The 57,671-nt window shown below is 64.3% G+C and carries 48 protein-coding genes and 1 pseudogene (2 of these 49 running past the window's edge); 32 read left to right on the top strand and 17 right to left on the bottom strand.

The window, feature by feature from the left end; all coding sequences use genetic code 11:
- The 8 genes and pseudogenes from KUO17_RS03980 to KUO17_RS27075 form a co-directional block, all read right to left on the bottom strand.
- Positions 1-2,190 carry the 5' portion of an efflux RND transporter permease subunit gene (locus tag KUO17_RS03980; RefSeq protein ID WP_217973739.1) on the bottom strand. It extends 918 nt beyond the left edge of the window, so the window shows 2,190 of its 3,108 coding nt (coding positions 1-2,190); its start codon is at positions 2,188-2,190; its stop codon lies off the left edge, out of view.
- The gene (locus KUO17_RS03985; RefSeq protein ID WP_217973740.1) at positions 2,187-5,285 is read right to left on the bottom strand and encodes an MdtB/MuxB family multidrug efflux RND transporter permease subunit; all 3,099 of its coding nucleotides are present in this window, start codon (positions 5,283-5,285) and stop codon (positions 2,187-2,189) included. Before KUO17_RS03985 ends, KUO17_RS03980 begins: the two co-directional genes overlap by 4 nt.
- Positions 5,282-6,553 carry an MdtA/MuxA family multidrug efflux RND transporter periplasmic adaptor subunit gene (locus KUO17_RS03990; protein WP_217973742.1) on the bottom strand — a complete coding sequence of 424 codons (1,272 nt, stop codon included), beginning with the start codon at positions 6,551-6,553 and terminating at the stop codon, positions 5,282-5,284. The genes KUO17_RS03985 and KUO17_RS03990 overlap by 4 nt, the downstream gene beginning before the upstream one ends.
- 218 nt (positions 6,554-6,771) lie before the next feature.
- The gene (tpx, locus tag KUO17_RS03995) at positions 6,772-7,272 is read right to left on the bottom strand and encodes a thiol peroxidase (protein WP_217973744.1); all 501 of its coding nucleotides are present in this window, start codon (positions 7,270-7,272) and stop codon (positions 6,772-6,774) included.
- Positions 7,273-7,425: 153 nt separating this feature from the next.
- Complete coding sequence (locus KUO17_RS04000; protein ID WP_217973745.1) at positions 7,426-8,703, bottom strand: serine/threonine transporter; 1,278 nt, start codon at positions 8,701-8,703, stop codon at positions 7,426-7,428.
- A 219-nt stretch (positions 8,704-8,922) separates the two neighbouring features.
- Positions 8,923-10,125 carry an amino acid aminotransferase gene (locus KUO17_RS04005; RefSeq protein WP_341869582.1) on the bottom strand — a complete coding sequence of 401 codons (1,203 nt, stop codon included), beginning with the start codon at positions 10,123-10,125 and terminating at the stop codon, positions 8,923-8,925.
- 177 nt (positions 10,126-10,302) lie between these two features.
- A pseudogene (locus tag KUO17_RS27070) lies at positions 10,303-10,443 on the bottom strand (response regulator transcription factor); the annotation flags it as partial.
- A complete protein-coding gene (locus KUO17_RS27075) occupies positions 10,395-10,670 on the bottom strand; it encodes a response regulator transcription factor (protein ID WP_425274823.1) in 276 nt (91 codons plus the stop codon). The pseudogene KUO17_RS27070 and the gene KUO17_RS27075, both read right to left, overlap by 49 nt.
- A 228-nt stretch (positions 10,671-10,898) precedes the next feature.
- On the opposite strand from KUO17_RS27075, the gene KUO17_RS04015 reads away from it, so the two are divergent.
- Both KUO17_RS04015 and KUO17_RS04020 read left to right on the top strand, forming a co-directional pair.
- On the top strand, positions 10,899-11,960 hold the full coding sequence (locus tag KUO17_RS04015) for a hypothetical protein (protein ID WP_217973749.1): 1,062 nt from the start codon (positions 10,899-10,901) through the stop codon (positions 11,958-11,960).
- A gap of 40 nt (positions 11,961-12,000) precedes the next feature.
- Entirely contained in the window at positions 12,001-12,453 is a 453-nt protein-coding gene (locus KUO17_RS04020; RefSeq protein WP_217973751.1) for a hypothetical protein, read from the top strand.
- A gap of 54 nt (positions 12,454-12,507) precedes the next feature.
- On the opposite strand, the gene KUO17_RS04025 is transcribed toward KUO17_RS04020, so the two are convergent.
- A complete protein-coding gene (locus KUO17_RS04025) occupies positions 12,508-13,524 on the bottom strand; it encodes an Ldh family oxidoreductase (protein ID WP_217973752.1) in 1,017 nt (338 codons plus the stop codon).
- A 148-nt stretch (positions 13,525-13,672) separates the two neighbouring features.
- Between KUO17_RS04025 and KUO17_RS04030 the strand changes: the two genes are divergently transcribed.
- The 6 genes from KUO17_RS04030 (at position 13,673) to KUO17_RS04055 (ending at position 18,939) form a co-directional block, all read left to right on the top strand.
- Entirely contained in the window at positions 13,673-14,542 is an 870-nt protein-coding gene (locus KUO17_RS04030) for a MurR/RpiR family transcriptional regulator (RefSeq protein ID WP_217973754.1), read from the top strand.
- A gap of 29 nt (positions 14,543-14,571) precedes the next feature.
- Positions 14,572-15,330, top strand: coding sequence for a transporter substrate-binding domain-containing protein (locus tag KUO17_RS04035; protein ID WP_217973756.1), 759 nt, complete (start codon positions 14,572-14,574; stop codon positions 15,328-15,330).
- 109 nt (positions 15,331-15,439) lie between these two features.
- On the top strand, positions 15,440-16,159 hold the full coding sequence (locus KUO17_RS04040) for an ABC transporter permease (protein WP_217973757.1): 720 nt from the start codon (positions 15,440-15,442) through the stop codon (positions 16,157-16,159).
- Complete coding sequence (locus KUO17_RS04045; RefSeq protein WP_217973758.1) at positions 16,156-16,866, top strand: ABC transporter permease; 711 nt, start codon at positions 16,156-16,158, stop codon at positions 16,864-16,866. The genes KUO17_RS04040 and KUO17_RS04045 overlap by 4 nt, the downstream gene beginning before the upstream one ends.
- A gap of 23 nt (positions 16,867-16,889) precedes the next feature.
- The gene (locus KUO17_RS04050; RefSeq protein WP_217973759.1) at positions 16,890-18,131 is read left to right on the top strand and encodes an NAD(P)/FAD-dependent oxidoreductase; all 1,242 of its coding nucleotides are present in this window, start codon (positions 16,890-16,892) and stop codon (positions 18,129-18,131) included.
- Positions 18,132-18,150: 19 nt separating this feature from the next.
- Positions 18,151-18,939: an amino acid ABC transporter ATP-binding protein gene (locus tag KUO17_RS04055; protein ID WP_255263395.1), complete on the top strand. Its 789-nt coding sequence runs from the start codon at positions 18,151-18,153 to the stop codon at positions 18,937-18,939.
- Between the two features lie 54 nt (positions 18,940-18,993).
- On the opposite strand, the gene hpaR is transcribed toward KUO17_RS04055, so the two are convergent.
- Positions 18,994-19,416 (bottom strand): homoprotocatechuate degradation operon regulator HpaR, encoded by a 423-nt coding sequence (gene hpaR, locus KUO17_RS04060; RefSeq protein ID WP_217973761.1) that lies wholly within the window; start codon positions 19,414-19,416, stop codon positions 18,994-18,996.
- Positions 19,417-19,784: 368 nt separating this feature from the next.
- Between hpaR and KUO17_RS04065 the strand changes: the two genes are divergently transcribed.
- Positions 19,785-20,600 carry a gamma-glutamyl-gamma-aminobutyrate hydrolase family protein gene (locus KUO17_RS04065; RefSeq protein WP_217973762.1) on the top strand — a complete coding sequence of 272 codons (816 nt, stop codon included), beginning with the start codon at positions 19,785-19,787 and terminating at the stop codon, positions 20,598-20,600.
- A gap of 130 nt (positions 20,601-20,730) precedes the next feature.
- On the opposite strand, the gene KUO17_RS04070 is transcribed toward KUO17_RS04065, so the two are convergent.
- The gene (locus KUO17_RS04070) at positions 20,731-21,648 is read right to left on the bottom strand and encodes a LysR family transcriptional regulator (protein WP_217973763.1); all 918 of its coding nucleotides are present in this window, start codon (positions 21,646-21,648) and stop codon (positions 20,731-20,733) included.
- 114 nt (positions 21,649-21,762) lie between these two features.
- On the opposite strand from KUO17_RS04070, the gene araD1 reads away from it, so the two are divergent.
- The 13 genes from araD1 to KUO17_RS04135 all read left to right on the top strand — a co-directional run bounded on the left by araD1 (position 21,763) and on the right by KUO17_RS04135 (position 37,188).
- Positions 21,763-22,761, top strand: coding sequence for an AraD1 family protein (araD1, locus tag KUO17_RS04075; RefSeq protein ID WP_217973765.1), 999 nt, complete (start codon positions 21,763-21,765; stop codon positions 22,759-22,761).
- A gap of 63 nt (positions 22,762-22,824) precedes the next feature.
- Entirely contained in the window at positions 22,825-24,141 is a 1,317-nt protein-coding gene (locus KUO17_RS04080) for an MFS transporter (protein WP_217973767.1), read from the top strand.
- Positions 24,142-24,171: 30 nt separating this feature from the next.
- A complete protein-coding gene (locus tag KUO17_RS04085) occupies positions 24,172-25,728 on the top strand; it encodes a UxaA family hydrolase (protein ID WP_217973769.1) in 1,557 nt (518 codons plus the stop codon).
- A gap of 30 nt (positions 25,729-25,758) precedes the next feature.
- Entirely contained in the window at positions 25,759-27,345 is a 1,587-nt protein-coding gene (locus KUO17_RS04090; RefSeq protein ID WP_217973770.1) for an aldehyde dehydrogenase (NADP(+)), read from the top strand.
- Positions 27,346-27,534: 189 nt separating this feature from the next.
- Positions 27,535-28,290 (top strand): DeoR/GlpR family transcriptional regulator, encoded by a 756-nt coding sequence (locus KUO17_RS04095; RefSeq protein ID WP_043861985.1) that lies wholly within the window; start codon positions 27,535-27,537, stop codon positions 28,288-28,290.
- A gap of 154 nt (positions 28,291-28,444) precedes the next feature.
- The gene (gene glpD, locus KUO17_RS04100; RefSeq protein WP_217973772.1) at positions 28,445-30,010 is read left to right on the top strand and encodes a glycerol-3-phosphate dehydrogenase; all 1,566 of its coding nucleotides are present in this window, start codon (positions 28,445-28,447) and stop codon (positions 30,008-30,010) included.
- 352 nt (positions 30,011-30,362) lie between these two features.
- Positions 30,363-31,295 carry a glutamate/aspartate ABC transporter substrate-binding protein gene (locus KUO17_RS04105; RefSeq protein WP_217973773.1) on the top strand — a complete coding sequence of 311 codons (933 nt, stop codon included), beginning with the start codon at positions 30,363-30,365 and terminating at the stop codon, positions 31,293-31,295.
- Between the two features lie 101 nt (positions 31,296-31,396).
- Positions 31,397-32,143, top strand: a complete 747-nt coding sequence (locus tag KUO17_RS04110) for an amino acid ABC transporter permease (protein WP_163943072.1) — start codon at positions 31,397-31,399, stop codon at positions 32,141-32,143.
- On the top strand, positions 32,143-32,814 hold the full coding sequence (locus KUO17_RS04115; RefSeq protein WP_163943074.1) for an amino acid ABC transporter permease: 672 nt from the start codon (positions 32,143-32,145) through the stop codon (positions 32,812-32,814). The genes KUO17_RS04110 and KUO17_RS04115 overlap by 1 nt, the downstream gene beginning before the upstream one ends.
- Positions 32,811-33,545: an amino acid ABC transporter ATP-binding protein gene (locus KUO17_RS04120; protein ID WP_163943077.1), complete on the top strand. Its 735-nt coding sequence runs from the start codon at positions 32,811-32,813 to the stop codon at positions 33,543-33,545. Before KUO17_RS04115 ends, KUO17_RS04120 begins: the two co-directional genes overlap by 4 nt.
- 66 nt (positions 33,546-33,611) lie before the next feature.
- Entirely contained in the window at positions 33,612-35,519 is a 1,908-nt protein-coding gene (aauS, locus tag KUO17_RS04125; protein WP_217973775.1) for a two-component sensor histidine kinase AauS, read from the top strand.
- Entirely contained in the window at positions 35,516-36,841 is a 1,326-nt protein-coding gene (gene aauR / locus KUO17_RS04130; protein ID WP_217973777.1) for a two-component response regulator AauR, read from the top strand. The genes aauS and aauR overlap by 4 nt, the downstream gene beginning before the upstream one ends.
- Before the next feature lie 20 nt (positions 36,842-36,861).
- Positions 36,862-37,188 carry a GlpM family protein gene (locus tag KUO17_RS04135; RefSeq protein WP_217973941.1) on the top strand — a complete coding sequence of 109 codons (327 nt, stop codon included), beginning with the start codon at positions 36,862-36,864 and terminating at the stop codon, positions 37,186-37,188.
- Here the strand turns inward: KUO17_RS04135 and KUO17_RS04140 are convergent.
- The gene (locus tag KUO17_RS04140; RefSeq protein WP_217973779.1) at positions 37,185-38,177 is read right to left on the bottom strand and encodes an alpha/beta fold hydrolase; all 993 of its coding nucleotides are present in this window, start codon (positions 38,175-38,177) and stop codon (positions 37,185-37,187) included. The two genes, KUO17_RS04135 and KUO17_RS04140, sit on opposite strands and share 4 nt — an antisense overlap.
- Positions 38,178-38,393: 216 nt before the next feature.
- On the opposite strand from KUO17_RS04140, the gene metR reads away from it, so the two are divergent.
- The gene (gene metR / locus KUO17_RS04145; protein WP_217973781.1) at positions 38,394-39,311 is read left to right on the top strand and encodes a transcriptional regulator MetR; all 918 of its coding nucleotides are present in this window, start codon (positions 38,394-38,396) and stop codon (positions 39,309-39,311) included.
- A 4-nt stretch (positions 39,312-39,315) separates the two neighbouring features.
- On the opposite strand, the gene KUO17_RS04150 is transcribed toward metR, so the two are convergent.
- Both KUO17_RS04150 and KUO17_RS04155 read right to left on the bottom strand, forming a co-directional pair.
- Positions 39,316-39,954 carry a LysE family translocator gene (locus KUO17_RS04150; protein ID WP_217973782.1) on the bottom strand — a complete coding sequence of 213 codons (639 nt, stop codon included), beginning with the start codon at positions 39,952-39,954 and terminating at the stop codon, positions 39,316-39,318.
- Entirely contained in the window at positions 39,951-40,358 is a 408-nt protein-coding gene (locus KUO17_RS04155; RefSeq protein WP_217973784.1) for an NUDIX hydrolase, read from the bottom strand. The genes KUO17_RS04150 and KUO17_RS04155 overlap by 4 nt, the downstream gene beginning before the upstream one ends.
- A 40-nt stretch (positions 40,359-40,398) precedes the next feature.
- On the opposite strand from KUO17_RS04155, the gene KUO17_RS04160 reads away from it, so the two are divergent.
- The 5 genes from KUO17_RS04160 (at position 40,399) to KUO17_RS04180 (ending at position 47,726) form a co-directional block, all read left to right on the top strand.
- Entirely contained in the window at positions 40,399-41,124 is a 726-nt protein-coding gene (locus KUO17_RS04160; protein WP_217973785.1) for a hypothetical protein, read from the top strand.
- Positions 41,125-41,304: 180 nt separating this feature from the next.
- Positions 41,305-42,921 (top strand): FMN-binding glutamate synthase family protein, encoded by a 1,617-nt coding sequence (locus KUO17_RS04165; protein ID WP_217973787.1) that lies wholly within the window; start codon positions 41,305-41,307, stop codon positions 42,919-42,921.
- Positions 42,922-43,060: 139 nt separating this feature from the next.
- The gene (locus tag KUO17_RS04170) at positions 43,061-46,216 is read left to right on the top strand and encodes a transglycosylase domain-containing protein (protein WP_217973789.1); all 3,156 of its coding nucleotides are present in this window, start codon (positions 43,061-43,063) and stop codon (positions 46,214-46,216) included.
- A gap of 182 nt (positions 46,217-46,398) precedes the next feature.
- Positions 46,399-46,971, top strand: a complete 573-nt coding sequence (locus KUO17_RS04175) for a PadR family transcriptional regulator (RefSeq protein ID WP_217973792.1) — start codon at positions 46,399-46,401, stop codon at positions 46,969-46,971.
- Positions 46,968-47,726 (top strand): siderophore-interacting protein, encoded by a 759-nt coding sequence (locus tag KUO17_RS04180; protein ID WP_217973794.1) that lies wholly within the window; start codon positions 46,968-46,970, stop codon positions 47,724-47,726. Before KUO17_RS04175 ends, KUO17_RS04180 begins: the two co-directional genes overlap by 4 nt.
- 10 nt (positions 47,727-47,736) lie before the next feature.
- Here KUO17_RS04180 and KUO17_RS04185 read toward each other — a convergent pair whose 3' ends face one another.
- Both KUO17_RS04185 and KUO17_RS04190 read right to left on the bottom strand, forming a co-directional pair.
- The gene (locus KUO17_RS04185; protein WP_217973796.1) at positions 47,737-48,396 is read right to left on the bottom strand and encodes a Pr6Pr family membrane protein; all 660 of its coding nucleotides are present in this window, start codon (positions 48,394-48,396) and stop codon (positions 47,737-47,739) included.
- A gap of 4 nt (positions 48,397-48,400) precedes the next feature.
- Positions 48,401-48,625 carry a VF530 family protein gene (locus tag KUO17_RS04190; protein WP_217973798.1) on the bottom strand — a complete coding sequence of 75 codons (225 nt, stop codon included), beginning with the start codon at positions 48,623-48,625 and terminating at the stop codon, positions 48,401-48,403.
- Between the two features lie 196 nt (positions 48,626-48,821).
- Between KUO17_RS04190 and KUO17_RS04195 the strand changes: the two genes are divergently transcribed.
- The 3 genes from KUO17_RS04195 to KUO17_RS04205 all read left to right on the top strand — a co-directional run bounded on the left by KUO17_RS04195 (position 48,822) and on the right by KUO17_RS04205 (position 54,891).
- On the top strand, positions 48,822-50,882 hold the full coding sequence (locus KUO17_RS04195) for a TonB-dependent receptor (RefSeq protein ID WP_217973800.1): 2,061 nt from the start codon (positions 48,822-48,824) through the stop codon (positions 50,880-50,882).
- Between the two features lie 201 nt (positions 50,883-51,083).
- Complete coding sequence (locus tag KUO17_RS04200) at positions 51,084-52,436, top strand: carbohydrate porin (RefSeq protein WP_217973802.1); 1,353 nt, start codon at positions 51,084-51,086, stop codon at positions 52,434-52,436.
- A 46-nt stretch (positions 52,437-52,482) separates the two neighbouring features.
- The gene (locus KUO17_RS04205; protein WP_217973803.1) at positions 52,483-54,891 is read left to right on the top strand and encodes a glucose/quinate/shikimate family membrane-bound PQQ-dependent dehydrogenase; all 2,409 of its coding nucleotides are present in this window, start codon (positions 52,483-52,485) and stop codon (positions 54,889-54,891) included.
- A gap of 96 nt (positions 54,892-54,987) precedes the next feature.
- Here the strand turns inward: KUO17_RS04205 and KUO17_RS04210 are convergent, their stop codons facing one another.
- Positions 54,988-55,437 (bottom strand): ubiquitin-conjugating enzyme E2, encoded by a 450-nt coding sequence (locus tag KUO17_RS04210; protein ID WP_217973805.1) that lies wholly within the window; start codon positions 55,435-55,437, stop codon positions 54,988-54,990.
- A gap of 127 nt (positions 55,438-55,564) precedes the next feature.
- Here KUO17_RS04210 and lon point away from each other — a divergent pair, with 127 nt between their 5' ends.
- Positions 55,565-57,671, top strand: the 5' portion of a protein-coding gene (gene lon / locus KUO17_RS04215) for an endopeptidase La (protein ID WP_217973806.1). The gene runs 314 nt beyond the window's last position; only the first 2,107 of its 2,421 coding nucleotides appear in the window; it begins with the start codon at positions 55,565-55,567; the stop codon falls past the right edge of the window.

The raw sequence follows: 57,671 nt of genomic DNA on the forward strand, positions 1-57,671 counted from the left end.
CACCGAGGTGACCATGTTCATGTCGATGCCCAGGCGCTTGGCCTGCTCGCGGTCGACCACCAGGGTCACCTGCTGGGTACCACTGCCCTCGCGGGCATCGATGGCAGTCAGCTCTGGCAGCGCCTTGAGCGCGGCCACCACCTTGGGGTACCACTCGCGCAGCGCAGCCAGGTCCCCGCTCTGCAGGGTATAGAGGAACTGCGAACTGCTCTGCTCGCGGCCACCGCCGAACTGCAGGTCCTGGTCGGCCATCAGGAACAGGCGGCCGCCCGGCACCTTGGGCATTTCCTTGCGCAGGCGCTCGATGATCTTCTGTGCCGATTCCTTGCGCTCCTTGATGGGCTTGAGGCGTACCAGCACCATCGCGTTGTTGATGCCGCTGTTGCCACCGATGAAACCGGCCACGCTTTCCACGGCCGGGTCCTTGAGCAAGGCGCGGCGGTAGATTTCCATCTTCGGCTGCATCACCGCGAACGACAGGCCGTCGTCACCGCGCACAAAGCCCATCAACTGGCCGGTGTCCTGCTGCGGCATGAGGGTCTTGGGCACCACCACGTACAGCCCCACATTGACCACGATGGTCACCAGCAGGCTCAGCAGCGTCAGGCGGCGATGGCGCAGCGCCCAGCCCAGGCTGCGGTCGTAGCCGGCCATCATGCGCTGGTTGAGGCGCTCGCTCCAGCGTTGCAGGCGGGTCTGCTGGCCGGGAGCGTGTGGCTTGAGCCAGCGCGCGCAGAGCATCGGCGTCAGCGTCAGCGACACCACCAGCGAGACGATGATCGCCGCCGCCAGGGTGATGGAAAATTCGCGGAACAGCGATTCGACGATGCCGCCCATGAACAGGATCGAGACGAACACCGCCACCAGCGAGGCATTCATGGCCAGCAACGTGAAGCCGACTTCCTTGGCGCCGAGAAAGGCCGCCTCCAGCGGCTTTACGCCTTCGTCGATATGTCGCGAGATGTTCTCCAGCACCACGATGGCGTCGTCCACCACCAGGCCGGTGGCCAGGATCAATGCCATCAGCGACAGGTTGTTCAGCGAGAAACCGCACAGGTACATCACTGCGAAGGTGCCCACCAGCGACACCGGCACCGCCAGGGTCGGGATCAGCGAGGCACGCAGGTTGCCCAGGAACAGGAACACCACCAGGATCACCAGCGCCACCGCAATCAGCAAGGTGTGCTCGGCTTCCTTGAGGGTGGCCTTGATCACCGGCGAGCGGTCCATGGCCAGGTTCAGTTGCACGCTGGCCGGCATCAGGGCCTGCAGCGATGGCAACTGCTCCTTGATGTTGTCGATGGTCTCGATGATGTTGGCGCCGGTCTGGCGGTTGATCACCAGCAGTACCGCCTCCTTGTCGTTGAAGAAACCGCTGTTGTAGCGGTTCTCGACGCCATCGGTGACCTTGGCCACATGGCTCAGGCGCAGCACCGAGCCATCCTGGTAACGGATCACCAGCGGGCCGTAGTCCTTGGCTTTCTCCAACTGGTCGTTGGCCTGCACCTGCCAGCTGCGCTCGGCGTCCTCGACAAAGCCCTTGGGCCGGCGCACGTTGGCGTTGGCGATGGTCTGGCGCACATCGTCCAGGCTCACGCCGTACTGGTTGAGCAGTTGCGGTTCGAGCTCGATACGCACCGCAGGCAGTGAACTGCCGCCAATCTGCACCTCACCCACCCCCGGCACCTGCGACAGGCTCTGCGACAGAATGGTCGACGCCAGGTCATACAGCTGGCCCTTCTGCAGCACGTCGGAGGTCAGTGACAGCACCATGATCGGTGCCTGGGCCGGGTTGAACTTGTTGTAGGTGGGCATGCTTTTCATGCCACTGGGCAGCAGGTTGCGCGTGGCGTTGATGGCCGCCTGCACCTCACGGGCAGCGCCATCGATGTCGCGCCCCATGTCGAAGCCCAGGATCACCCGCGTGGAGCCCTGGCTGGAACGGCTGGTCAGGGTGGTGACCCCGGCAATGCTGCCCAGCGAACGCTCCAGCGGCGTGGCCACGGTAGACGCCATCACCTCGGGGCTGGCGCCCGGCAGGTTGGCCGAAACCACGATTACCGGGAAGTCCATCTGCGGCAGCGGCGCCACCGGCAGCAGGCCGAAGCTGACACCGCCCAGCAGCATGATCGCCAGGCTCAGCAGCATGGTCGCCACCGGGCGACGGATAAACGGGCCCGAGAGGTTCATGCGTCGGCCTGTTGCGCGTCAGGCTGACGGCGCCAGCGGCGCGCCAGACGGTCGAAGTACAAGTAGATCACCGGCGTGGTGAACAGCGTCAGCACCTGGCTGACCAGCAACCCGCCTACCATGACCAGGCCCAGCGGCTGACGCAGCTCGGCACCGGAGCCGGTGGCGAGCATCAACGGCACCGCACCGAACAGCGCCGCCAGGGTGGTCATCAGGATCGGCCGGAAGCGCAGCAACGCTGCCTGGTAGATCGCGGTCTGCGGGTCCATGCCCTGGTTGCGTTCGGCCTCCAGCGCGAAGTCGATCATCATGATCGCGTTCTTCTTGACGATACCGATCAGCAGGATGATGCCGATGATCGCGATCATGCCCAGGTCGTTGCCGCTGAGGATCAGCGCGAGCAATGCGCCGACGGCTGCCGACGGCAAGGTCGAAAGGATGGTCACCGGGTGGATATAGCTCTCGTAGAGCACGCCCAGCACGATGTACATGGTCACCACCGCCGCCAGGATCAGCAGCAAGGTGCTCGACAGCGAGGCCTGGAACGCCTCGGCAGCGCCCTGGAAGCGCGTCTGCACGCCCAGCGGCATGCCGATCTGCTGCTGCACCTGCTCGATGACCTTGACGCCCTCGCCCAGCGACACCCCTTCGGCCAGGTTGAACGACATCATCACCGCCGGGAACTGGCCAATGTGCGCGATTGCCAGTTGCGCCTGGCGCTGCTCCACATGGGCCAGGCTCGACAGGCGCACCTGCGCGCCGTCGGTGGTCTTGACGTAGATCTGGTCCAGTACCTTGGGCCCAAGGTCCGCCGCGGCGGCAGCTTGCAGCACCACACGGTACTGGCTGGCCTGAGTGTAGATGGTCGAGATCTGGCGCTGGCCGAAAGCGTCGTACAGCGCGTTGGTGATCTCCGACACGTTGATGCCCAGGCGGCTGGCGGCATCGCGGTCGATCACCAGGAACACCTGCAGGCCCTTGTCCTGCAGGTCGCTGGCCACATCGGTCAGCTCGGGGCGATCGTGCAGCGCGTCCACCAGCTTGCCGCTCCATAGCGCGAGCAGCTCGGCATCCGGCGACGACAGGCTGAACTGGTATTGCGTACGGCTGACGCGGTCTTCGATGCTCAGGTCCTGCACCGGTTGCATGAACAGGCGAATACCCACCAGCTTGTCCAGTTGCGGCTGCAGGCGGCTGATCACCTGCGCGGCGGTCACGTCGCGCTCGCCGTGGGGCTTGAGGTTGATCAGCAGGCGCCCGCTGTTGAGCGTGGCGTTGTCGCCATCCACGCCAATATAGGAAGACAGGCTCTGTACTGCCGGATCCTTCAGGATCACCCCGCTCAGCGCCTGCTGGCGCTGGCTCATGGCCGCGAACGAAACCGACTGCGGCGCCTCGGAAATACCCTGGATGACCCCGGTGTCCTGCACCGGGAAGAAGCCCTTGGGCACCACCAGGTACAGCAGCACGGTAAGGCCCAGGGTGGCTAGCGCCACCAGCAACGTCAGCGGCTGGTGGCGCAGCACCCACTGCAGGCCGCGGCCATAATGGCCGATCATCCAGTCGATCCACGCACCGCTGGCACGGTAGAAGCGGCCCTGCTCCTCTTCCTTGGGCTCGCGCTTGAGCAGGCGCGCGCACATCATTGGCGTGAGGGTCAGCGAAACCACCAGGGAAATCAGGATCGCCACCGCAAGGGTAATGGCGAATTCGCGGAACAGCCGCCCTACCACGTCGGCCATGAACAGCAGCGGGATCAGTACCGCGATCAGCGAGAAGGTCAGCGAGATCAGCGTGAAGCCGATCTGGCGGGCGCCCTTGAGCGCCGCCTGCATCGGCGTCTCACCCTCTTCGATGTGCCGCGAGATGTTCTCCAGCATCACGATCGCATCGTCCACCACAAAGCCGGTGGCGATGGTCAGGGCCATCAGCGTCAGGTTGTTGATCGAAAAGCCGGCCAGGTACATCACGCCAAAGGTGCCGATCAACGACAGCGGCACGGCGATCGAAGGAATGATCGTGGCGCTGACCCGGCGCAGGAACAGGAACGTCACCAGCACCACCAGCACGATGGCGATCAGCAACTCGTGCTGCACGTCCTTGACCGAGGCGCGGATGGTCTGGGTACGGTCGGTCAGCACCACCACGTCCAGGCCAGCGGGCAGGTTGTCGGTGATCGACGGCAGCAGCGCCTTGATCCGGTCGACCACCTCGATGACGTTGGCGCCGGGCTGGCGCTGAATGTTCAGCAGTACGGCCTGGCTCTGGTTGGCCCACGCCGCGAGGCGCTCGTTCTCGGCACCATCGACGATCTCGGCGACGTCCTTCAGGCGCAGAGGCGCTCCGTTGTTGTAGGCCAGGATCAGGTTGGCGTATTCCTCGGGGGAACGCAGCTGGTCGTTGGCATCGAGCATCGACACCCGCGTCGGGCCGTCGAAGTTGCCCTTGGGCTGGTTGACGTTGGAAGCACCGATCAGGGTGCGCACGTCGGCCAGGTTGAGCCCGGCCGAGGCCAGGGCCTCGGGGTTGACCTTGATGCGCACGGCCTGGCGCTGGCCGCCGGCGATACTGACCATGCCCACGCCGCTGATCTGCGCGATCTTCTGCGCCATGCGGGTGTCGACCAGGTCGTTGAGCTTGGGCAGCAACATGGTCCTGGAGGTGATGGCCAGGGTCAGTACCGGGGTATCGGCCGGGTTGACCTTGTTGTACACCGGGGGCGCCGGCAGGTCGCTGGGCAGCAGGTTGCTGGCCGCGTTGATCGCCGCCTGCACCTGCTGCTCGGCCACGTCCATGTTCATTTCGAGGTTGAAGCGCAGGGTCAGTACCGACGCACCGCCCGAGCTGGTCGAGGCCATCTGGGTGAGCCCGGGCATCTGCCCGAACTGGCGCTCCAGCGGCGCGGTGACCGCGCTGGTCATCACCTGCGGGCTGGCGCCCGGATACAGGGTGATGACCCGGATGGTCGGGTAGTCGACCTGGGGCAAAGCCGCCACGGGCAGCAGCTTGTAGGCGATCAGGCCAGCCAGCACGATGGCCAGCATGCTCAGCGTGGTGGCGACCGGGCGGAGAATGAAGAGCCGCGAAAGGTTCATGCGCCAGCCTTGCCCTGCTCGCCCGGCGTGGCCGAGAGGTCTTTCTTGTCCTGGCCCTGCAGGTGCTGGCCGGGCGTGGTGGGAACTTCGCTGCTGTCATCGACCACTTCGACGTCGCTGCCATCACGCAGGCGGTCGGTGCCTTCGAGCACCACGCGGTCGCCCTTGGCCAGGCCTTCCTTGACCACGGTCAGCTCACCATCGCTGGCGCCCAGCGTGAGGCTGCGGATACGCACCTTGTTCTCGCCGTCCAGCACATAGGCAAAGGTGCCGTTGGTGCCGAACTGCATTGCCGCCGAAGGTGCCAGTACGGCGTCCTTGAGCGTATCGGCCAGCAGCCGTACGTTGACAAACTGGTTGGGGAACAGCATTTCATCCTGGTTCTGGAAGCTGGCCTTGAACTTCAGGGTGCCGGTGGTGGTGTCGATCTGGTTGTCCAGGCTGCTGAGCACCCCGACCGACAGCTGCTGGGTGTCGCCGCGGTCCCACGCCTGCACCGGCAGCTGCGCCCCGCTGCGGTAGCGTGCAAGCACCGTGGTCAGCTCGGTTTCAGGCAAGGTGAACGCCACGGTGATCGGCTGGGTCTGGGTGATCACCACCAGCGCGGTGGTGTCGTTGGCCGCAACCAGGTTGCCGACATCCAGCTGACGCAAGCCCAGGCGCCCGCTGATCGGCGCACGAATCCTGGTGAAGTCGAGGTTGAGCCTGGCATCGCCGACCGCCGCCTGGTTGGTCTTGATCGTGCCCTGGTACTGGGCGACCAGTGCGGCCTGGGTGTCGAGGGTCTGCTTGGCGATACTGTCTTCGACAAACAACCCTTTATAGCGTTGCAGGTCGATCTGGGCGTTCTTCAACTGCGCCTGATTCTGCGCCAGGGTGCCTTCGGCCTGCTGCAAGGCGATCTGATAGCTGCGCGGGTCGATTTCGGCCAGCAGGTCGCCAGCCTTGACGCGCTGGCCTTCCTTGAAGTGGACCTTGACCAGTTCGCCCGCCACGCGGCTGCGCACGTTGACCGTATTGGTCGCGGTGACCGTACCCAACGCCTTGTAGTACAGCGGGAAGTCGCCCACCGTAGCCGGTGCGACACGGACCGGCACCGGGCCGCCAAAGGCACCGAAACCTGGGCGCCCCCCGCCGGGCTTGCCACCGGCCGCGCCCTTGTCTGGCTGCGATGATGGCCACAGCCACCAGCACAGGCCGGCAACCACCAGCAGAACCAGCAGGCTCAGCAGCCAGCGACGAGAGTGACGGGGACGGGCGGTTTGCATCGGTTGGTCGGCCATTGTGCGGGGAAACTTCTCTTGAGGAGGCTGAACGATAAGCAGTAGAGCGGTTTAAGCAAAGCGCCTTTACCGGCTATTTACCTAGAGCTGACGTTGGCAAAGTGCTGAACTATAAATAAAAACGGCCTGGACTAAGGCCAGGCCGTTACAACTTTTTGCAAATTGCCGCAGCCGGTCTGGCCGGCAACGGCTGCGTTGCAAGCTTACTTCAGTACTGCCAGCGCCGCGTCATAGTTCGGTTCTTCAGCGATTTCCTTGACCAGCTCGCTGTGCAGCACCTTGTCGTTCTCGTCCAGCACCACGACTGCACGGGCAGTCAGGCCTTTGAGCGGGCCGTCGGCAATGGCCACGCCGTAGTTCTGGATGAACTCGGCGCCACGCAGGGTGGACAGGTTCGTGACGTTTTCCAGGCCTTCGGCGCCGCAGAAGCGCGCCTGGGCGAACGGCAGGTCGGCCGAGATGCACAGCACCACGGTGTTGGGCAGTTCGTTGGCCTGGCCGTTGAACTTGCGTACCGAAGTGGCGCAGGTCGGGGTGTCGACACTTGGGAAGATGTTCAGCACTTTACGCTTGCCGGCGAAGGACGCCAGGGTCGTGTCGGACAGGTCACCCGCTACCAGGGAAAACGCAGGTGCCTGGGCGCCTGCTTTCGGCAGTTCGCCGTTGACCTGTACCGGGTTGCCTTTGAGAGTCACTTGAGCCATGAGAGAAGTCCTTATGCGGGGGTGAGTAAAGGACCAGAGTTAAGCATGAAAGTGCCCATCCACCTATGGGGGCAGCGATAAATTGTTGAATTGCCAGACAACTTTTGTGGACAACGGCCGGGCAAGGGTGTGGGCCCCTGCCCGGCCCGAGGGTCAGCCGGCCAGCGAGTAGACGATGGCGCTGATGGCCACCAGGCCGACCGCGACCACGAACACGTTGGACATAGCGCCGCTGTACTTGCGCATTGCCGGTACCTTGCGGATGGCGTACATCGGCATCAGGAACAGGATCGCGGCGATCACCGGCCCGCCAAACGACTCGATCATGCTCAGGATGCTCGGGTTGAGCGTGGCCACCACCCAGCAGATCACCAGCATGAACGCGGCAGTGAGACGATCCAGGGTTTTGGCGCCCGGGCGCTTGCCGGTTTTGAGCACCAGCCCCTTGAGGCCCTCGCTGGCACCGATGTAATGGCCCAGGAACGACTTGGCAATCGCGATGAAGGCAATCAGCGGCGCGGCGAACTCGATGGTCGGGTTGCTGAAGTGGTTGGCCAGGTATGACAGGATCGACAGGTTCTGCGCCTTGGCTTCGGCCAGTTGTGCCGGGCTCAGGGTGAGCACGCAGCTGAACACGAAGAACATCACCATGGCCACCATCAGCAGGTGGGCACGCGACAGGATCTGCCCGCTGCGCTCGTCGGCGTGCTCACCGTAGCGACGCTTCTGGTCCACCGCGAACGCCGAGATGATCGGCGAGTGGTTGAACGAGAACACCATCACCGGGATCGCCAGCCACAGGGTGTGCAGGAACGCCGAACCCGATGGCAATTGGGTGGCGGTGGCCAGGATGCCGCCGTTCCAGTGCGGGATCAGGAACACCGCCAGGAACGCCAGGGCCACGATGAACGGGTACACCAGCAGGCTCATGACCTTGACAGTGGCCTGCTCGCCGCAGCGCACGATGGCCAGCAGGCCCAGGATCAGCACGAACGACAGCACGATGCGCGGTGGCGGCGCGATGTGCAACTGGTGCTCCATGAAGCTGCCGACCGTGTTGGTCAGCGCCACGCTGTAGATCAGCAGGATCGGGAAGATGGCGAGGAAGTACAGCAAGGTGATGCAGGCACCGGCGGTGAGGCCGAAATGCTCCTCGACCACGTCGGTGATGTCGGCGCCGTCGCGCCCGGAGAGCACGAAGCGGGTCAGGCCACGGTGCGCATAGTAGGTCATGGGGAACGCCAGCAGCGCCAGGATCAGCAGCGGCCAGAAGCCGCCGAGGCCGGCATTGATCGGCAGGAACAGGGTTCCGGCGCCGATGGCTGTGCCGAACAGGCCCAGCATCCAGGTGGTGTCCTGACGGGCCCAGCTGCCGAGGGCGGCTGGGGTCGATTCAAAGCGTTGCTCAACGCTCGGGGCCTGCTCATTCATCCGGGTGCAACTCCACACGCAAGACTGCAACAGCGCTGGGAGTGGCGGAACAGACGCATCAGCGCACCCCAGCTGTAAAAGAGGGGCGCGATTGTGCGCGCTTTGGTTGCACTTGCAAAGCCCTTGCCGAGGAGTGGTTGCACCTATCGAACAAACACTTGACCGGCAAGGCTGGCTCCTACAGGGCCCGTAGGAGCCAGCCTTGCGGGCGAACAGCCGTTACGCGGTCTGGTGCACCGCCGCAAACGCCTCGGCCACCTGCTTGAGGTTGTCCGGGCGCACGCCCGACATGCACACGCGGCCGCTGTCGATCAGGTACACACCAAACTCGTCACGCAAGCGACGCACCTGCTCCACGCTGAAACCGGTGTAGCTGAACATGCCGCGCTGGCTGAGGAAGAAGTCGAAGTTCTGCCCCGGCAGCAACACCGCCAGTGCATCCACCAGCGCCTGGCGCATGTCCAGGATACGCAGGCGCATGGTGTGCACCTCGGCCTGCCACTGCGCGTTCAGGCCCGCATCGCCGAGCACCGTCGCCACCAGCTGGGCGCCGAAGTTCGGCGGGCTCGAATAGTTGCGACGCACGGTGGCCTTGAGCTGACCAAGCACGCTCTGCGCACTGACGCTGTCGTCACTGACCACCGACAACCCACCCACCCGCTCGCCGTACAGCGAGAAGATCTTGGAGAACGAGTTGCTCACCAGGCTCGGCACGCCGGCACGGGCGAACTCGCGAATGGCATAGGCGTCTTCGGCCAGGCCTTCGCCAAAGCCCTGGTAGGCGATGTCGAGGAACGGGATCAACTCGCGCGCCTTGACCACCTCGATCACCTGTTGCCACTGCGCCTGGCTCAGGTCGACACCGGTTGGGTTGTGGCAGCACGGGTGCAGCAGCACGATGCTGTTGGCCGGCAGGGTCTGCAGGGTGGCCAGCATGCCGTCGAAGTTGACGCCACGGGTGGCGGCGTCGAAGTACGGGTAGGTGTTGACCTTGAAGCCTGCGCCTTCAAAGATCGCGCGGTGGTTGTCCCAGGTCGGGTCGCTGACCCACACTTGCGAATCAGCAAAGTAGCGCTTGAGGAAGTCGGCGCCGACCTTGAGCGCGCCCGAGCCGCCGACCGTCTGCACGGTGGCAACACGCCCCTCGTTCAGCGCCGGATGCCCGGCACCGAACAGCAGGGTCTGGATGGCTTGACGGTAGCTGCCCAGGCCTTCCATCGGCAGGTACAGCGAGGCTTCATGGGGTTGGTCGGCCAGGCGCTTTTCTGCCTCGCCTACCGCCGCCAGCTGCGGCACCACGCCGTCGGCGTCGTAATACAGGCCGATACTCAGGTTGACCTTGTTGGCGCGCGGGTCGGCCTTGAAGGTCTCCATCAGGGAGAGAATCGGGTCGCCGGCATAGGCATCGACATGTTTGAACACAGCGTGCAGCTCCTTGGGTCTGGGCAAATCGTAAAGGACTGTGTCGAGGATACCTGTAGCCGCGCCGAAGGAACATGACCTCTGGTGCAACTGATCCGTGCAGTCCTGCACGCCCGGTGCACTGGCCGGCCATGCCAGCCAGCCTTCGGTGAATGCCAGGTACAACAGTGCGCACACATTCGGCGTGGCGGTCTTGCCGAGCATATTGCGCCGATGCGTGCGCGCTGTCTGGTCACTGATACCCAACACCCGGGCCAGCTGCTTGTCGCTCAGCCCCTGCGCCAGGCAGCCCAGCACGTGCTGTTCGCGTGCTGACAACGGCGCCGCCGACTGCCCCTGACTGGCCTGCAGGTGAGGGCTGTGCCCAGGCACAGGAAGATCGCCACCAGCGCACTGGCTTTGCCGACCTCGAGTTTGCGAAGCAAATTTTCGCGGTGCTTGCGCGCCGTAGAAAAAGCGATGGACAACTGCTGGGCGACTTCCCGATCGGTCAATCCACGTACAACCAACGACAACACCACCGTTTCCTGGTGGCTCAATCGCATGTTCCGTCCCTGAACTGGTGGCCTTGGCGAAGCCTAGGAGTTGCGCCCTCCCCTGTAAAGCCAAGCCCGCCCCCCTTGTGCCTACCGCATTTGCCGAATGTTCCTGCACCGACACCGGCCCGATGATTCAACTGCCGACGTAGTTCACCCGGTGGTCGACGGCAGGGAATGTCGTTGCGAGTCGCAGTTCGGTCGATTCGAACCCTCAATGGAAAAGGAATACACATCATGAACTGGAACCGCTCGTTCACCGATCTGATCCGCACCGGCCGCGCCGCCTACTGGGGCAACTGGACCCTGGACCAGAAGCTCAAGGTCGGCAGCGTAGGCTTCGTGTCGCCCGATAACGGCGACTTCACCCTGGTCCAGGAGCAGGCACCGGGCCTTACCGTCAGCACCCGCAATGCGCCCAACCAATGGAAACTCTCCTCAAGCAATGTGAAGCGCAGCCAGAGCAGCGTGGCACTGGACGGTTCGGCCACCGACCCGGAGACCGGCACCAAGATCACCGCCGGCACCGAAGTGAAGTGGGATTTCGCCTCCACCGGTTCGATCGCCTCGGAGTTCGGTATCGCCTCGGAGGCGTATCTGGCCGACCTCACCGTGCTGACCCGGCCCGACACTCTGGCCTGGCTCAAGGACCAGGCCAGCCGCGTCAGCATGGGGTCCAGCAGCGGCATCGCCCAGGGCTTTGGCGTGGTGACCAGCGTGATCTACGCCACCAGCGGCCTGAACGTGGGCTCGCAGGACAACAGCTCGTCGTTCTCGGTGACAGGCTCCGTGGGCGGCGTGCAGGACCTGCTGGCCAGTGCCGACGCCAAGGGCTCGTACGTGTCGACCAACCAGACCAAGAGCGTCGACCAGCACCTGTGGCCGGACAAGGCCAACAGCCTGCCTGCCCAACCGATCCCCATCGCCTACACCTTCGCCTCGTTCGATGGCGAGCTGCTGATCCCCAACTGGATCACGCGCCTGGGCGGGCTGCAGATCCTGTTCAACAACAAGCCCGGTTGCACCTATATCACCAACATCACGCTCGACTACGACACCCCCACGGGCAAGAAAAGCCAGCAGTTTTCGCTCAGCGGCGGCCTGTCCAAGACGGTCGGGAACATCCCGCTCAACGCCACCAACATCAATGCCCAGGTGAAGTTCAAGGGGATGATCAACAGCGACAACTACAGCTTCAGCTGGCCAAGCCCGCTGGGCCAGTGGCTGACCGGCAGTCGCGAGATTCAGATGAACGGGGTGTGGCCTGGCAAGACGTCGGCCAAAGACCTGCAGCACTGACGCCACGCGCAATCAACCTGTTCAGAACGAGGAATACACCATGTGCAACATTACCCCCGACTTCGCGGCCACGCACATTCGCATCATTGGTCCGCGCCAGCACAATGACCGTTACAGCCGCCTCATCGAGCGCGCCACCGTGAGTACCCAAGGCCTGGACCAGGCAATCCCGGATGACAAGGTATTGCAGCAGGCAAAAGCACTGCTGCAAGCGCGACACCCTCGGCCTGACGGGAACCCCGACACCGTGATGTACATGACGATTCAGACACTGGATCAGCTCTGTGCCCAGCTCGGTACATGCTCGCCCAACCAGGAGGATGTGCCGTTCGAAATCCGCATTCCCTACATCGTGACGATGAACAAGGAAAAGAAGTTCGAGCTCTACGACAACGCCTCAGGGTTCAGATACGACGGCAATGCAGCGGGCCACTGCAGTGAGTTCAGCGGCCCCGACAATGACAGCCTGACGAGGGTTGACTATCCCGTCTAACGCGTAAAAAGCTGGACACCTCATCGCCGACACCCTCGGCGGTGAGGCCCTGCGTCAGTCCCCTGCCAACGCCTGCAGCCGCTCGAACTCGTCCACCGTCACGCTCACCCCATCGCGCGCCGACGCCTCACGCTCCCGGTAACGCCGCTCACCTGGCATCCGGTTCAACCCCACCGCCTGCATCTGCTCCACCAGCTCGCGGCTGCGCTCGGCAAAGCGGTTGCCCTGGGCCTTGCTCGGGTCGATCAGGATGATCAATTGCCCGGTCCACGGCGTCTTCGCCCCCGGGTGCTGCGACCAGTCGAACTCGAACGAAAAGTTGCCACCGGTAAGTGCCGCTGCCAGCAGCTCGACCATCATCGACAGTGCCGAGCCCTTGTGCCCGCCAAACGGCAGCAGTGCGCCGCCCTCGAGAATCGCCTGCGGATCGCAGGTCGGCTGCCCTTCCCTGTCCACACCCATCCCTTCGGGCAGTTGCTCGCCCTTGCCCGCAGCAATCTGCACATCACCATGGGCAATGGCACTGGTGGCCATGTCGAACACGATCGGTGCATGCCCGGCACAGGGCGCTGCGAAGGCGATCGGGTTGGTGCCGAACAATGGCTTGCGCGCCCCGTGCGGCACCACGCACGTCATGCTGTTGACCACGCTCAGGGCCACCAGCCCCTCTTCGGCGAAGGGTTCGACATCGGGCCACAAGGCGGCGAAATGGTGCGAGTTGTGAATCGCCAGCACCGCGACCCCGGCGCTGCGCGCCTTCTCTACCAGCAGCGCGCGGGCTGCGGCCAGCGCTGGCTGGGCAAAGCCGCCGTTGGCATCGACGCTGACATAGCCGCTGGCAATGTCCTGCACCTGGGGCACTGCCTTGCCATCGACCCAGCCGCTGGCCAGGGTCGACACATAGGCCGGCATGCGGAACACCCCGTGGCTGTGCGCGCCGTCGCGCTGGGCGCTGGCGCAGTTGGCCGCCAAGGTGCAGGCCACCGTTTCACTGGTGCCATGGCGCACGAAAATCCGCTGCAGCAACAGCTCGAGTTCAGCCTGGGGGATGTGGTGAACAGGTGCAGACATCTGAAGCTCCCTTGTTGAAATTGAAATGCGGACAGCGATCAGCAATCGCAGAACTTTCCTATGAATGACAGATAACTGTCAAATCTTGACTTGATGACAGAAAACATTCATTTTCTATTCCCAGCACAGCCGTCATCGAGAATCGTTCGTGAGCCAACCGATCAAGCAACGCCTGGAACACAGCCTGCAGCATGCAGCCGCCTCGGGTCGCAAGATCGCCACCTACATGCTTGCGCATTTCACCGACCTGCCGTTCGAGACGTCCGCGTCGCTGGCGGCAAAGATCGGCGTGAGCGAGTCGAGTGTCGGGCGCTTCTGCCGCTCCCTTGGCTACGAACACCTCAAGGCCCTCAAGCACGACCTCAAGGACGACCTGGGCGATGGCCCCTGGCTGGTGGGCGACCGGCTGCAGGAGTTCCGCCAGCAGCAAGGCAAGGAAGAAGCCGAGCGCGCACGCAGCCTGGAGCTGGAAGTGGCCGCGCTGGTGCGCGTCTACGAATACAGCCGCACCGATGCCTGGCACACCGTGGCCCGACGCCTGGCTGAACGCCGCCGCGTGTTCGTCGCCGGTTTTCAGACCGAACGCGGCATTGCCCAGTGCATGGCGCACCTGCTGCAGTACCTGCGCGATGGTGTGCAGGTGGTCGACGGCAGTGCCGGGCACTTTGGCGAAGTGCTGCTCAGCGCACCGCACGACTGCGCGCTGGTGGTGTTCGAGGCCCGGCGCTACTCGCGCCACGCCCTGCTGCTGTGCCGCAAGGCGCGTGAAGCCGGGATCCCGGTCACGCTGGTGACCGACACCTTCTGTGACTGGGCCGATGCCAACGCCGACGAGGTGTTTCGTATCCCCACCGAATTCAATCTGTTCTGGGAGTCCACCGCGACGATGCTGTCGTGGGGGCACCTGATGGTCAACGAGGTCTGCAAGAAGCTCGGGCCGGATGTTGAAAAACGCTTGGACGCAACTGCCGCTCTACACAACGAATTCGTTGGCTACACGTCAACGAGCAAACAATAGCAAGAGTGCAATCAACCACGAGGTGTTTCATGAAACCCGTCCTTCGCTTTGCAGGCGCCTGCGCCCTGCTGTTCGCCGGCATCACCTCGGCCCAGGCCGAAACCCTGAAGATCGCCACCGAAGGCGCCTACCCGCCGTTCAACTACGTCGACTCGAAAAACCAGCTGCACGGCTTCGACGTGGACATCGCCAAGGCCCTGTGCGCGCAGATGAAGGTCGAGTGCAGCGTGGTGGCGCAGGACTGGGAAGGCATCATTCCCGCCCTGATGGCCAAGAAGTACGACGCGGTGGTGGCCTCGATGATCAACACCGAAGAGCGCCGCAAGAAGATCGCCTTCACCAACCACTACTACAAGACCCCCTTGTCGGTGGCGGTGGCCAAGGACAGCGAGATCACCGACGCGCAGACCGACTTCAAGGGCTATACCGTGGGCGCGCAGTCGTCCTCGACCCAGGCGATCTATGCCGAGGACGTGTATGGCAAGGCCGGCGCCGACGTCAAGCTGTACCCCACGCTGGACGAGGCCAACGCCGACCTCGCGGCCGGGCGCCTGGACGGGGTGATTGCCGACAAGTTCCCGTTGCTGGAGTGGCTGGGCAAGTCGGGCAAGGACTGCTGCAAGATCCTCGGTGACGTCAAGGGCACCACCGCCGACGCCTCGATTGCCGTGCGCAAGGAAGACGATGCGCTGCGTGAGCGCCTGAACAAGGCCCTGGACGAGATCGTCGCCAACGGTACTTACCAGAAGATCGCGGCCCAGTACTTCGACTTCGATATCTACCAGTAAGACCGCATTCGCTGGCAAGCCAGCTCCCACAGGGTTTTGTGTTCGGCGCAACCCTGTGGGAGCCGGTTTGCCGGCGAAGAGGCCCTGTTGTCTTGCCGAGGGTTCGCGCATGATCGAACAACTTTCCCTGCTATCCTTCGCCAGCGGCGGCTGGGGCCAGGCCCTGCTGGCCGGCGCCCTGGTGACCATTTCCCTGGCGCTGGCCTGCCTGCCCATCGGCCTGCCGCTGGGCCTGGGCGTGGCGCTCGCCGCACGCTCGAAAAAACGTTTCCCGCGGGCCTGGGCCACTGTGTTCTCCACGGTGTTCCGCGGCCTGCCCGAACTGCTCACGCTACTGATCATCTATTACGGCTGCCAGATCGCCGCGCAGAAGATCCTCGCCGCCATGGGTTACGAAGGCGAGGTAATGATCAATACCTTCCTGGCCGCCATGATCGCCTTCAGCCTGGTGTTCGCCGCGTTTTCCAGCGAGATCTGGCTGGGCGCGTTCAAGACCATTCCCAAGGGCCAGTATGAAGCCAGCGCCGCGCTGGGCCTGAGCAAGGCCACCACGTTTCGCAAGGTGGTGTTCCCGCAACTGGTGCGCATCGCCCTGCCGGGGCTGTCGAACAACTGGCTGTCGCTGCTCAAGGACACCTCGCTGGTGTCGACCATCTCGCTGGTCGACCTGATGCGCCAGACCAACCTGGCCGTCAGCGTGACCAAGGAGCCATTGTTCTTCTACGGCGTCGCCTGCCTGGGCTACCTGCTGTTCTCGGCGCTGTCGGGCCGGGTCTTCGCCTACATCGAGCGGTACACCAGCCGCCACCTGCGGAGTGCACGCGCATGAGTCTCGACCAACTGCTGGCCCTGGTGCTCGACCCCGACCTGCTGGAACGCTACGGCCCGCGCTTTATCGACGGGCTGCTGGTGACCGGCAAGCTGGTGGCGATTTCCTTCACCCTGGGTGCCCTGCTCGGCCTGCTGCTGGCCCTGGCGCGGCTGTCCAGCAATGTGCTGGTGCAACGCCTGAGCGCCGGCTACATCTACTTCTTCCGCGGCTCGCCGTTGCTGGCACAGCTGTTCCTGCTGTACTACGGGCTGGCGTCGTTCAAGGGGTTCTGGCAGGACGTGGGGCTGTGGTGGTTCTTCCGCGACGCCTGGTACTGCACCTTGCTGGCCTTCACCCTGAACACCGCCGCCTACCAGGCCGAAATTTTCCGCGGCAGCCTGCTGGCCGTGGCGCCCGGTCAATACGAGGCGGCCAGGGCGCTGAGCCTGAAACGTTCGACGACCTTTTTCAAGGTGATCCTGCCGCAATCGCTGATCGTGGCCATCGGCCCGCTGGGCAACGAACTGATCCTGATGATCAAGGCCAGCGCCATCGCCTCGCTGGTGACCATCTACGACCTGATGGGCGTGACCAAGCTGGCGTTCTCGCGCAGCTTCGACTTCCAGATCTACCTGTGGGCCGCCGTGCTCTACCTGCTGATTGTCGAGATCGTGCGCCGCAGCCTCAAACACATAGAAGCCCGTCTGGGCCGCCATTTACGATGAACCGTAGCCGCTGAGGATTTTTCATGCATTGCCAAACCATCGTTCTGGGCGCCGGTATCGTCGGCGTCTCAACGGCCCTGCACCTGCAAGCGCGCGGGCGCAAGGTGATCCTGATCGACCGCGACGAACCCGGCAGCGGTACCAGCCACGGCAACGCCGGGCTGATCGAGCGCTCCAGCGTGATCCCCTATGCGTTCCCGCGTGAACTGTCCAAGCTGCTGCGCTACGGCCTGAACCGCCAGCCCGATGTACGCTACAGCGTAAGCTACCTGCCCAAGGCCGCGCCGTGGCTGCTCAAATACTGGAAGAACTCCGCCCCCGCGCCGCTGGCCGAGGCCACCCGCGCGATGCTGCCGCTGGTACAGCGCTGTGTGGAAGAACACGATGCACTGATCGACGCCGCCGAACTCGGGGCGCTGGTGCAGGCCAAGGGCTGGATCGAGGTGTACCGCAATCGCGAAGCGCTGGAGCAGGCCGTGGCCGACGCCGAAGCCCTCAAACCCTACGGCCTGCAATACGTGCTGCTCGACAAGCAGCAGTTGCATACCCGCGAACCGGACCTGAGCACCAATGCCGTCGGCGGCATCCATTGGCTGGACCCCAAGACCGTTACCAACCCCGGCGGCCTGACCCGCGGCTACGCGGCGCTGTTCGTCAAGCGCGGCGGGCAGTTCATCCACGGTGATGCCCGCAGCCTGCGCCAGGTGGCGGGCGAGTGGCAGGTCGACACGCGCCAGGGCCCGGTCACTGCCGACGAGGCCGTGATTGCACTCGGCCCGCAGGCCAGCGAAGTGTTCCGCCCGCTGGGCTACGACATCCCGCTGGAAATCAAGCGTGGCTACCACGTGCACTTCCACCCCAAGGGCGATGCCATGCTCAGGCATTCGGTGTGCGACGTACAAGGCGGTTTCGTGCTGGCGCCGATGGCGCAGGGGATCCGTCTCACCACCGGTATCGAGTTTGCCGCCAGCGACGCCGCCGCCAACGAAGTGCAGCTGCAGCGCTGCGAAGCCATTGCCCGCCAGTTGTTCCCGCTGGGCGAACGCACCCCCGATGCCCCCTGGCTGGGCCGTCGTCCGTGCCTGCCCGACATGCGCCCGGTGATCGGCCCGGCGCCACGCCACAAAGGGCTGTGGTTCAACTTCGGGCATGCCCACCATGGCCTGACGCTGGGCCCGGTCAGCGGCCGCCTGCTGGCCGAGATGATCACCGGCCAGACACCTTTCACCGACCCTGCGCCCTATCGCGCCGACCGCTTCAACTGAAATCGCGGAGAACCACAACATGACCGCACCACTGAGCCTTGCCGCTGCACGCCCTGCCCCGCAACCCGACCCGCGCAAGGTCGTGGTGAGCATCGAGGGGTTGAACAAGTTCTACGGGGATTTCCATGTACTGCGCGATGTCGACCTGAGCGTGCGCGAAGGCGAGCGCATCGTGCTATGCGGGCCGTCCGGCTCGGGCAAGTCGACCTTGATCCGCTGCATCAACCGTCTGGAAATCGCCGAGAAAGGCACCTTGCGGGTCAATGACACCGACCTGGCGTTGACCACCCGCCAGGCCGCCGAGGTGCGCAGTGAAATCGGCATGGTGTTCCAGCACTTCAACCTGTTCCCGCACATGAGCGTGCTGGACAACTGCACCCTGGCACCGATGAGCGTGCGCGGCCTGTCGCGCAAGGACGCCGAGGCGCGGGCGCGCTTCTACCTCAACAAGGTGGGCATCGAGAGCCAGGCGGGCAAATACCCCAGCCAGTTGTCCGGCGGTCAGCAGCAGCGGGTGGCGATTGCGCGGGCGCTGTGCATGAAGCCCAAAATCATGCTGTTTGACGAACCCACTTCGGCGCTGGACCCGGAAATGGTCGCCGAAGTACTGGATGTGCTGGTCAAGCTCGCCGATACCGGCATGACCATGCTCTGCGTCACCCATGAAATGGGCTTTGCACGGCAGGTGGCGGAGCGGGTGCTGTTTCTCGATGGCGGGCAGATCATCGAGGATGCGCCGCCCGAGGCGTTCTTCAACAACCCGCAGAGTGAACGGGCCAAGGGGTTCCTGGCGCAGATTCTGCACTGAGGCAGTACGCCCCTTCGTCAGCGACACGGGCCTGTGCAGGCGAAGCGGTCGGGCTCAGGGTTTGACGTTCTTGAGCTCGTTGAGCAAGCCCAGCAACTGCTGCAGGCGCTGCTCGCCAAACTGTTCCAGGATGCGCTGATAGTTGCCCTCCATATCTTCGCTCATGTCGATGAAACACTGCTGGCCTTGCTCGGTGAGCGCCACGAAGACCCGGCGCGCGTCCTGAGTCGACTTCTTGCGCCGCACCAGGCCATCGCGGTCCAGGCGTGCCAGCACGCCAGTCATGCTCGGTTTGAGGATACAGGCCTGCTCGGCGAGCTGGTGGCTTTCCAGCTCGCCTTGCTGGCGCAGGATACGGATCACTCGCCACTGCTGCTCGGTCAGCCCATGGGCATTGAGCGAAGGCCGAAAGAACGCCATGGCCGCTTCGCGGGCCTGGAGCAAGGTGAGGGTCAGGGACGGTCTTGGAGTGGGCATGATTCAGGCTATGGCAACGGTAGCCTTGCAGCTTAAAAGCCCTCCCCGCACTGCGCAAGGTCAAAACGCCCGCATCGGCACAAACCGCCGAACGTTAAATATAACGAACTACAAAGCACGCTAACAAATGGAACAAAAACCTATAAATCAATTACTTAGGATTATTATCTAGAATAAATGTAAATAAATGCAGCTCATGCAAAGCAAAGCCGTTTGACATATTTAACGGCTCTGGCAAGCTATGACACAGGTTTCGACCGGGAGGCGACCTCCATGCGCTCTCGGCAGTGCTCGAAACCTCAGGCAGCGTCAGCGGTTCCCGATGCACCTGCACAACAATGACAGGCGAGCCTGTCCCAAGGTGACATATGCCCAACAGCAACATTGGCAATAAGAATCAGACCCTGCGTAAACCTGTCGTGCTGATGTCCATGGGCGCACAGGAACGCAAGGGCCATGCCTATCAGGTAATGACCCACAAATACATCCAACCCCTGGTCGAGCATGCCGGCTGCGTGCCCGTGCTGGTGCCGACCTGCTGCGGTACCGACGACCTGGAGCAGTACCTGGACATGGCCGATGGCGTGTACCTGACCGGGGCCGGCAGCAATATAGACCCGGCCCTCTATGGTCAGGAAAACCAAACCCCGGGCAAGGCCCAGGACCGCGACCGCGACCTGTTCGACCTGCCGCTGGTACAGCTGGCAATTGCCCGTGGCCTGCCGATCTTCGGCATCTGCCGCGGCATGCAGGAAATCAACGTGGCGCTGGGCGGTGATATCTATCAGAAGGTGTATGCCGAGCCGGGCTTCAATGACCATCGGGAGAACCCCGACGACCCGGTCGATGTTCAGTACAGCGCGGTACACAGCGTGCGCCTTGAACCGGGCAGCTGGTTGCAGAGGTTGCTGCAAAGCGACGAGATCCGCGTCAACTCGCTGCATGGCCAGGGCCTGAAAACCCTGGGCGAAGGGCTGGAGCCACTGGCCCGCGCCGAAGACGGCCTGGTCGAAGCGATCCATGCCCCTGGCCTGTCGCCGTTCCTGTTCGCGGTGCAATGGCACCCGGAATGGCAGGCGGCGAAGAATCCTGATTCGGTGAAGATGTTCCAGGCCTTCGGCGAGGCCTGCCGCAAGCAGGTGGCCAAGGGTCAGGTAGCGAAGAAGGTCGGTTCTACCGCCTGATCATTGCTCAATGACTGCCCTGTGGTAACTGGCCTGGCCTCTTCGCTGGCAAGCCAGCTCCCACAGGGTGGCGGTGATCCCTGTGGGAGCTGGCTTGCCAGCGAAGGGGACAGCTCGATATCCGGAAGTTTTAAACGCCCAGCGCCTCGATCAGCAGCTGCGCCGGCACGCTCAACTCCACATCCTTGCGCGTCACCACCTCATACGGCTCGCTGCGCGAGTTCAACACCAACGGCAACTGCACGAGCATCCCATGCTCAAGCGCAATCTTCGCCGAGTCCCACGGCATTACCGCCACCAGTTCCGGGTCCTGCAGCAACAAGCTCAACGTGGTAAAAGTTGACGAAGTTTCAATGGGATACAACGGAAAGCTCAAACCCGCCTCACGAAATTCACGCTCCAGCGTCAAGCGCATCGGCATGTTCACCGGGAACACTACCCAGCGCGAACCTGCCAGATCCTCCAGCGTCAGCCCCTCATCCCCCGCCCGGCGGTGGTGCGGATTGGCCACCAGTACCAGTTGCTCCTGATGTTTGGCCCGGCTCACATACGCGGCCGGGCGCCGACTGACGCTGGTACGGCAGATCACCACATCCAGACGCCCCTGATCCAGCAGGCTGAGCAAGCGGTCACTGGTGTCCTCGACGATCGCCACCGACAGGTCCGGCTGGCTCTCGCGCAAGCGCGCCAGGCCGTCCACCAGCATCGGTACCGCGCCCATGATCGAGCCCACCGCCAGGCGCCCGCCATGCCCCTGCAGGATGCCGATCATCTCCTCACGCAAATGCGCAAGGTCGGTATTGATCAGCCGTGCGTAACGCACCACGCAGCGCCCCAGGTCGTTGGCCTGCAGGCCCTTGCTGGTGCGCTCGAACAGCACCGCCCCCAGTGTCGACTCGATTTCATTGAGGGCCTTGGTCGCCCCCGGCTGGGTAATCGACAACGCCTGGGCAGCCTTGTGGATCGAGCCCAGCTCGTCGAGGCTGATCAACAGCCGCAGTTGGCGCAGGCGCAAGCGTGAAGCCATGGTGCTAAGGGGTGGCAGCATAGGGGGATTACTTTTGGTTATCACGGGGTCAGTAGCTGTCATTAGGCAGCAATGGCGCACAAATTTAAAGTGTCGGACAACAGCCCTCCCCCACAAGAACAAGCAGGAGTCAGCATGCGTCTGATCCAATTTGAAACCACCGCTGGCCAGCGCCACGTCGGCGTGATCGAAGGCGACCTGATCCAGGTCGTGCGCACCACCACCCACCTGCGCGAGCTGGCCCTGGCGGCGATCCGCAGCGCCCGCAGCCTGTGCGACGAAGTACTCACCCGCGGCCTGGACAGCACCGAGCTGAGCTATGCCCAGGCCCTGGCCGACTGCCGCGTACTGCCGCCGCTGGACCACGAAGACCCGGCCCACTGCCTGATCAGCGGCACCGGCCTGACCCACCTGGGCAGCGCCTCGACCCGCGACAAGATGCACCAGCAGAAGATCGACGACGCCACCGCCCTGACCGACACCGCGCGCATGTTCCAGTGGGGCATCGACGGCGGGCGCCCGCAGCCGGGTACTGCCGGCGCACAGCCGGAGTGGTTCTACAAGGGTGACGGCTCGATCGTGGTGCGCCCCGGCCAGCCGTTCCAGACGCCCGCGTTTGCCGAGGACGCCGGCGAAGAGCCGGAGCTGGCCGGCCTGTACGTGATCGCCGACGACGGCCAGCCGTACCGGGTGGGCTTTGCCATCGGCAACGAGTTCTCCGACCATGTGATGGAGCGCAAGAGCTACCTGTACCTGGCCCACTCCAAGCTGCGCAACTGCTCCTACGGCCCGGAGCTGCGGGTCGGCGCCCTGCCCGCGCACCTGGGCGGCACCAGCCGCATACACCGCGGTGATAACCTGCTGTGGGAAAAGGAGTTCCTCAGCGGCGAAGACAACATGTGCCACAGCCTGGAAAACCTTGAGTACCACCACTTCAAGTACGCCCAGTTCCTGCGCCCGGGCGACGTGCACGTGCACTTCTTCGGCACCGCCACCCTGTCGTTCGCCGATCAGGTCAAGGCCATGCCGGGTGACGTGTTCGAGATCAGCCTGCCGGAATTTGGCGCCCCCCTGCGCAATGGCATTGCCGTCACGCCCTCGGCCATCTCACCTGGCCAGGTGAAAACGCTCTGAACCGCAGGCGCGCGTTCGCGCATCGCCACGGCATTTCATAACAACCATAAGAGTGAGATGAGCATGAAAGACACCCCCTACCAGGCCGCCCCTGCGCCCGCCGTGGCGTTGACTGACAGCGACCGCCCGACCACCGTGCGCTGGCGCATCTTCCTGATCCTGCTGTTGCTGGCAGCGATCAACTACATCGACCGCGCCTCCCTGTCGGTGGCGCTGCCGCTGATTTCGGCCGAGTTCGAGCTGACCCCGGCCATGGAAGGCCTGATCCTCAGCGCCTTCTTCTGGTCGTACGCCTTGATGCAGATCCCCAGCGGCATGCTGCTGGACCGCTTTCAGGTACGCAACATCATCGGCGCCGCGACCATCGGCTGGGGCGCCTTCCAGGCACTGGCCGGCGGCGCGCACAACTGGATCACGCTGCTGATCACCCGGGTCGGCCTGGGCGTGGCCGAATCACCGATCATGCCCGCCGGCGCCAAGCTCAACGGCGCCTGGCTGACCCCCAACGAGCGCGGGCGCGGCGCCACCCTGGTGGACGGCGGCGCTCCCCTGGGCACCGCGTTCGGCGCAATCATCATTGCCGGCCTGATCACCTGGTTCGACTCCTGGCGCATCGCCTTCGTGATCGCCGGCGTGGGCACCATCGTGGTCGGCATCTGGGCCTGGTGGTACATCCGCAACCACCCCAGCGAGCACCCCAAGGTCAATGCCGCCGAGCTTGAATACATCACCCGCGCCAACGCGGCTGCCAGCGACGGCAACGGGCGCAAGGCGATCCTCAAGGAGCTGCTCAAAAGCCGTTCGGTACTGGCCATGTTCGCCGGCTACGCCTGCTACAACAGCGTGTTCTACGGCCTGCTGACCTGGATGCCGAGCTACCTGCACCAGGCCCACAACCTCGACATCAAGGCCATGGGCGGCGCCACCTTCCTGATCTTCATGTGCGGCTTCGTCGGCGAGCTGATCGGCGGCTGGATCGCCGACAAGTGGAAAGCCAACGGCGGCCAGCCCAACACCGTGATGCGCAGCATGTTTGCAGGCTCGGCCGCCGTGGCTGCCGTGTGCATCCTGCTGGTGGCCTACACCGCCGATGCCGCGCGGGTCATCGCGCTGCTCTGCGTGGCGCTGTTCTTCATCCGCTGGTGCGGCATGTACTGGTGCCTGCCGGCGATTCTGGGCGGCAAGTCCAAGGCCGGCATTCTGGGGGGCAGCATGAACTTCTGCGGCAACATGGTCGGCGTGCTGGTGCCGATCCTGATCGGCCTGATCGTGCAGTTCACCGGTTCCTACTTCCTGGCCCTGATCTTCTTCGTGGTCATGGCCTTCGGCCTGATGCTGTTCTCCGGCCTGATCGACTATCGCGAGCGCGGCCTGGCGTAAGCCCGGCCCACGCCCCTGGAGATGACTGAGATGCAACTTATTACAACAACAGGCAGCGACAGTGCCGCCAACGCCGTGATTCGCCTCAACCCGCTGGACGATGTGCTGATCGCCCGCCAGCCCCTGCCCAAGGGGCTGCACCTGGCCGCCGAGGGCATCGAGGTGCTGCAGGCCATCCCGGCCGGGCACAAGGTTGCCGTGCGCGCCCTGGCGGCCGGCCAGCCGCTGCGCCGCTATGGCCAGATCATCGGCTTTGCCAGCCAGGCCATTGCGGCCGGCGAGCATGTGCACGTGCACAACCTGGCCATGGGCGACTTCGCCCGTGACTACGCCTTCGGTGTGGATGCCAAGGGCCAGGCCACGCCCACCGACGATACCTTCATGGGCATCGTGCGGGCGGACGGCCGGGTAGCGACACGCAACTACATCGGCATCCTGACCTCGGTGAACTGCTCGGCCACGGTGGCACGTGCCATCGCCGACCATTTTCGCCGCGACATTCACCCCCAGGCCCTGGCCGACTACCCCAACGTCGACGGCGTGGTCGCCCTCACCCACGGCGTTGGCTGCGCCGTCGACCCGGGCGGTGAGGCGCTGGCCATGCTGCAGCGCACCCTGGGCGGCTATGCGGTGCATGCCAACTTCGCCTCGGTGCTGATGATCGGCCTGGGCTGCGAAACCAATCAGATCCCCGACCTGCTGGCCGCCCAGGGCCTGAACAGCAGCAATACCCTGCGCACCTTCACCATCCAGGGCACGGGCGGGACGTCCAGGACCATCGCCAGCGGTATCGCCCAGGTCAAGTCGCTGCTGGCTCAAGCCAACCAGGTAGAACGCCAGCCCGTCAGCGCCCGGCACCTGGTCATCGGCCTGCAGTGCGGGGGCTCCGACGGTTACTCCGGCATTACCGCCAACCCCGCGCTGGGCAATGCGGTCGATCGCCTGGTAGCGGCCGGCGGCACCGCGATCCTCTCGGAAACCCCCGAGATCTATGGCGCCGAGCACTTGCTCACGCGGCGCGCAGTCAGCCAGCAGGTGGGCGAAAAGCTGATTGCGCGCATCCACTGGTGGGAAGCCTACTGCGAGCGCATGGGCGCCGAACTCAACAACAACCCCTCGGCGGGCAACAAGGCCGGCGGGCTCACCACCATCCTGGAGAAATCCCTCGGTGCGGTGGCCAAGGCCGGCTCCAGCGACCTGGTCGAGGTGTACGAATACGCCCAGCCGGTGCGCGCCCACGGCCTGGTGTTCATGGACACCCCCGGCTACGACCCGATCTCGGCCACCGGCCAGGTCGCAGGCGGCGCCAACCTGATCGCCTTCACCACCGGACGCGGCTCGGCCTATGGTTGCGCGCCATCGCCTTCGATCAAGCTGGCCACCAATACCCGCCTGTGGGAAACCCAGGAAGAGGACATGGACGTGAATTGCGGCGGCATCGCCGATGGCAGCATGACCATCGAGGAACGCGGCGAGCATATCTACCGCCTGATGCTGCGCATCGCCTCGGGCGAGCGCAGCAAAAGCGAGCAGCATGGCTACGGCCAGAACGAATTCGTACCCTGGCAGATCGGCGCCATCACCTGACCCTGCCTTCAACCGACAAAGGACGCTCACATGACCACCGTTCTGGGCCACAACTACATTGCCGGCCAGCGCTCGGCCACCGGCACCACCCTGCTGCGCAGTCTCGATGCCACTACCGGCGAGGCGCTGCCCTGCACCTTCACCCAGGCCACCCTGGAAGAGGTGAACGCCGCCGCCACGGCCGCTGCCGGCGCCTACCCACTGTACCGCGCGCTGCCGGCCGCCCGGCGCGCCGAGTTTCTTGACGCCATCGCGCACGAGCTGGATGCGCTGGGCGATGATTTCATCGCCACGGTATGCCGCGAGACCGCCTTGCCGGCCGGGCGCATCCAGGGCGAGCGCGGCCGCACCAGTGGCCAGTTGCGCCTGTTCGCCACGGTGCTGCGCCGTGGCGACTTCCACGGCGCGCGGATCGACCGTGCACTGCCGCAGCGCCAGCCGCTGCCACGCCCTGATCTGCGCCAGTACCGCATCGGCCTGGGGCCTGTAGCCGTGTTCGGTGCCAGCAACTTTCCGCTGGCCTTCTCCACCGCTGGCGGCGATACCGCTTCGGCGCTGGCGGCGGGCTGCCCGGTGGTGTTCAAGGCCCACAGCGGGCACATGGCCACGGCCGAATGGGTGGCCGATGCCATCCTTCGCGCAGCGCAGCGCACCGACATGCCGGCGGGCGTGTTCAACATGATCTATGGCGCGGGCGTCGGGGAGTGGCTGGTCAAGCACCCGGCAATCCAGGCGGTGGGCTTCACCGGTTCGCTCAAGGGCGGCAATGCCCTGTGCAGGATGGCGGCCGAGCGTGCACAGCCGATCCCGGTATTTGCCGAGATGTCGAGCATCAACCCGGTGATCCTGCTGCCAGAGGCGCTCGCAGTGCGCGGCGATGCGCTGGCGCGCGAGCTGACCGGCTCGGTGACCCTGGGCTGCGGGCAGTTCTGTACCAATCCTGGGCTGATCATTGGCCTGCGCTCACCTGCGTTCAGCGCCTTCGTCGAGGCCTTCAGCGCCCATATGGCCGACCAGCCGGCGCAGACCATGCTCAATGCCGGCGCCCTGGCCAGCTATGCCGAAGGCTTGCAGCACCTGCACCAACACCCTGGCATCAGCCATCTGGCCGGTGCTGCACAGGCTGATGGGCAGGCGCAGCCGCAGCTGTTCAAGGCCGATGTGCGTTTGCTGCTGGACGGGGATGGGTTGCTGCAGGAGGAGGTGTTCGGGCCGGCCAGCATCATCATCGAGGTCGACGACCAGGCGCAGTTGGCTGCGGCAGTGCAGGCCCTGCGTGGGCAACTGACGGCTACCTTGATCGGCGAGCCGGCGGAATTGCTGGCGTACCGCTGGCTGGGTGAGTTGCTGGTGGAAAAGGTCGGGCGGATTCTGCTCAATGGCTATCCGACGGGTGTGGAGGTGTGTGACGCGATGGTGCATGGCGGGCCGTACCCGGCCACTTCGGATGCGCGGGGCACCTCGGTGGGTACGCTGGCGATAGATCGGTTCTTGCGGCCGGTGTGCTTCCAGAACTACCCGGATGCGCTGTTGCCGCAGGCGTTGCAGGATGCCAACCCGCTGGGGATCGAGCGCCTGGTCGATGGAGTGATGAGCCGCGAAGCCCTGGTGGGCTGACAGGGCCCCTTCGCTGGCAAGCCAGCTCCCACAGGTAATTCACTGCCCTGAAGATCAGTGGGGTACCTGTGGGAGCTGGCTTGCCAGCGAAGGGGTGAACAGGATCGTTTCAGCCTACCCTCACACTGGCCCCCGCCCCGTTCCTGCGGCATCATGCAGAATTTGCCCGGCAGCCCAAAAGGACCGCCCATGAATCTGCCCCCTCGCCAACAACAAATCCTCGAACTGGTCCGTGAACGCGGCTACGTCAGTATCGAGGAAATGGCGCAGTTGTTCGTCGTCACCCCGCAAACCATTCGCCGCGACATCAACCAACTGGCTGAAGTCAATCTGCTACGCCGCTACCACGGTGGCGCGGCCTACGACTCCAGCATCGAAAACACCGCCTACGCCATGCGCGCCGACCAGATGCGCGATGAAAAACAGCGGATCGCCGAAGCCATCGCCGCACAGATCCCCGACCATGCCTCGCTGTTCATCAATATCGGCACCACCACCGAATCGATCGCCCGCGCGTTGCTCAATCACAATCACCTGAAGATCATCACCAACAACCTGCACGTGGCCTCCATCCTCAGCGCCAAGGATGACTTCGAAGTGCTGCTGGCCGGCGGAAACGTGCGCCGCGACGGCGGTGTGGTCGGCCAGGCCAGCGTCGACTTCATCAACCAGTTCAAGGTCGACTTCGCTCTGGTCGGCATCAGTGGCATCGACGAGGACGGCAGCCTGCTGGACTTCGACTACCAGGAAGTGCGCGTGTCCCAGGCCATCATCGCCAATGCCCGCCAGGTGATCCTGGCCGCCGACTCCAGCAAGTTCGGGCGCAATGCCATGGTGCGCCTGGGCTCGATCAGCCTGATCGACTGCCTGGTGACCGACCAGCCGCCGGTCGCCGCCCTGGCTCAGTTGCTCAACCAGCACAAGATCCGCCTCGACGTGGTGTGACGGTGCGCCTGCGGCCCTCGCCACGAGGGCCGCACGAATGTTCAGTATTTTTCATTTAATTGTCATCTGATCAGTATTTTCTATTGAAAGCGACTGGCGGCCGCCATTTTGTTGCGCTACCATTTTCGCAAATGAACATTAATGTTCAAATTCGATGCTTACAGAATTCAGAGGCCGCCTCGTGTCCCAGTCCAGCTCGCCATCGCCCGCCCTTGCCGAAATCTATGACGTTGCCGTGATTGGTGGCGGCATCAACGGCGTCGGTATCGCCACCGATGCGGCCGGGCGCGGCCTGTCGGTGCTGCTGTGCGAAAAGGACGACCTGGCCAGCCACACGTCCTCGGCCAGCAGCAAGCTGATCCACGGCGGCCTGCGCTACCTGGAACACTACGAGTTCCGCCTGGTGCGCGAAGCCCTGGCCGAGCGCGAAGTGCTGCTGGCCAAGGCGCCGCACATCGTCAAGCCGATGCGCTTCGTGCTGCCGCACCAGCCGCACCTGCGTCCGGCCTGGATGATCCGCGCCGGCCTGTTCCTGTATGACCACCTGGGCAAGCGCAAGCAGCTTGGCGCCTCGCGCACCCTGCGCTTCGGGCCGGGCAACCCGCTCAAGCCGGCGATCACCCGCGGTTTCGAGTACGCCGACTGCGCGGTGGATGACGCCCGCCTGGTGGTGCTCAATGCCATGGCTGCGCGTGAACTGGGTGCGCACATCCTGACGCGTACGCGCTGTGTCAGCGCGCGTCGCGTCGGCAAGCTGTGGAACGTGCAACTGGAACGTGCCGACGGCACCCAGCAGACCATTCAGGCGCGTGCGCTGGTGAATGCGGCCGGCCCATGGGTCGCCAGGTTCATCAAGGACGACCTCAAGCTGGAGGCGCCCTACGGCATCCGCCTGATCCAGGGCAGCCACCTGATCGTGCCGCGCCTGTACGAAGGCGAGCACGCCTACATCCTGCAGAACGAAGACCAGCGCATCGTGTTCGCCATTCCGTACCTGGAGCGTTTCACCCTGATCGGTACCACCGACCGTGAATACAGCGGCGACCCGGCCCAGGTGAGCATTACCGAGGCCGAGACCGACTACCTGCTCAAGGTGGTCAATGCGCACTTCAATCACCAGCTCGGGCGTGCCGACATCCTCAGCACCTATTCCGGCGTACGCCCGCTGTGCAACGACGAGTCGGACAACCCCTCGGCGGTCACCCGCGACTACACCCTGGCACTGTCGGCCAGCGGCGCCGAGGCGCCCCTGTTGTCGGTATTCGGCGGCAAGCTGACCACCTACCGCAAGCTGGCCGAATCGGCGATGGCTGAGCTGGCGCCGTACTTCACCCAGATGAAAGGCAGCTGGACCGCCACCTCCAGCCTGCCTGGCGGTGAACGGATGACCACGCCCCAGGCGCTGTGCGACGAGATCCTCGCGCGTTGCGGCTGGCTGCCGGCCGAGATCGCCCGGCGCTGGGCGCTGACCTATGGCAGCCGTGTGTGGCGCCTGCTCGAAGGCGTGCAAGGCCCGGATGACCTGGGTGAGGCCATCGGTGGCGGATTGTTTGCCCGCGAGGTGGATTACCTGTGCGCCGAGGAATGGGCGGTGAGCGTCGACGACATCCTGTGGCGGCGTACCAAGCTTGGGTTGTTCACCACCGCGGCAGAGCAGCAGACCCTGCGCACCTACCTGCAACGGGTGGAGCTGAGCCGCAGCCGCACCCAGGCCGCCTGAGACCGCGTCGCCCCTTTCGCTGGCAAGCCAGCTCCCACAGGTTGTGCAGGCACCGCAGGTACCTGTGGGAGCTGGCTTGCCAGCGAAGAGGACCTTGAAGGCCCCTCACAGTCGGTTTTCCGAACGAGCAAATGGCCACTAATCGGAATCCCGGACACCCTTCCCCCCAAACACCCCGTCAAAAAAACTTAATGTCCCGTGTTTTCATGGCGTTATGATCAATGTCAGGGCTTGGCACGAGTCATGCTCTACACTCAGTACCCGAATGCGCAACCGCTATCTTTGCAGTGTTCGCTGAACGAAAGAGCCCGCCAACGGCTCAATAAAAAAAAACAACGTCGAGGAAAATTTGATGCGTATCGTTCCCCATCTGTTGGGCGCCGCCATGGCGACCGCTTTGATCAGCACTCCAGCCTTCGCTGCTGAACTGACCGGCACCCTCAAGAAAATCAACGAGTCGGGCACCATTACCCTGGGGCACCGTGACGCTTCCATCCCGTTCTCCTACATCGCCGACGCTTCGGGCAAACCCGTCGGTTACTCCCACGACATCCAGCTGGCCATCGTCGAGGCCCTGAAAAAGGACCTGAACAAGCCAGACCTGAAGGTCAAGTACAACCTGGTCACCTCGCAAACCCGTATCCCGCTGGTACAGAACGGCACCGTTGACGTCGAATGCGGTTCGACCACCAACAACGTCGAGCGCCAGCAGCAGGTCGCGTTCTCGGTGGGCATCTTCGAAGTGGGCACCCGCCTGCTGACCGCTGCCAAAGACGGCAAGCCAGAAGAAGCCAAGTACAAGGACTTCCCGGACCTGGCCGGCAAGAACGTGGTGACCACCGCGGGCACCACCTCCGAGCGCATCCTCAAGTCGATGAACGCTGACAAGCAGATGAAGATGAACGTCATCTCGGCCAAGGACCACGGCGAGTCGTTCCAGATGCTCGAGTCGGGCCGCGCCGTAGCGTTCATGATGGATGACGCCCTGCTCGCCGGTGAAATGGCCAAGGCCAAGAACCCCAAAGGCTGGGCCATCGTCGGCACTCCGCAATCCTACGAAATCTACGGCTGCATGGTCCGCAAGGACGACGCACCGTTCAAGGCAGCCGTCGACAAGGCCATCGTCGCGCTCTACAAGTCGGGCGAGATCAACAAGATCTACGACAAGTGGTTCAACCAGCCCGTCCCGCCAAAAGGCCTGAACCTGCAATTCCCGATGAGCGACGAGCTCAAGGCGCTGATCGCCAATCCTACCGACAAAGCTGCAGACGAAAAGAAGTCCTGATCCCCAGCTGGTAAGTGTCTAACCTTTCATCCGAGGGCGCCTCATGCGCCCCCGGATGCTCGAAGGTGCCCGTGAAACAACTGATCTGAGGGGAGACCCCGATGAATTACAACTGGGACTGGGGCGTATTCTTCAAGTCCACCGGCGTTGGCAGCGAGGTCTATCTCGACTGGTACATCACCGGCCTGGGCTGGACCATCGGCATTGCTGCCGCCGCCTGGATTATCGCGTTGCTGCTGGGTTCGGTACTCGGCGTCATGCGCACCGTGCCAAACCGCTTGGTATCAGGCATCGCCACGGCCTACGTGGAACTCTTCCGTAACGTACCGCTGCTGGTGCAGCTGTTCATCTGGTACTTCCTGGTACCGGACCTGCTGCCCGAGGGGATGCAGGAGTGGTACAAGCAAGACCTCAACCCGACCACCTCGGCGTTCATCAGCGTGGTCGTGTGCCTGGGCCTGTTCACCGCGGCACGGGTGTGCGAACAGGTACGTACCGGTATCCAGGCGCTGCCACGCGGCCAGGAATCGGCCGCCCGCGCGATGGGCTTCAGCCTGCCGCAGATCTACTGGAACGTGCTGCTGCCACAAGCCTACCGGATCATCATTCCGCCGCTCACCTCCGAATTCCTGAACGTGTTCAAGAACTCGTCGGTGGCCTCGCTGATCGGCCTGATGGAACTGCTGGCGCAAACCAAACAGACCGCCGAGTTTTCGGCCAACCTGTTCGAAGCGTTCACCCTGGCCACACTGATCTACTTCACGCTGAACATGAGCCTGATGCTGCTGATGCGTCTGGTCGAGAAGAAAGTCGCGGTGCCCGGCCTGATCTCCGTGGGGGGTAAATAATGGACTTCGATTTCAGTGGCATCATCCCGGCCATTCCCGGCCTGTGGAATGGCATGCTCATGACCCTGCAACTGATGGTCCTGGGGATCGTCGGTGGCCTGGTACTGGGTACGATCCTGGCGCTGATGCGCCTGTCGTCGAGCAAGCTGCTGGCCAACCTGGCCGGTGCCTACGTCAACTACTTCCGCTCCATCCCGCTGCTGCTGGTGATCACCTGGTTCTACCTGGCGGTGCCGTTCGTGCTGCGCTGGATCACCGGCGAAGACACCCCGGTGGGCGCCTTCACCTCCTGCGTCGTGGCGTTCATGATGTTCGAGGCCGCGTATTTCTGCGAAATCGTGCGGGCGGGCGTGCAGTCGATCTCCAAGGGCCAGATGGGCGCTGCCCAGGCGCTGGGCATGAACTACGCGCAGACCATGCGCCTGATCATCCTGCCGCAGGCGTTTCGCAAGATGACCCCGCTGCTGCTGCAGCAAAGCATCATCCTGTTCCAGGACACCTCGCTGGTGTATACCGTGGGCCTGGTGGACTTCCTCAACTCCGCACGCGCCAACGGCGACATCATCGGACGCTCCAACGAGTTCCTGATCTTCGCCGGTGTTGTGTACTTCGTCATCAGCTTCTCCGCTTCCGTACTGGTCAAGCGTCTGCAGAAAAGGATAACCGTATGATTTCCATCAAGAACGTCAACAAGTGGTACGGCGACTTCCAGGTTCTGACCGACTGCAACACCGACGTCAAGAAAGGCGAGGTGGTGGTGGTGTGCGGCCCGTCCGGTTCGGGCAAGTCGACCCTGATCAAGTGCGTCAACGCGCTGGAGCCCTTCCAGAAGGGTGACATCATCGTCGACGGCACCTCGATCGCCGACCCCAAGACCAACCTGCCCAAGCTGCGTTCGCGCGTTGGCATGGTGTTCCAGCACTTCGAGCTGTTCCCGCACCTGACCATCACCGAAAACCTGACCATTGCCCAGCGCAAGGTGCTGGGCCGCAGCGAAGCCGAAGCCAGCAAGAAAGGCCTGGCCCTGCTCGACCGTGTCGGCCTGAGCGCCCACGCCAAGAAGCACCCCGGCCAGCTCTCCGGTGGCCAGCAGCAGCGTGTGGCCATCGCCCGCGCCCTGGCCATGGACCCGATCGTCATGCTGTTCGACGAACCCACCTCGGCGCTCGACCCGGAGATGGTCAGCGAGGTACTCGACGTGATGGTGCAGTTGGCCAACGAAGGCATGACCATGATGTGCGTGACCCACGAAATGGGCTTTGCGCGCAAGGTGGCCAACCGGGTGATCTTCATGGACAAGGGCAACATCATCGAAGACTGCACCAAGGAAGAGTTCTTCGGCGACCAGAGCGTGCGTGACGAGCGTACCCAGCACTTCCTGAGCAAGATCCTGCAGCACTGACAACCGTCCGGCGCCCTGCCCGGCCCACGCCGGGCAGAGGATGCTGGTCGTGACAAGGCCACTGTGATGAAATGCGATCCCACGCTCTTTCGCCCAGCCAAGCCTGCCCTTGCCGTGAAACCTCGCCTGATTCGCCACCTGTTCCTGCCACCGCTGATCGTCCTGCTGATGATCGGCCTGGGCGCGATCGGCTACCTGATCAGCGAACACAACGGCATCCGCACCTTGAGCGAAACCGGCGAGCGCCAGCTCGAGCTGCACGCGCGCGCGGTCGAGAGCGAGATCAGCAAATACACCTACCTGCCCAGCCTGCTGGAACTCGAAGACAGCGTTTCCAGCCTGCTGACCGAAACCGATGGCGAGCACCGCCAGGCGGTCAACGAATACCTCGAAGGCCTCAACCGGCGCAGCCGCAGCCGTGCCATCTATGTGCTCGACACCACCGGCCGGGTGCAGGCCACCAGCAACTGGCGCGATGTCGACAGCTACCTGGGCGAAGACCTGTCGTTCCGCGCCTACTTCCAGGACGCCGTACGCGGCCAGCCTGGGCGCTTCTATGGCATCGGCAGCACTACCGGCGAGCCAGGCTACTACCTGGCCCACGGCCTGGAAGAGCACGGCAAGATCATCGGCGTGGCCGTGATCAAGGTACGCCTGGAGGCCCTCGAAGAGCGCTGGCAGCGCGCACGCCTGGAGGCGTTCGTCAGCGACGAGAACGGCATCATCATTCTGTCCAGCGACCCGGCCCGGCGCCTGAAGTCGGTGCGCCCGCTCACCCCCGAGATCAAGGAACGCCTGGCGCGCAGCCTGCAGTACTACTGGTTCCCGCTCAACGAACTGCAGCCGCTGGACCGTGAGAAGCTCGCCGACGGGGTCGAGAAACTGACCTTCCCGGCCAACGCGGAGCTGGGTGACAGCACCCGCGAGGTCGCCTACCTGGCCCAGAGCCGGCGCCTGAGCGACACGCCGTGGCACTTCACCCTGCTTACCCCGTTGCAGGACCTGCGCCACGAGTCGATGACCCAGGGCGTGCTGGTGGCCGTGGCCTTCGCCCTGCTGGCGATCCTGCTGATTGCCTGGAACGAGCGGCGCAAGGTGATCGCCACGCGCCTGGCCGCCCGCGAAGCGCTGGAAGAAGCCAACAACCAGCTCGAACGCAGGATCGCCGAACGTACCACCGACCTGCGCGCCAGCAACGAACGCCTCAAGGGCCAGATCCGCGAGCGTCGGCATGCCGAACAGACCCTGCGCCACGCCCAGGACGAACTGGTGCAGGCCGGCAAGCTGGCCGCCATCGGGCAGATGTCGACCAGCATCGCGCATGAACTGAACCAGCCCCTGGCCGCGCTGCGCACACTGTCGGGCAATACCGTGCGCTTCCTGGAGCGCGGTGCACTGGAAACCGCCAGTGCCAACCTGCTGACCATGAACGAGCTGATCGACCGCATGGGCCGCATCACCGCCAGCCTGCGCTCGTTCGCCCGGCGTGGCGACGACCGCGGCCAGGCGTCGCTGGCCAAGGCCGTGGACGCCGCACTGCAAGTGCTCAATGCACGGATCGAAGGCTGCTACCTGAAGCTGCACGCAGACTACGTCGACCAGCAACTGGGCATCGACCAGACACGCCTGGAACAGATCCTGGTCAACCTGATCGGCAATGCCCTGGACGCCATGGCCGCCGTGCCGTTGCCGCAGCTGTGGCTCGAAGGCGAACTGCTGGGCGACAAGTACCGCCTGCGCGTGCGCGATAACGGCCACGGCATCGACGATGAAGCGCGCAAGCACCTGTTCGAACCGTTTTTCACCACCAAGCCGGGCGAGCACGGCCTGGGCCTGGGCCTGACCCTGTCGGCCAGCCTCGCCGCTGCTGCCGGCGGCAGCCTCAACGTCGAACACCCCGCCAGCGGCGGTACCGCGTTCGTCCTCAGCCTGCCGCTGGCCAATGCCCCCACTGAACCCGCCGAGTCCCTATGAACACATCGCCCCTTACCGTCCTGATCGTCGAAGACGACCCGCACGTGTTGCTCGGGTGCCAGCAGGCGCTGGCCCTGGAAGACATCGCCTGTGAAGGCGTGGGCAGTGCCGAGCAGGCACTGGAGCGTATCGGCGATGATTTCGCCGGCATCGTGGTCAGCGATATCCGCCTGCCGGGCATCGACGGCCTGGAGCTGCTCAGCCGCCTGAAAGCGCGCGACAAGAGCTTGCCGGTGGTGCTGATCACCGGCCACGGCGATATCAACATGGCCGTGGGCGCGATGCGCAACGGCGCCTACGACTTCATGGAAAAACCCTTCTCGCCCGAGCGCCTGGTGGATGTGGTGCGCCGCGCCCTGGAGCACCGCGGGCTGGCCCGCGAGGTGTTCTCGCTGCGCCGCCAACTGGCCGAGCGCAGCACGCTGGAGGGGCGCATCATCGGCCGCTCGCCGGCCATGCAGAACCTGCGCGATCTGATCGCCAACGTCGCCGACACTTCGGCCAACGTGCTGATCGAAGGCGAGACCGGCACCGGCAAGGAGTTGGTAGCGCGCTGCCTGCACGACTTCAGCCGCCGCCACAGCCAGCCGTTCGTGGCACTGAACTGCGGCGGGCTGCCGGAAAACCTGTTCGAAACCGAGATCTTCGGCCACGAAGCCAACGCCTTCACCGGCGCCGGCAAGCGCCGCATCGGCAAGATCGAGCATGCCAATGGCGGCACGCTGTTCCTCGACGAGGTCGAGAGCATGCCGGTCAACCTGCAGATCAAGCTGTTGCGCGTGTTGCAGGAGCGCACCCTGGAGCGCCTGGGCTCGAACCAGAGCATTGCGGTGGACTGCCGGGTGATTGCCGCCACCAAGTCGGACCTCGACGCGCTGGGCCAGACCGGACAGTTTCGCAGCGACCTGTACTACCGCCTCAACGTGGTGACCCTGGAACTGCCGCCGCTGCGCGAGCGCCGCGAGGACATCCTGCAACTGTTCGAGCACTTCCTGCAGCAGTCGGCGCTGCGTTTCGACCGCGAAGCGCCGCCGCTGGACAGCCAGACCCTGTCGCGGCTGATGGCGCACGACTGGCCGGGCAACGTGCGCGAGCTGCGCAACGTGGCCGAGCGTCATGCACTGGGCCTGCCGGCGTTCAAGAAGGCCGGCGCCAACGTGGCGCAGAGCCTGGGTTTTGCCGAGGCGGTCGAGGCGTTCGAGCGCAACCTGCTCAGCGATGCATTGCAGCGCACCGGCGGCAACCTCAGCCAGGCCAGCCAGGAGCTGGGCATGGCCAAGACCACCCTGTTCGACAAAGTCAAAAAATACGGCCTGGCCTGAGCGAGCGCTGCGTGGACCTGATACTCAAAGCCTGCCTGGGCGCCGCGGTGGTACTGATCCTCGCGGCCCTGGCCAAGACCCGCAACTACTACATCGCCGGGCTGGTGCCGCTGTTTCCGACCTTCGCCCTGATCGCCCACTACATCGTCGGTAAGGGCCGCACGCTGGAGGACCTGAAGACCACCATCCTGTTCGGCATGTGGTCGATCATCCCCTACTTCGTGTACCTGGCGGCGTTGTACGTGCTGGTCGACCGGCTGCGCCTGGAGCTGTCACTGGCGTTGGCCGCGCTCGCCTGGCTGGTGGCTGCGAGCGTGCTGGTCAGCGTGTGGGTGCGCCTGCACTAAAGCTGCGCCCAATGGCTGATGTCTTCGCGGTGCGCCGTCAGATACGGCAGCACCGCCGCCAGCAAGGGCGCCTTGAACGGCTCCTGAAAGCGATGCGCCAACCCTGGTATCAGGCGTAGCTGGCTGCCCTGGATATGCGCGGCCAGGTGCACCCCGTGCATCACCGGCAACAAGGGGTCGGCCGTGCCGTGCACCACCAGGGTTGGCACGCGCAGGCTGTTGAGCAGCGCGATACGGCTGGGCTCGGCGAGGATCGCCAGGATCTGGCGCTTGACCCCTTCGGGGTTGAAGGCGCGGTCGTAGGCGAGGGCCGCCTGGTGCAGCAGCGCCTGGCGGTCGTCCTGCACCTGCGGGCTGCCGAGTGCGGCCAGCAGGTCGGCCTGCTGCTCCAGCGCCACCGCGCGGTTGGGTGCACTGCGCCGCGCCAACTGCTGCACCAGTGCCGGTGCCGGTGCCGGCAGGCCCGATGCCCCGGAGCTGGACATGATCAGGGTCAGGCTCTCGACCCGCTCGGGGGCCATGGCCGCCAGGTGCTGGGCGATCATCCCGCCCATGCTCACCCCCAGCACGTGGAAGCGCCGCACCTGCAAGGCATCCATCAGGCCCAGCCCGTCACCGGCCATGTCGCCCAGGCTGTAAGGCGCCGAGACGGGCAAGCCGAGCTTGTAGCGCAGCGCCTCGAAGGTCAGGTTGGCGTCGGCCGGTGGCAGGTTCCAGCTCGACAGGCCGACGTCGCGATTGTCGTAGCGGATCACCCGAAAGCCTTGCTGGCACAGGGCGACCACCACCTCATCGGGCCAATGGATCAGTTGCCCGCCCAGGCCCATGACCAGCAGCAAGGCCGGGTCGCGGTCGCGGCCAATGCTCTGATAGGCAAGATTGACCGCGCCCACGCTGGCGTGTGCGGTGGGTACGTGGACGTCACAGCGTGGCGCCGCCAACGCAGAAAAGGCGCTGAGCAGCGCCACAAGAAACAAGAATGCCCGCATGAAAGAAACACCAGAATGCAAATCCCCAGTAAGGCGCAAGTCTGATGAACTTCATGCCGGCGCGCTGCCACAAAACGGTGACCGTTTGATGACAGCTGCCAGGCGGTCGCCCGGCGGCCTTGCCTGAAAGATGGCGCTCTTGTCGACAGGCAGAGCAACATGAGACAAACTCAATAAATTCGCGTTTATCTCCAATATCACTCATGGAGCACCCCGGTGCTGGAAATTCGTCACCTCAAGACCCTGCACGCCCTGCGTGAAGCCGACAGCCTGGTGGAAGCCGCCGAGCGCCTGCACCTGACCCAGTCGGCGCTGTCGCACCAGTTCAAGGAACTCGAAGAGCGCCTGGGCATGGCGCTGTTCACGCGCAAGACCAAGCCGATCCGCTTCACCAGTGCCGGCCTACGCCTGCTGCAACTGGCCGATGCCACCCTGCCGCTGCTGCGCGGTGCCGAGCGCGATATCGCGCGCCTGGCCGGTGGTACCGCGGGGCGCCTGCACATGGCCATCGAATGCCACAGCTGCTTCCAGTGGCTGATGCCGACCATCGACCAGTTCCGTGACGCCTGGCCGGAAGTGGAGCTGGACCTGGCCTCAGGCTTTGCCTTTGCGCCGCTGCCGGCCCTGGCCCGTGGCGACCTGGACCTGGTGGTGACCTCCGACCCGGTGGACCTGGCCGGTATCACCTACGTGCCGCTGTTCACCTATGAAGCCATGCTGGCAGTGGCCAACCAGCATGCGCTGGCGGGCAAGCCGTACATCGTGCCCCAGGACCTGGCAGCCGAAACCCTGATCACCTACCCGGTGGAGCGCGACCGCCTGGACATCTTCACACGGTTCCTGGAGCCGGCGGAGGTGGAGCCCGGCCAGGTACGCACCGCCGAGCTGACGGTGATGATGATGCAGCTGGTAGCCAGCGGGCGCGGGGTGTGCGGCATGCCGCACTGGGCACTGCACGAGTACAGCTCGCGCGGCTATGTGAAGGGCAAGCGCCTGGGCGAGAAAGGCCTGTTTGCCACGCTGTACGCTGCCGTGCGCACCGACATGCTTGATGCGCCGTACATGCGCGACTTTTTGCTCACCGCCAAGGACACCTCGTTCTCGACCCTCGATGGTGTCAGCGCGGTGCGCTGAAGCGTCAAGCCAGCTTGCGTTGTTCCTGGAGCAGGCGCAGCGCAAGGGCGGCCAGCACGAAGCCCATCACATAGCGTTGCAGCATCAGCCACAGCGGGTAGCGCACGAACCAGGCCGACAGGCCGGCGGCGAACACTGCGATCAGCAGGTTCACGATGAAGCTCACGCTGATCTGGGTCAGGCCCAGGGTCAGGCTCTGCGCCAGCACCGAGCCGTGTTCGGGCGAGATGAACTGCGGCAGCACCGAGAGGTAGAACACTGCCACCTTGGGGTTCAGCACACTGGTCAGAAAGCCCATCACCACCAGGCGAGCCGGCGAATCGGGGGGCAGTTCACGGGCCTGGAACGGCGAACGTGCACCGGGTTTGACCGCTTGCCAGGCCATCCACAGCAGGTAGCCGGCACCGGCCCAGCGCAGCAGGTCGTAGCCCAGCGGTACGGCCATGAACAGCGCGGTGAGGCCCACCGCGGCGGCTGTCATGTGCACCAGAAAGCCGCCGACCACGCCGATCAGCGAGGTGACACCGGCCATGCGGCCCTGGCAGATCGAGCGCGAGATCAGGTAGATCATGTTCGGCCCGGGGGTCAGTACCATCAACAGCGCGGCGCCGGTGAACAGCAGCCACTGGCTGAGCGGGATCATTGTGCCGTCCTTTGCAAGTGCAGGGGCAGGATCAGGTCGCGGGTCAGGGGGGCGAGTTCGAGGTGGTCGACGTGATGGGCGTCGACCCAGCAGGCTTCCTCGATTTCCGCTGCGGGTTCCAGCTCCAGATCGGTGTGCAGTTGAAACAGTTCGGCCTGCACCTCGAAGCCGGGCTCGTTGGCCGCCGGGGCGCTGAACTGGCCCAGGTACTGCGCCTGTTGCGTATCGATGCGCAGGCCGAGTTCTTCGAACAGTTCACGGGCCAGGGCGTCGACGGGTTGCTCGTGGGCTTCGATCTTGCCGCCAGGTTGCATGAACGCCAGGGTGCCGCGCTTGCGCACCAGCAGGGTACGGCCCTGGGCGTCGAGCAGGAGGGCGGCGGCGATGCGGATGGTTTTGCTCATGGTGGGGCGGCTCGTGGCGGTGAAGGCGGGGTAGGATCACATGCTGGCGTTGGGCTTTCAATCGCCATCAGATTACACGGCCGCACCTGTCATTTATATCAGCTATCAAAGCTGTATCTCTTTCAGCAAACTATTCATCGGACTGAAGCCTTACCGACCAACCTGTCGTTATGAGGAACAGATGATGACTATTAGCGCAGATGCAGTTCAAACAAACACATTTAGTGCGACGATGAGTGCAGACAATGCGCCAGTATGTTTTTCCTACTTCACTCTGGAAGAAAGCCTTGAAGCCTATCAAACCGGCGCGGGCAAGGTGCTGGTATTACCTAATGGGAGATTCGGCATTGCGCAACACTATACGTCGACACTTTTTGCCAACACGACGGAAGACATGAAGGTACCTTTCTACTTCAAGCGCCAGGCGAACGGAACGTATAAAATCATGTCTTCGGCAAAGGCCGCCTACTATAAAAAGTCGCTAGGATTGAGTAGAGCAATTACCGCAACTGATGGAGCAGGCGTAGAATTTACCGTAAAGTTTATTGATGACATAACATCCAAAAACCCCAGAATAAAGTTATACATCGGGAGCGACCTGATAAAAATTTTTTCCAAAAAAACGTACGCATCAGAATGGCATGGACACATCGGTGTCGATTACACACCTTTTGGAATAGGTGCATCGCGGGTATACGGCAGCGAGGCAGTGTTCCGATTGCACGATCTCCACTTGAATGCGCCTGAACCTCCATCACTGTTCTGAGAGTGGAGGCAAGCGAACTCAGGTATGGCAAACCTGAACGCAAGTGCCGGCACTGCGTGTGTCGGCTTGCCCATAAGAACAGCGTCATGATTGAAGGCGGCCACCCGGTCTCGACACCTTCACTGGCTTTCAAAACCCCATTCGATATAAGGTCTTGGATTGCCTGCACAAGGATCCCGCATGAGCCTGTCACTCCTCAGCCGTTACGCCTTCTTCGCCGCTTGCGTCGTGTTCACCCTGGCCAGCCTGCCGTTCCTGCACCACGACTGGCTGTGGCCGTTCGCCCTGGTCACCGGCCTGCTCAGCCTGCTGGGCCTGTTCGACCTGCTGCAAAGCCGCCACGCGGTACGCCGCAACTACCCGATCCTGGGCAACATCCGCTACCTGGTCGAAGGCATCCGCCCGGAAATCCGCCAGTACCTGCTTGAATCCGACAGCGACGCCCTGCCCTTCTCCCGCGCCCAGCGCTCGCTGGTGTACTCGCGCGCCAAGAACGAAACCGCCGACAAACCCTTCGGCACCCTGATCGACGTGTACCAGTCGGGCTTCGAGTTCATCGGCCACTCCATGCGCCCGGCACCGCTCAGCGACCCCGAGAGCTTTCGCGTGATCGTCGGCGGCCCGCAATGCAGCCAGCCGTACTCGGCCTCGGTATTCAACATCTCGGCCATGAGCTTCGGCTCGCTCAGCGCCAACGCGATCCGTGCACTGAACCAGGGCGCCAGGCTCGGCAACTTCGCCCACGACACCGGTGAAGGCAGCATCAGCCCCTACCACCGCGAACACGGCGGCGACCTGACCTGGGAGCTGGGCAGCGGCTACTTCGGCTGCCGCACCTCGGACGGGCGCTTCGACCCCGAGCGCTTCGCCGAGCAGGCACGCAACCCGCAGGTGCGCATGATCGAAATCAAGATGAGCCAGGGCGCCAAGCCCGGCCACGGCGGCATCCTGCCCAAGCACAAGGTCACCCAGGAAATCGCCGACACCCGCGGCATCCTGATGGGCGAAGACTGCATTTCGCCGTCGCGGCACAGCGCGTTTTCCACCCCCATCGAGCTGATGCAGTTCATTGCCCAGTTGCGCGAGCTGTCCGGCGGCAAGCCGGTGGGCTTCAAGTTCTGCCTGGGCCACCCGTGGGAGTTCATGGGCATTGCCAAGGCGATGCTGGAGACCGGCATCCTGCCCGACTTCATCGTGGTCGACGGCAAGGAAGGCGGCACCGGCGCGGCGCCGGTGGAGTTCACCGACCATATCGGCGTACCGCTGCGCGAGGGCCTGCTGTTCGTGCACAACACCCTGGTGGGGTTGAACCTGCGCGACAAGATCAAGCTGGGCGCCAGCGGCAAGATCGTCAGTGCGTTCGACATCGCCAGCGTGCTGGCCATCGGTGCGGATTGGGCCAACGCGGCGCGCGGCTTCATGTTTGCGATCGGCTGCATCCAGTCGCAGAGCTGCCACACCAACAAGTGCCCCACCGGCGTCGCCACCCAGGACGGTTTGCGTCAGCGCGCGCTGGTGGTGCCGGACAAGGCGCAGCGGGTGTTCAGCTTCCACCGCAACACGCTCAAGGCGCTGGCCGAGATGTTGGCGGCGGCCGGGCTGGATCATCCGTCGCAGCTGGAGGCCAAGCACCTGGTACGGCGCATGTCGGCGACCGAGATCAAGCTGTTCTCGCAACTGCATGTGTTCCTGAAGCCGGGCGAGTTGCTCACCGGCGAGGTGAATGGCGAGTTCTACTCACGGATGTGGCAGATGGCACGGGCGGACAGTTTCGAGCCCAACGCCGAAGCGGCGTAAAGGCCTGCGCCGGCAACGCCGCATGTTGCGGCCACGACTCAGGAAATAACCCACGACGTTCTACAAAATCTTCACCACCCTCGCCCAGCGTCTAAGCTTCAGGCAAGCGAGACGAACATACGCAGCCGGGCTGAACACTATGGGCGCACAGTGGCAAACGGAACCAAGCAAGACGCAAGCTCCCGCAGAACAACCGGATGACTCGGCTTTGCCAAAACGTTCCCGTCGGCGTTATGGATGGTGGGTATTGGGCCTGATCCTGCTGATCGGCCTGGTGTTGCTGGGGATGGCGGCCACCAATGAAATGCACACCTCGCGCCTGCAGTCGCGCGAGTTCAGCCAGTTCGCCGCGACCCTAAGCTACTCGATGCACAAGGGCCCCAGCGACGCCATCGTGTACCCGGGCGACGGCCCATTCGACAAGCGCCTGGGCTACAGCGCGATGGGCGAATTTCTGCCGCGCCTGTTCAAGCGTGATTATGTGATCGTGGAACAGGCACGCTTCTCGCCGGCCTTGATGAACTATGTCGATCGCGGCTTTTTCGTGCCCTATGCCGAAAAGATCCAGGCCGGCCTGTCAATCACCGACTGCAAGGGCGACGCGCTCTACCAATTCCACTACCCGCAGCACCTGTACCCCGATTTCGCCGCGATCCCGCCGGTGATCGTGCACAGCCTGCTGTTCATCGAGAACCGCGACCTGCTCGACCCCAACGACCCGCGCGGCAACCCCGCCGTAGACTGGCCGCGCTTCGCCATGGCGGCCTACAGCCAGATCGCCAAGTACCTTGCCCTGCCCGGCCAGTCGGCCGGCGGCAGCACCCTGGCCACGCAGTTGGAGAAGTACCGCCACTCCCCCGATGGCCTCACGGTGTCGGGCAGCGAGAAGATCCGCCAGATGATTTCGGCCAGCGTGCGCGCCTATCAGGACGGCCCGCAGACCCTGCAGGCACGCCAGCGCATCGTGCGCGACTACCTCAACAGCGTGCCACTCTCGGCCGTGCCCGGGCACGGCGAAGTGCATGGCATGGCCGAAGGCTTGCGGGTGTGGTACGGCGCAGACTTTGCGCAGGTCAACCAGACCCTGGCAGGCACTGACAACGACCCCGCCAGCCTCGCCGCACGCGGCCTGGCACTGCGCCAGGTGCTGTCACTGATGATCGCCCAGCGCCGCCCTTCGCACTTCCTGTCCAGGGGGCGTGCAGAGCTTGCCGAGCTGACTGACAGCCATGTGCGCCTGCTGGCCGCCAACAACATCATCGACCGCTCGCTGGCCGACGCCGCACTGGCCAGCAAGGTGGTGTTTCGCGATTGGGTGGCGCAGCCGACCATCGTGCCGATCGTCACCAACAAGGGCATCAGCGTGGCACGCAGCCGGTTGTCGTCGGCGCTGGGACGGCCGCTGTACGACCTCGACCGCCTGGACCTGTCGGCCACCAGCACCTTGCAGGCCGACCTGCAGGGCCAGGTCAGCCAATACCTGAAGAACCTGGCCGACCCCGCGTTCGCAGAAAAGATGGGCTTGTTCGGCGAGCGCCTGCTGACCCCCACCAGCACCACCCAGGTGCGCTACAGCTTCACCCTGCTCGAGCGCACGGCCGACGGTTCGCGGGTGCGCGTGCAGACCGACAGCACCGACCAGCCGTTCGACATCAACGAAGGCAGCAAGCTGGAGCTGGGCTCCACCGCCAAGTTGCGGGTGCTGACCCAGTACCTGGAAATCATCTCCGAGCTGCACGACAAGTACGCCGGCATGTCCAACGCACAACTCAAGCAGGTCGAGGTGGCCGACACCGACTTCATCACCCGCTGGGCGCTGGACTACCTGGCCCAGAACAAGGACCGCAACATCACCGCGATGCTCGACGCGGCGCTGGAGCGCAAGTACTCGGCCAGCCCCGGCGAAGCCTTCTTCACCGGCGGCGGCATGCACGTGTTCAACAACTTTCGCAAGGAAGACAACGGCCGCCTGCCGACCCTCAAGGACTCGCTGCGCGAGTCGATCAACCTGCCGTTCATTCGCCTGATGCGCGACCTGGTGCGCTACAGCACCTACCAGGCGCCGGGCAACAGCGGCAAGCTGCTCAAGGACGATGCCGAACCGCGCCGCCAGGAATACCTGGCCCGCTTTGCCGACCGCGAAGGCACCGACTTCATGCGCCGGTTCTGGAAGAAGTACCAGCGCAAGACGTCCCAGGAGCGCCTCGATACCTTCCTCGACAGCCTGCGGGTGACGCCCATCCGGCTGGCGGCGGTGCACCGCTATCTGTTCCCCGAGGCGGACCAGGCCACGTTCAATGCCTTCGTGCGGGCACATGCCAAACCTGACCCCGGCGCGCCCAAGCGCCCGCCGCTGAAAAAGGACCTGCTCACCGACAAGCGCCTTGAAGACCTGTACAAGGCCTATGGGCCCGGCACCTACGACCTGCCCGACCAGGGCTATATCGCCAAGGTGCACCCGCTGGACCTGTGGCTGCTGGGCTACCTGCTCAAGCACCCTACCGCAAGCTTCAAGGATGCGGTGCTGGCCAGCCATTTCGAGCGTCAGGAGGTCTACAGCTGGCTGTTCAAGAGCCGGCACAAGGGCGCCCGTGACAGCCGCATCCGCACCATGGTCGAGATCGAGGCATTTCTCGATATCCATCAACGCTGGAAGCGCGTCGGCTATCCGTTCGACCACCTGGTGCCATCGCTGGCCACCGCCATCGGCAGCTCGGGCGACCGCCCCGCGGCGCTGGCCGAGCTGGTGGGGATCATCCAGAACGACGGCGTGCGCCTGCCGGTGCTGCGCATCGATACCCTGCATTTTGCCGCCGACACGCCGTACGAAACCCGCCTGGCCGGTGACCCGGACCGCGGCGAGCGGGTGCTCTCGGTGGAAGTGGCGCGGGCCCTGCGCGGGGCCATGTCGCAGGTGGTGGATGCAGGTACCGCGCGGCGCGTGTCGGGCAGTTTCAAGCTCGACGATGGCACGGTACTGGTGATGGGCGGCAAGACCGGTACGGGGGACAACCGTATCGAAAGCTTTGGCGCCGGCGGGCGGTTGATCGGATCGCGCTCGCTGAACCGTACCGCCACGTTCGTGTTCTTCCTGGGGGACAATCACTTCGGCACCTTGACCGCGTTCGTACCCGGGCGTGCGGCCGAAGCGTTCAAGTTCACCTCGGCGTTGCCGGTGCAGGTGCTCAAGGGCATGGCGCCGATCCTGATGCCGTACCTGCAACCGGGGGGCAATACCCTGTGCACGCCGCCACTGGTAGCAGTTGGGCCGGCGGGCAGCGTGCCAAAACCCTGAGGCCCCCTTCGCTGGCAAGCCAGCTCCCACAGGGTTTTGTGAACACCGCAGAACCTTGTGGGAGCTGGCTTGCCAGCGAAGGGATCACCCAAATGCGAAAAATAATCATCTCCATGCCTTGCACTAAGATATATCTTGAGTAATATCTTTAGATACATCGAAACATAGGCAGGAGAGATTCCATGCGCGACCATCATCCCCCCCACCGCGATGCCGGCGATCGCCACGACGGCTTCGAGCGCCGTGGCGGCCGTGAACGCGGCGACCGCGGCCCACGGGTTTTCGCCCCCGGCGACCTCAAGCTGTTGCTGCTGGCCATGCTGGCGGAAAAACCGGGCCATGGTTACGACCTGATCCGCCAGATCGAGGCCCAGTTCGACGGCGGTTACAGCCCAAGCCCCGGCGTGATCTACCCGACCCTGACCTTCCTCGAGGAAAGCGAGCTGATCGTCGGTCAGACCCACGGCAGCAAGAAGCTCTACAGCGCCACCGACGCCGGGCGCCAGGCCCTGCTCGACCAGGCCATCGCCCTGGACGGCGTGCGCACCCGCATCGAAGTGAGCAAGCGCTCGCTGCGCGTGCACGATCGCCCACCTGAAATCCACGAAGCCGTCCACAACCTGCGCCATGCCCTGCAAATGCACGCCGGGCGCTGGAACCCGGCAGAAATCGAGCGCGTGCGCACCCTGCTCAACGACACCGCAAAAGCCATCGTGGCCGGCCCCGCAACGCCCACACAGGAGCAACCCGAATGACCGATACCTCAACCATTCACCGCGTCAACCACGAGATCAAGCGCCGCCGCCTGCAGGTGCTGCGCGTTGCCGACCTGACCCCGCGCATGCGCCGTATCACCCTCGGCGGGGCCGAGCTGCAGGGTTTTGCCAGCGTGGGAACGGATGATCACGTGAAACTGCTGTTCGCCTGCTCGCCCGAAGAACAGGCCGCACTGGACAACCCCGGCACCAGCGACGTGCGCCCGACCCTGCGCGAGTACACCCCACGGCGCATCGACCTTGCCGCCGGCGAGCTGGACCTGGACTTCGTGCTGCACGGTGACGGCCCTGCCTCCACCTGGGCGGCGCAGGCCGCGCCCGGCCAGTTCCTGCATATCGCCGGGCCGCGCGCCTCGCTGGTGGTGCCGGATATCTTCGACAGCTACCTGCTGATCGGCGACGAAACCGCGATCCCGGCGATCGGTCGTCGCCTGGAAGAGCTGCCAGCCGGTCGCCGTGTGCTGGCGGTGATTGAAATCGAGGATGACCACGAGCGACAGCCACTGGTCAGCGCTGCGCAGGTCGAGGTGATCTGGGTGCATCGCGGCCAGCAGGACATCCTGCAGGTGATTCGTGACCTGAGCCTGCCACAAGGCCAGCTGTACGCCTGGGTAGCGCTCGAAAAAGCCCTGACGCGCAAGACCAAGCGCCTGCTGCTGGAAGAGAAAGGCGTGAACGAGGCGTACCTCAAGGCCGCCGCCTACTGGCGCCTGGACCCGCACGACGAGGACTGATCGACGGCCCTCAGGGTTGTGCCCTGGCCTGTGCCAGGCGCCGACCCTGCCAGCGATCCAGGCCGATCAGCACCAGGGCCACCAGAATGAACCCGCACAGCATCAGCAGCGCGTTGAGCACCACCTGCGCATACCCCAGGCTGGCCACGTCGATGAACGGATAGGGGTAGAAGCCGATGCCTTCGCCACGCCCCAGCGCATAGATGAAATACCCCAGCGGGTAGAGCAGCCAGCCCAGCAGGTGCTTCAGACGCAGCTGCCCCTTGGGCACGCAGCACCACCAGTACAGCGCATACAGCAGCGGCATCACATCGTGCAGCAACTCGTCAGCCAGCCATTGCCAGCCCTGCGGCTGCCACAGGTGGCGCAGCAACAGGCTGTACGCCAACGCCACGAACACGATACTCACGGCCACCCCGGAACTGACCCAGGGTGACAACCACCAGCGCCGCCACGTCGACTCGCGGCCGAACGCGGCCTGCGTCAGTACCGTAGCCACCAGCGTATTGCTCAGTACCGTGAAGTAGCTGAACAGGTTGACCAGCCCGCCCAGCAGGCTGGCCTGCTCCTGCCAGCGTGCCAGCAGCACCAGGTACAACTGGACCCCAAGCGCCACCCAGCCCAGCACCGCAGCCAGGCCGATCGCCACGCCTCGGGCAGCCAGAGGCATGGGCTCAGCGCCGACCGCGTTGCAGCTTCAGGTACAGACGCTCGACCTTTTCCCGTGCCCAGGGCGTCTTGCGCAGGAACGTCAGGCTCGACTTGATGCTCGGGTCGCTCTTGAAGCAGCGGATGTCGATACGCTGCGCCAGCCCTTCCCACTCATAGTGCTGCACCAGCGCAGTGAGGATCTGTTCCAGGGTCACGCCATGCAGCGGATTGTTGTTAGCGGCAGTCATGCCAGTGCTCCAGCCAGACAAAGGTGCGCACCTTAGCCCAGGTGCGACGGCGCGTCTGCACCTTGTGCAGGGTTTCTCGATCAGGGGCGCCTGAGGTGATTCTAGTGACTGGCAAAGCACTGGCCAGCAGCCTGGCATTTATTGTTTTGCGGTAATGTTATATTGTAACTAAAACGATAACTGCCAAGGACCCTCCATGCGTCACCTGCCGCTTCACCTCTCCCCGCTCGCCGCCGCCCTGTGGCTTGCGTCCCTGCCCAGCCATGCCGTCGAACTGCAACCGCAGATGGTCACCGCCAACCCCTTGGGCAACACCCAACTGGCTGCGCCCGGCAGCGTGCTCGAAGGCGACGCGCTGACCTTGCAACAACAGGGCAGCCTGGGCGAAACCCTGAACAGGCAACCCGGTGTGGCGTCCACCTGGTTCGGCCCCGGCGCCAGCCGCCCGGTGATCCGTGGCCTGGATGGCGATCGCATTCGCATCCTGCGCAACGGCGTCGGTGCGCTGGATGCCTCGTCGCTGTCCTATGATCACGCCGTGCCGCTGGACCCGGTGAACGTCGAACGGGTCGAGATCGTGCGCGGCCCGGCCGCCCTGCTCTACGGCGGCAACGCGATTGGCGGGGTGGTCAACACCTTCGACAACCGCATCCCGGATGCGCCGGTCGAAGGCATTCACGGCGCCGGCGAGCTGCGCTATGGCGGCGCCGCCACCACCCGCAGCAGCGCCGGCAAGCTGGAGGCTGGCGATGGCCGCTTCGCCCTGCACCTGGACGCCAACAGCCGCCAGTTCAACGACCTGCGCATTCCCGGCTATGCCCGCAGCGCCAAGGTGCGCGACGCCGATGAACCCGGCAGCAAGCACCGCCTGGAGAACAGCGACGGGCGCCAGGACGGCGGCGCGCTTGGCGGCTCGTACAACTGGGACCACGGCTACGCGGGCCTGTCCTACAGCCGTTACGATGCCAACTACGGGTCGGTGGCCGAACCGGGCGTACGCCTGGCCATGGAGCAGGACCACTATGGCTTCGCCTCCGAACTGCGCGACCTGGATGGCCCGTTCAGTTCACTCAAGTTCGACGCCGGCTACACCGACTACCAGCACCAGGAACGGGAGGGTGGCGAGGTGCATACCACCTTCAAGAACAAGGGCTACGAAGCGCGCGTCGAAGCCCGGCATCAACCGCTGGGGCCGATCGAAGGCGTGATCGGCGCGCAGGTCAGCCGCAACGAATTTTCCGCGCTGGGTGAAGAAGCCTTTGTCCCGCAGACCGATACCGACAGCCTGGCGCTGTTCGTGCTGGAGCAGTGGCAGGCCAGCGAGCGCCTGGCCCTGAGCCTGGGCGCACGGCTGGAACACACCCGGGTGAACCCCGACAGCCAGGGCAGCGAGCGCTTCGCCCAGGCCGACAGCGCCAGCAGCTTCACTGCTGCCAGCCTGTCCTCGGGCGCGGTCTATCAACTCACGCCGGTCTGGTCGCTGGCTGCAAGCCTGGGCTACACCGAGCGCGCGCCGACGTTCTACGAGCTGTACGCCAACGGTGCCCACGTCGCCACCGGCACCTATGAGGTGGGTGACCCTGGCCTGTCGAAGGAGAAGGCGGTGTCCAGCGACCTGGCCCTGCGCTTTGACAATGGCACGCACAAAGGCAGCGTCGGGGTGTTCTACAGCCACTTCAGCAATTACATCGGCCTGCTGGCCAGCGGCAACCTGCGCGAAGGCCATGACCATGACCATGACCATGACCATGACCATGACGACGATCACGACCATGATCACGACCATGCCGATGTACCCGAGTACCTCTATCGCGGCGTGCGGGCGCGCTTCTACGGCGTCGAAGCCCAGGATCGCTGGCAACTGCTGGAAAACGCCTACGGCAGCTTTGCCCTGGAACTGTCGGGCGACTACACCCGCGCCAAAAACCTCGACACCGGTGAAGACCTGCCACGCATCGCGCCGCTGCGCCTGAACAGTGGCCTGGCCTGGAACCTGGAGCGCTGGCAGGCACGCCTGGACGTGCAGCATGCCAGCAGCCAGCACCGCAAGCCGGCCACCGACACCAGTACCGCAGGCTACACCACCCTGGGCGCCAGCGTGGGCTATCGCTTCGATGTCGGCCAGAGTGAATGGCTGGCCTTCGTGCGCGGCGAGAACCTCACCGACCAGACGGTGCGTTACGCCAGTTCGATCCTGCGCGACATTGCCCCGGCACCCGGCCGTAGCGTTGAAGTAGGCCTGCGCACTACCTTCTGACATATCACCGTTGTCGGATTGTTACTCATCCGGCAACGGTGACTCTTGCTGATTTGGCTTTTTTTCCTGCAAGTTCGCCTATATCCTCCCCGCCTCAAGCTGAAACGCTTCATCTACTTGATGACATTGATTTTTTCCCGACGATGCCTGCACGTCGGGTTATTTGCCGTTTTTCCAACAAACAAAAGATAGCGCTATCTCATGCCTTTTTTTCATCGTTTCCGCCCTGCCGCCGCGACCTTCCTGAGCAGCCTGGCAGCCAGCACGCTGGCCTGTTCGGTACAGGCCACCCCTCTGTTCGACGGTGACTCACCCTGGATGCTCGGCGACTGGGGAGGCACACGCACGGCGCTTGCCGAACGCGGCTACGACTTCACCCTGGGTTATACCGGGGAGATGGGCAGCAACCTGCACGGTGGCCATGACCACAGCAGCACCGCGCGCTACAGCGACCAGTTCACCCTGGGCAGCCACCTGGACCTGGAAAAGCTGCTCGGCTGGCACGCCGCCGAGTTCCAGTTGACCGTCACCGAGCGTCACGGCAACAACATCAGCAACGACCGCATCAACGACCCGCGGGTCGGCGGCTTCACCTCGGCCCAGGAAGTCTGGGGCCGCGGCCAGACCTGGCGGTTGACGCAACTGTGGGTCAAGCAGCAGTACTTCGACGGCGACCTGGACGTGAAAGTCGGTCGTTTCGGCCAGGGCGAGGACTTCAACAGCTTCCCCTGCGACTTCCAGAACCTGGCCTTCTGTGGCTCGCAGGTGGGCAACTGGGCCGGCAGCATCTGGTACAACTGGCCGGTCAGCCAGTGGGCGCTGCGCGTCAAGTACAACCTGAACCCTGAACTCTACGTGCAGGTCGGTGCCTTTGAGCAGAACCCCTCCAACCTGGAACGCCAGAACGGCTTCAAGCTCAGCGGCAGCGGCACCCAGGGCGCGGTGTTGCCGCTCGAACTGGTGTGGAGCCCGGCGATCGATGGCCTCAAAGGGGAATATCGCGCCGGTTACTACTACAGTAGTGCCAAGGCACAAGATGTTTACAAGGACCACGACGGCCACCCGGCGGCCCTCAGCGGCCAGGACTACCGCAGCAGCTCGAGCAAGCACGGGTTCTGGCTGGGAGCGCAGCAGCAGGTGACGTCGCAGGCCAGCGACCACTCCCGTGGCCTGAGCGTTTTCGCCAATGCCACGCTGCACGACAAGAAGACCAATGCCATCGACAACTATGTTCAGGCAGGTGTGGTGTACAAGGGGCCGTTCGATGCCCGCGCCAAGGACGATATCGGCTTCGCCCTGGCCCGCGTGCACGTCAACCCGGCCTATCGCAAGAACGCCCAGGCGAGCAACCGCGCCGCCGGCCTCCAGGACTACGACAACCCCGCCTTCCTGCCCGTCCAGGACACCGAGTACAGCGCCGAGCTGTATTACGGCATCCACCTGGCGCAGTGGCTGACCGTGCGCCCCAACCTGCAGTACATCCGCCATCCGGGCGGTGTCGGTCAGGTGGACGACGCGCTGATCGGCGGGCTCAAGATCCAGAGCACTTTCTGACCGGGCCGCATGGCTCGACCCCTTTGAACCTAACGGAGAACACACGATGAGCACTGATGGTGCCTTGAGTAGAACCCGCTGGCTGCCGAGACTGCTCGGCGTGCTGCTGTTGCTGATGGGGCTGGCGTTGCTGGCCGGTGGTATCAAGCTGAGCCAGCTTGGCGGCTCGCTGTATTACCTGATTGCCGGTATCGGCTTTGCCCTGTGCGGCCTTCTGCTGCTGGCGCTGCGCCGCAATGCGCTGGGCCTGTACGGCCTGGTGTTGCTGGGCAGCACCCTGTGGGCACTGTGGGAAGTGGGCCTGGACTGGTGGCAACTGGTGCCACGCCTGGCCCTCTGGTTCGCCCTGGGCGTGGTGCTGTTGCTGCCGTGGGCACGCCGCCCGCTGCGTGGCCAGCCCGGCCTGGTGAACAGCGGCCTGCTGAGCCTGGCCGTGGTGCTCTCGGGTGCCACCGCCATCGCCAGCCAGTTCACCCACCCCGGTGAGATCAAGGGCCAGCTGGGCCGTGACGGCAGCGAAATGAGCAGCACCGCGCCGGACATGCCCGACGGTGAATGGCAGGCCTATGGCCGCACCGAATTCGGTGACCGCTACTCGCCGCTGCGCCAGATCACCCCGCACAACGTGCACAAGCTTGAAGAGGCCTGGCGCATCCGCACCGGTGACCTGCCCACCGACAACGACCCGGTCGAGCTGACCAACCAGAACACCCCGCTCAAGGTCAACGGCAAGCTCTATGCCTGCACCGCGCACAGCAAGGTGCTGGCGCTGGACCCGGACACCGGCGCGGAAATCTGGCGTTTCGACCCGCAGATCAAGAGCCCGGTGGGCTTCAAGGGCTTCGCCCACATGACCTGCCGTGGCGTGTCGTACTACGACGAAAACAGCTACGTGAACAAGGACGGCGCCCCGGCACCGAAGATCTCCGAAGCCGGCCAGGCCGTGGTGCGCAGTTGCCCGCGGCGCCTGTATCTGCCCACCGCCGATGCACGCCTGATCGCACTCAATGCCGACACCGGCAAGGTCTGCGAGGGCTTCGGCAACCAGGGCGTGATCGACCTGACCACCGGCATCGGCCCGTTCACCGCCGGCGGCTACTACTCCACCTCGCCAGCGGCGATCACCCGTGAGCTGGTGATCATCGGCGGCCACGTCACCGACAACGAGTCGACCAACGAGCCGTCGGGCGTGATCCGTGCCTACGACGTGCACGACGGGCGCCTGGTGTGGAACTGGGACAGCAACAACCCGGACGACACCACGCCGCTGGCCCCGGGCAAGACCTACAGCCGCAACTCGGCGAACATGTGGTCACTGGCCAGTGTCGACGAGAAGCTGGGCATGGTGTTCCTGCCACTGGGCAACCAGACCCCCGACCAGTGGGGTGCCGACCGCACGCCGGGCGCCGAGAAGTTCAGCGCCGGTATCGTGGCCCTGGACCTGGCCACCGGCAAGGTGCGCTGGAACTACCAGTTCACCCACCATGACCTGTGGGACATGGACGTCGGCAGCCAGCCGACGCTGCTCGACCTGAAGACCGCCGATGGCGTGAAGCCTGCGCTGATCGCACCGACCAAGCAGGGCAGCCTGTACGTGCTGGACCGTCGCGACGGTAGCGCGATCGTGCCGATCCGCGAGATCCCGGTACCGCAGGGCGCGGTCAAGGGTGACCACACCGCACCGACCCAGGCCCGCTCCGACCTCAACCTGCTGGGCCCGGACCTGACCGAGGCGGCCATGTGGGGCGCCAGCCCGTTCGACCAGATGCTGTGCCGCATCCAGTTCCGCGAGCTGCGCTACGAAGGCCAGTACACCCCGCCGTCCGAGCAGGGCAGCCTGATCTACCCGGGTAACGTGGGCGTGTTCAACTGGGGCGGCGTCTCGGTCGACCCGGTGCGCCAGATGCTCTTCACCAGCCCCAACTACATGGCGTTCGTGTCCAAGATGGTGCCGCGTGCCGAGGTGGCCGAGGGCAGCAAGCGCGAAAGCGAGACCAGCGGCGTGCAACCCAACACCGGCGCGCCGTACGCGGTGATCATGCACCCGTTCATGTCGCCGCTGGGCGTACCGTGCCAGGCCCCGGCCTGGGGCTATGTGGCCGGTATCGACCTGACCACCAACAAGGTGGTGTGGAAGCACAAGAACGGCACCAGCCGTGACAGCTCGCCGATTCCGATCGGCCTGCCGATCGGTGTGCCGAGCATGGGCGGTTCGATCGTGACCGCCGGGGGCCTGGGTTTCCTCAGCGGCACCCTGGACCAGTACCTGCGTGCGTATGACGTGAATACCGGCGAAGAGCTGTGGAAATCGCGCCTGCCGGCCGGTGGCCAGGCAACGCCGATGACCTACACGGGCAAGGATGGCCAGCAGTACGTGCTGGTGACCGCCGGCGGGCATGGCTCGCTGGGCACCAGGATGGGCGACTACGTGATCGCCTACAAACTGACGCAGTGATCGGCCGGTAGCCAGGCCCTTCGCGGGTCAATCCCGCTCCCACAGGCACAGCAGTGACGTTGTGGGAGCGGGCATGACCGGCGATGGCGCCAGCGGCTACTGCGCGTACCGTTCAGTCCACGCCCTGGCAATTTTGAAATACCCCGCCCGATCACGCACGTACTGATCGGCAACTTCCCGCATCAGCGCACCTTCCGGTTCCGGCTCCAACAGTAATGCCGAAAGGCTCAGCAGCAGCTTGGACACCGTCAATGCGGGCGACCAGTTGTCGTGCAGGATATCCAGCCCAATTGAACCGTCGGCACCCACGTTCGGATGATAGATCCGCGTGGCAAACGTCACCGCAGGCGGTGAAACGGGATAATCCACAGGAAAGTGCACCCTCAGAAAAAACACCCCACCCTCGTACGGGCTGCGCTCCGGGCCCATCATCGCCGCGCGCCACAGGTACGGATCGTCCCCCTCCGGCCCCGCACTGCAATTGGCGGGCGGATCCTTCTGCAGGTCCACCAGTTCCTTGTTGATCCTTTTCAACGCTTCGGCCATCGCACTCTCCCCGACGTGATCACAGCCGTCACAAATATCAGGTCCTGGGCGCGCCGTCACACTGCACCATTGAAACCTCCCCCCTCCTGCCCCATCTAAGCACCATAGTCATTCACGCAGGTGCCCCATGAGCGACCAGCAGGATCTCCCCGAACATCCCGATGAAGACGCTGAAGTCGAGCATCTCGATGCCGCCGACCATACCGGCCGCACCCTCGCCATCCCTGGCCAGCAACTGCCGGACAAGGTCTATGTGATCCCGATCCACAACCGCCCGTTCTTCCCCGCGCAAGTGCTGCCGGTGATCGTCAACGAAGAACCCTGGGCCGAAACCCTGGACCTGGTGGCCAAGACCCCGCACCACGACCTGGCGCTGTTCTTCATGGACACGCCACCCGAAGACCACCGCCATTTCGACACCTCGGCCCTGCCGCTGTACGGCACCCTGGTCAAGGTGCACCACGCCAGCCGCGAGAACGGCAAGCTGCAGTTCGTCGCCCAGGGCCTGACCCGCGTACGCATCCGCACCTGGCTCAAGCATCATCGCCCGCCCTACCTGGTGGAAGTCGAGTACCCGCACCAGCCCAGCCAGCCCACCGACGAGGTCAAGGCCTACGGCATGGCCCTGATCAACGCGATCAAGGAACTGCTGCCGCTCAACCCGCTGTACAGCGAAGAGTTGAAGAACTACCTCAACCGCTTCAGCCCCAACGACCCCTCGCCCCTCACCGACTTCGCTGCCGCCCTGACCTCGGCCACCGGCAACCAGTTGCAGGAAGTGCTCGACTGCGTGCCCATGCTCAAGCGCATGGAAAAGGTGCTGCCGATGCTGCGCAAGGAAGTCGAGGTCGCGCGCCTGCAGAACGAGATTTCAGCCGAGGTGAACCGCCAGATCGGCGAGCACCAGCGCGAGTTCTTCCTCAAGGAACAGCTCAAGGTGATTCAGCAGGAGCTGGGCCTGACCAAGGACGACCGCAGCGCCGACCTCGAACAGTTCCAGCAGCGCCTGGTGGGCAAGACCCTGCCCGCCGCCGCGCGCAAGCGTATCGATGAGGAAATGGGCAAGCTGTCGATTCTCGAAACCGGCTCGCCCGAATACGCCGTCACCCGCAATTACCTGGAATGGGCCAGCGCCCTGCCCTGGGGCGTCTACGGCAAGGACAAGCTCGACCTCAAGCACGCACGCAAGGTGCTCGACCAGCACCATGCCGGGCTCGACGACATCAAGCAACGTATCCTCGAGTTCCTCGCCGTGGGTGCCTACAAAGGCGAGATCAGCGGCTCCATCGTGCTGCTGGTAGGCCCGCCGGGCGTGGGCAAGACCAGTGTCGGTAAATCCATCGCCGAAGCCCTCGGGCGGCCGTTCTACCGTTTCAGCGTCGGCGGCATGCGCGACGAGGCCGAGATCAAGGGCCACCGCCGTACCTACATCGGCGCCCAGCCGGGCAAGCTGGTGCAGGCACTCAAGGATGTGGAAGTGATGAACCCGGTGATCATGCTCGACGAGATCGACAAGATGGGCCAGAGCTACCAGGGCGACCCCGCCTCGGCCCTGCTCGAAACCCTGGACCCGGAACAGAACGTCGACTTTCTCGACCACTACCTGGACCTGCGCCTGGACCTGTCCAAGGTGCTGTTCGTGTGCACCGCCAACACCCTGGACGCGATCCCCGGGCCGTTGCTCGACCGCATGGAAGTGATCCGCCTGTCGGGCTATATCACCGAAGAAAAGGTCGCCATCGCCAAGCGCCACCTGTGGCCAAAGCAGTTGGCAAAGGCGGGGGTGTCCAAGACCAGCCTGAGCATCAGCGATACCGCGCTGCGCGCGGTCATCGACGGCTATGCCCGCGAGGCAGGCGTGCGCCAGTTGGAGAAGCAGCTGGGCAAGCTGGTGCGCAAGGCCGTGGTACGCTTGCTCGACAATCCTCAGGACTCGATCAGGATCGGCCCCAAGGATCTTGAAGCCTCACTTGGCATGCCAGTGTTTCGCAGCGAGCAGGTGCTGTCGGGCAAGGGTGTGATCACCGGGCTGGCCTGGACCAGCATGGGCGGCGCGACCTTGCCGATCGAAGCCACGCGCATCCACACCCTCACCCGTGGCTTCAAGCTCACCGGTCAACTGGGCGAGGTGATGAAGGAATCCGCCGAGATCGCCTACAGCTATGTCAGCGCCAACCTCAAGCAGTACGGCGGTGAAACGGGCTACTTCAACGAGTCGTTCATCCACCTGCACG

The organism is Pseudomonas aegrilactucae (assembly GCF_019168305.1).
Classification (GTDB): Bacteria; Pseudomonadota; Gammaproteobacteria; order Pseudomonadales; family Pseudomonadaceae; genus Aquipseudomonas; species Aquipseudomonas aegrilactucae.

Bases quoted from the DNA above. Each gene is read 5' to 3' on its own strand.
- KUO17_RS04170 (WP_217973789.1), top strand. From the start codon at position 43,061: ATGGGCGCACAGTGGCAAACGGAACCAAGCAAGACGCAAGCTCCCGCA.
- hpaR (WP_217973761.1), bottom strand. From the start codon at position 19,416: ATGCCCACTCCAAGACCGTCCCTGACCCTCACCTTGCTCCAGGCCCGC.
- KUO17_RS04050 (WP_217973759.1), top strand. From the start codon at position 16,890: ATGCATTGCCAAACCATCGTTCTGGGCGCCGGTATCGTCGGCGTCTCA.
- KUO17_RS04155 (WP_217973784.1), bottom strand. From the start codon at position 40,358: ATGAGCAAAACCATCCGCATCGCCGCCGCCCTCCTGCTCGACGCCCAG.
- KUO17_RS04000 (WP_217973745.1), bottom strand. From the start codon at position 8,703: ATGAATGAGCAGGCCCCGAGCGTTGAGCAACGCTTTGAATCGACCCCA.
- KUO17_RS04165 (WP_217973787.1), top strand. From the start codon at position 41,305: ATGAGCCTGTCACTCCTCAGCCGTTACGCCTTCTTCGCCGCTTGCGTC.
- KUO17_RS04110 (WP_163943072.1), top strand. From the start codon at position 31,397: ATGAATTACAACTGGGACTGGGGCGTATTCTTCAAGTCCACCGGCGTT.
- KUO17_RS04090 (WP_217973770.1), top strand. From the start codon at position 25,759: ATGACCACCGTTCTGGGCCACAACTACATTGCCGGCCAGCGCTCGGCC.
- KUO17_RS04025 (WP_217973752.1), bottom strand. From the start codon at position 13,524: ATGTCTGCACCTGTTCACCACATCCCCCAGGCTGAACTCGAGCTGTTG.
- KUO17_RS03990 (WP_217973742.1), bottom strand. From the start codon at position 6,553: ATGCAAACCGCCCGTCCCCGTCACTCTCGTCGCTGGCTGCTGAGCCTG.
- KUO17_RS04115 (WP_163943074.1), top strand. From the start codon at position 32,143: ATGGACTTCGATTTCAGTGGCATCATCCCGGCCATTCCCGGCCTGTGG.
- glpD (WP_217973772.1), top strand. From the start codon at position 28,445: ATGCTTACAGAATTCAGAGGCCGCCTCGTGTCCCAGTCCAGCTCGCCA.
- KUO17_RS04035 (WP_217973756.1), top strand. From the start codon at position 14,572: ATGAAACCCGTCCTTCGCTTTGCAGGCGCCTGCGCCCTGCTGTTCGCC.
- tpx (WP_217973744.1), bottom strand. From the start codon at position 7,272: ATGGCTCAAGTGACTCTCAAAGGCAACCCGGTACAGGTCAACGGCGAA.
- KUO17_RS04185 (WP_217973796.1), bottom strand. From the start codon at position 48,396: ATGCCTCTGGCTGCCCGAGGCGTGGCGATCGGCCTGGCTGCGGTGCTG.
- KUO17_RS04205 (WP_217973803.1), top strand. From the start codon at position 52,483: ATGAGCACTGATGGTGCCTTGAGTAGAACCCGCTGGCTGCCGAGACTG.
- KUO17_RS04190 (WP_217973798.1), bottom strand. From the start codon at position 48,625: ATGACTGCCGCTAACAACAATCCGCTGCATGGCGTGACCCTGGAACAG.
- KUO17_RS04055 (WP_255263395.1), top strand. From the start codon at position 18,151: ATGACCGCACCACTGAGCCTTGCCGCTGCACGCCCTGCCCCGCAACCC.
- KUO17_RS04095 (WP_043861985.1), top strand. From the start codon at position 27,535: ATGAATCTGCCCCCTCGCCAACAACAAATCCTCGAACTGGTCCGTGAA.
- KUO17_RS04045 (WP_217973758.1), top strand. From the start codon at position 16,156: ATGAGTCTCGACCAACTGCTGGCCCTGGTGCTCGACCCCGACCTGCTG.
- aauR (WP_217973777.1), top strand. From the start codon at position 35,516: ATGAACACATCGCCCCTTACCGTCCTGATCGTCGAAGACGACCCGCAC.
- KUO17_RS04180 (WP_217973794.1), top strand. From the start codon at position 46,968: ATGACCGATACCTCAACCATTCACCGCGTCAACCACGAGATCAAGCGC.
- KUO17_RS04210 (WP_217973805.1), bottom strand. From the start codon at position 55,437: ATGGCCGAAGCGTTGAAAAGGATCAACAAGGAACTGGTGGACCTGCAG.
- KUO17_RS04200 (WP_217973802.1), top strand. From the start codon at position 51,084: ATGCCTTTTTTTCATCGTTTCCGCCCTGCCGCCGCGACCTTCCTGAGC.
- KUO17_RS04120 (WP_163943077.1), top strand. From the start codon at position 32,811: ATGATTTCCATCAAGAACGTCAACAAGTGGTACGGCGACTTCCAGGTT.
- KUO17_RS04070 (WP_217973763.1), bottom strand. From the start codon at position 21,648: ATGCTGCCACCCCTTAGCACCATGGCTTCACGCTTGCGCCTGCGCCAA.
- araD1 (WP_217973765.1), top strand. From the start codon at position 21,763: ATGCGTCTGATCCAATTTGAAACCACCGCTGGCCAGCGCCACGTCGGC.
- KUO17_RS03985 (WP_217973740.1), bottom strand. From the start codon at position 5,285: ATGAACCTTTCGCGGCTCTTCATTCTCCGCCCGGTCGCCACCACGCTG.
- KUO17_RS04150 (WP_217973782.1), bottom strand. From the start codon at position 39,954: ATGATCCCGCTCAGCCAGTGGCTGCTGTTCACCGGCGCCGCGCTGTTG.
- KUO17_RS04085 (WP_217973769.1), top strand. From the start codon at position 24,172: ATGCAACTTATTACAACAACAGGCAGCGACAGTGCCGCCAACGCCGTG.
- aauS (WP_217973775.1), top strand. From the start codon at position 33,612: ATGAAATGCGATCCCACGCTCTTTCGCCCAGCCAAGCCTGCCCTTGCC.
- KUO17_RS04175 (WP_217973792.1), top strand. From the start codon at position 46,399: ATGCGCGACCATCATCCCCCCCACCGCGATGCCGGCGATCGCCACGAC.
- KUO17_RS04020 (WP_217973751.1), top strand. From the start codon at position 12,001: ATGTGCAACATTACCCCCGACTTCGCGGCCACGCACATTCGCATCATT.
- KUO17_RS04080 (WP_217973767.1), top strand. From the start codon at position 22,825: ATGAAAGACACCCCCTACCAGGCCGCCCCTGCGCCCGCCGTGGCGTTG.
- KUO17_RS04160 (WP_217973785.1), top strand. From the start codon at position 40,399: ATGCTGGCGTTGGGCTTTCAATCGCCATCAGATTACACGGCCGCACCT.
- KUO17_RS04040 (WP_217973757.1), top strand. From the start codon at position 15,440: ATGATCGAACAACTTTCCCTGCTATCCTTCGCCAGCGGCGGCTGGGGC.
- KUO17_RS04015 (WP_217973749.1), top strand. From the start codon at position 10,899: ATGAACTGGAACCGCTCGTTCACCGATCTGATCCGCACCGGCCGCGCC.
- KUO17_RS04195 (WP_217973800.1), top strand. From the start codon at position 48,822: ATGCGTCACCTGCCGCTTCACCTCTCCCCGCTCGCCGCCGCCCTGTGG.
- KUO17_RS04140 (WP_217973779.1), bottom strand. From the start codon at position 38,177: ATGCGGGCATTCTTGTTTCTTGTGGCGCTGCTCAGCGCCTTTTCTGCG.
- KUO17_RS04105 (WP_217973773.1), top strand. From the start codon at position 30,363: ATGCGTATCGTTCCCCATCTGTTGGGCGCCGCCATGGCGACCGCTTTG.
- KUO17_RS04065 (WP_217973762.1), top strand. From the start codon at position 19,785: ATGCCCAACAGCAACATTGGCAATAAGAATCAGACCCTGCGTAAACCT.
- KUO17_RS27075 (WP_425274823.1), bottom strand. From the start codon at position 10,670: ATGCGATTGAGCCACCAGGAAACGGTGGTGTTGTCGTTGGTTGTACGT.